The 57,671-nt window shown below is 60.9% G+C and carries 48 protein-coding genes; 22 read left to right on the top strand and 26 right to left on the bottom strand.

Annotated elements, in window-relative coordinates; all coding sequences use genetic code 11:
• Positions 1 to 123 precede the first annotated feature (123 nt).
• Positions 124 to 2,163 (top strand): FAD-dependent oxidoreductase, encoded by a 2,040-nt coding sequence (locus KGA83_RS23720; protein WP_108219117.1) that lies wholly within the window; start codon positions 124 to 126, stop codon positions 2,161 to 2,163.
• 167 nt (positions 2,164 to 2,330) lie between these two features.
• Positions 2,331 to 3,257, top strand: coding sequence for a 1-aminocyclopropane-1-carboxylate deaminase/D-cysteine desulfhydrase (locus KGA83_RS23715; protein WP_108219177.1), 927 nt, complete (start codon positions 2,331 to 2,333; stop codon positions 3,255 to 3,257).
• 123 nt (positions 3,258 to 3,380) lie between these two features.
• Here KGA83_RS23715 and KGA83_RS23710 read toward each other — a convergent pair whose 3' ends face one another.
• The 3 genes from KGA83_RS23710 to KGA83_RS23700 form a co-directional block, all read right to left on the bottom strand.
• Entirely contained in the window at positions 3,381 to 3,941 is a 561-nt protein-coding gene (locus KGA83_RS23710) for a cytochrome b (protein ID WP_108219116.1), read from the bottom strand.
• Positions 3,942 to 4,196: 255 nt separating this feature from the next.
• On the bottom strand, positions 4,197 to 5,024 hold the full coding sequence (gene phnX, locus KGA83_RS23705) for a phosphonoacetaldehyde hydrolase (protein ID WP_115948199.1): 828 nt from the start codon (positions 5,022 to 5,024) through the stop codon (positions 4,197 to 4,199).
• Between the two features lie 152 nt (positions 5,025 to 5,176).
• Entirely contained in the window at positions 5,177 to 6,286 is a 1,110-nt protein-coding gene (locus KGA83_RS23700; protein ID WP_115948200.1) for a 2-aminoethylphosphonate--pyruvate transaminase, read from the bottom strand.
• A 109-nt stretch (positions 6,287 to 6,395) separates the two neighbouring features.
• On the opposite strand from KGA83_RS23700, the gene KGA83_RS23695 reads away from it, so the two are divergent.
• Complete coding sequence (locus KGA83_RS23695) at positions 6,396 to 7,256, top strand: LysR substrate-binding domain-containing protein (RefSeq protein WP_108219113.1); 861 nt, start codon at positions 6,396 to 6,398, stop codon at positions 7,254 to 7,256.
• 105 nt (positions 7,257 to 7,361) lie between these two features.
• On the opposite strand, the gene KGA83_RS23690 is transcribed toward KGA83_RS23695, so the two are convergent.
• Positions 7,362 to 8,234: a LysR family transcriptional regulator gene (locus KGA83_RS23690; protein WP_115948201.1), complete on the bottom strand. Its 873-nt coding sequence runs from the start codon at positions 8,232 to 8,234 to the stop codon at positions 7,362 to 7,364.
• A gap of 269 nt (positions 8,235 to 8,503) precedes the next feature.
• On the opposite strand from KGA83_RS23690, the gene KGA83_RS23685 reads away from it, so the two are divergent.
• Together KGA83_RS23685 and KGA83_RS23680 are read left to right on the top strand one after the other, a co-directional pair.
• Positions 8,504 to 9,829, top strand: a complete 1,326-nt coding sequence (locus tag KGA83_RS23685; RefSeq protein WP_115948202.1) for an MFS transporter — start codon at positions 8,504 to 8,506, stop codon at positions 9,827 to 9,829.
• 68 nt (positions 9,830 to 9,897) lie between these two features.
• Positions 9,898 to 11,289: an FAD-dependent oxidoreductase gene (locus KGA83_RS23680; RefSeq protein ID WP_108219110.1), complete on the top strand. Its 1,392-nt coding sequence runs from the start codon at positions 9,898 to 9,900 to the stop codon at positions 11,287 to 11,289.
• 3 nt (positions 11,290 to 11,292) lie between these two features.
• Here KGA83_RS23680 and KGA83_RS23675 read toward each other — a convergent pair whose 3' ends face one another.
• Positions 11,293 to 12,714 (bottom strand): type VI secretion system Vgr family protein, encoded by a 1,422-nt coding sequence (locus KGA83_RS23675; RefSeq protein WP_108219109.1) that lies wholly within the window; start codon positions 12,712 to 12,714, stop codon positions 11,293 to 11,295.
• A gap of 225 nt (positions 12,715 to 12,939) precedes the next feature.
• Between KGA83_RS23675 and KGA83_RS23670 the strand changes: the two genes are divergently transcribed.
• Positions 12,940 to 13,644 carry a YebC/PmpR family DNA-binding transcriptional regulator gene (locus KGA83_RS23670; RefSeq protein ID WP_008051121.1) on the top strand — a complete coding sequence of 235 codons (705 nt, stop codon included), beginning with the start codon at positions 12,940 to 12,942 and terminating at the stop codon, positions 13,642 to 13,644.
• 150 nt (positions 13,645 to 13,794) lie between these two features.
• Here KGA83_RS23670 and KGA83_RS23665 read toward each other — a convergent pair whose 3' ends face one another.
• The 8 genes from KGA83_RS23665 to KGA83_RS23630 form a co-directional block, all read right to left on the bottom strand.
• Positions 13,795 to 15,108 carry a leucine-rich repeat-containing protein kinase family protein gene (locus tag KGA83_RS23665; RefSeq protein WP_108219108.1) on the bottom strand — a complete coding sequence of 438 codons (1,314 nt, stop codon included), beginning with the start codon at positions 15,106 to 15,108 and terminating at the stop codon, positions 13,795 to 13,797.
• Between the two features lie 314 nt (positions 15,109 to 15,422).
• A complete protein-coding gene (locus KGA83_RS23660; RefSeq protein ID WP_108219107.1) occupies positions 15,423 to 16,484 on the bottom strand; it encodes an ABC transporter substrate-binding protein in 1,062 nt (353 codons plus the stop codon).
• Between the two features lie 18 nt (positions 16,485 to 16,502).
• Positions 16,503 to 17,618 (bottom strand): NAD(P)/FAD-dependent oxidoreductase, encoded by a 1,116-nt coding sequence (locus KGA83_RS23655; protein ID WP_108219106.1) that lies wholly within the window; start codon positions 17,616 to 17,618, stop codon positions 16,503 to 16,505.
• Complete coding sequence (locus KGA83_RS23650; protein WP_223531054.1) at positions 17,615 to 18,970, bottom strand: NAD(P)/FAD-dependent oxidoreductase; 1,356 nt, start codon at positions 18,968 to 18,970, stop codon at positions 17,615 to 17,617. Before KGA83_RS23650 ends, KGA83_RS23655 begins: the two co-directional genes overlap by 4 nt.
• Before the next feature lie 47 nt (positions 18,971 to 19,017).
• Positions 19,018 to 19,308: a (2Fe-2S)-binding protein gene (locus KGA83_RS23645; protein ID WP_108219104.1), complete on the bottom strand. Its 291-nt coding sequence runs from the start codon at positions 19,306 to 19,308 to the stop codon at positions 19,018 to 19,020.
• Positions 19,309 to 19,315: 7 nt separating this feature from the next.
• Entirely contained in the window at positions 19,316 to 20,110 is a 795-nt protein-coding gene (locus tag KGA83_RS23640) for an ABC transporter permease (protein ID WP_108219103.1), read from the bottom strand.
• 6 nt (positions 20,111 to 20,116) lie between these two features.
• Positions 20,117 to 20,986, bottom strand: coding sequence for an ABC transporter permease (locus KGA83_RS23635; protein WP_223531053.1), 870 nt, complete (start codon positions 20,984 to 20,986; stop codon positions 20,117 to 20,119).
• The gene (locus KGA83_RS23630; RefSeq protein WP_108219101.1) at positions 20,983 to 22,008 is read right to left on the bottom strand and encodes an ABC transporter ATP-binding protein; all 1,026 of its coding nucleotides are present in this window, start codon (positions 22,006 to 22,008) and stop codon (positions 20,983 to 20,985) included. The genes KGA83_RS23635 and KGA83_RS23630 overlap by 4 nt, the downstream gene beginning before the upstream one ends.
• A 244-nt stretch (positions 22,009 to 22,252) precedes the next feature.
• Here KGA83_RS23630 and KGA83_RS23625 point away from each other — a divergent pair, with 244 nt between their 5' ends.
• Positions 22,253 to 23,089 (top strand): IclR family transcriptional regulator, encoded by an 837-nt coding sequence (locus KGA83_RS23625; protein WP_223531052.1) that lies wholly within the window; start codon positions 22,253 to 22,255, stop codon positions 23,087 to 23,089.
• 30 nt (positions 23,090 to 23,119) lie between these two features.
• On the opposite strand, the gene KGA83_RS23620 is transcribed toward KGA83_RS23625, so the two are convergent.
• Positions 23,120 to 23,872, bottom strand: coding sequence for an anti-sigma factor family protein (locus tag KGA83_RS23620; protein WP_108219099.1), 753 nt, complete (start codon positions 23,870 to 23,872; stop codon positions 23,120 to 23,122).
• Complete coding sequence (locus KGA83_RS23615) at positions 23,869 to 24,375, bottom strand: RNA polymerase sigma factor (protein ID WP_223531051.1); 507 nt, start codon at positions 24,373 to 24,375, stop codon at positions 23,869 to 23,871. The genes KGA83_RS23620 and KGA83_RS23615 overlap by 4 nt, the downstream gene beginning before the upstream one ends.
• A 158-nt stretch (positions 24,376 to 24,533) precedes the next feature.
• Between KGA83_RS23615 and KGA83_RS23610 the strand changes: the two genes are divergently transcribed.
• Positions 24,534 to 25,619, top strand: coding sequence for a catalase family peroxidase (locus KGA83_RS23610; RefSeq protein ID WP_108219097.1), 1,086 nt, complete (start codon positions 24,534 to 24,536; stop codon positions 25,617 to 25,619).
• Positions 25,616 to 26,161, top strand: a complete 546-nt coding sequence (locus tag KGA83_RS23605; protein ID WP_223531050.1) for a cytochrome b — start codon at positions 25,616 to 25,618, stop codon at positions 26,159 to 26,161. The genes KGA83_RS23610 and KGA83_RS23605 overlap by 4 nt, the downstream gene beginning before the upstream one ends.
• A gap of 103 nt (positions 26,162 to 26,264) precedes the next feature.
• Here the strand turns inward: KGA83_RS23605 and KGA83_RS23600 are convergent, their stop codons facing one another.
• Entirely contained in the window at positions 26,265 to 27,410 is a 1,146-nt protein-coding gene (locus tag KGA83_RS23600; RefSeq protein WP_223531049.1) for a M14-type cytosolic carboxypeptidase, read from the bottom strand.
• A gap of 366 nt (positions 27,411 to 27,776) precedes the next feature.
• Between KGA83_RS23600 and KGA83_RS23595 the strand changes: the two genes are divergently transcribed.
• The 5 genes from KGA83_RS23595 to KGA83_RS23575 all read left to right on the top strand — a co-directional run bounded on the left by KGA83_RS23595 (position 27,777) and on the right by KGA83_RS23575 (position 32,609).
• Complete coding sequence (locus tag KGA83_RS23595) at positions 27,777 to 28,445, top strand: GntR family transcriptional regulator (protein ID WP_108219095.1); 669 nt, start codon at positions 27,777 to 27,779, stop codon at positions 28,443 to 28,445.
• A gap of 131 nt (positions 28,446 to 28,576) precedes the next feature.
• A complete protein-coding gene (locus KGA83_RS23590) occupies positions 28,577 to 29,383 on the top strand; it encodes an ABC transporter substrate-binding protein (protein WP_108219094.1) in 807 nt (268 codons plus the stop codon).
• A gap of 11 nt (positions 29,384 to 29,394) precedes the next feature.
• A complete protein-coding gene (locus tag KGA83_RS23585) occupies positions 29,395 to 30,162 on the top strand; it encodes an amino acid ABC transporter permease (protein WP_108219093.1) in 768 nt (255 codons plus the stop codon).
• A gap of 1 nt (position 30,163) precedes the next feature.
• Positions 30,164 to 30,943, top strand: a complete 780-nt coding sequence (locus KGA83_RS23580) for an amino acid ABC transporter ATP-binding protein (protein ID WP_108219092.1) — start codon at positions 30,164 to 30,166, stop codon at positions 30,941 to 30,943.
• A gap of 55 nt (positions 30,944 to 30,998) precedes the next feature.
• Positions 30,999 to 32,609 (top strand): gamma-glutamyltransferase family protein, encoded by a 1,611-nt coding sequence (locus KGA83_RS23575; protein ID WP_223531048.1) that lies wholly within the window; start codon positions 30,999 to 31,001, stop codon positions 32,607 to 32,609.
• A 423-nt stretch (positions 32,610 to 33,032) separates the two neighbouring features.
• Here KGA83_RS23575 and KGA83_RS23570 read toward each other — a convergent pair whose 3' ends face one another.
• The gene (locus KGA83_RS23570) at positions 33,033 to 33,374 is read right to left on the bottom strand and encodes a DUF6124 family protein (protein ID WP_108219090.1); all 342 of its coding nucleotides are present in this window, start codon (positions 33,372 to 33,374) and stop codon (positions 33,033 to 33,035) included.
• A 129-nt stretch (positions 33,375 to 33,503) separates the two neighbouring features.
• On the opposite strand from KGA83_RS23570, the gene KGA83_RS23565 reads away from it, so the two are divergent.
• Entirely contained in the window at positions 33,504 to 34,151 is a 648-nt protein-coding gene (locus KGA83_RS23565) for a LexA family protein (protein WP_108219089.1), read from the top strand.
• A 39-nt stretch (positions 34,152 to 34,190) separates the two neighbouring features.
• Here KGA83_RS23565 and KGA83_RS23560 read toward each other — a convergent pair whose 3' ends face one another.
• The 4 genes from KGA83_RS23560 to KGA83_RS23545 form a co-directional block, all read right to left on the bottom strand.
• On the bottom strand, positions 34,191 to 36,146 hold the full coding sequence (locus tag KGA83_RS23560) for an acetyl/propionyl/methylcrotonyl-CoA carboxylase subunit alpha (RefSeq protein WP_223531047.1): 1,956 nt from the start codon (positions 36,144 to 36,146) through the stop codon (positions 34,191 to 34,193).
• Entirely contained in the window at positions 36,146 to 36,958 is an 813-nt protein-coding gene (locus tag KGA83_RS23555) for a gamma-carboxygeranoyl-CoA hydratase (RefSeq protein ID WP_108219087.1), read from the bottom strand. Before KGA83_RS23555 ends, KGA83_RS23560 begins: the two co-directional genes overlap by 1 nt.
• 118 nt (positions 36,959 to 37,076) lie before the next feature.
• Entirely contained in the window at positions 37,077 to 38,684 is a 1,608-nt protein-coding gene (locus KGA83_RS23550) for a carboxyl transferase domain-containing protein (RefSeq protein WP_108219086.1), read from the bottom strand.
• 12 nt (positions 38,685 to 38,696) lie between these two features.
• Positions 38,697 to 39,860, bottom strand: a complete 1,164-nt coding sequence (locus KGA83_RS23545; protein WP_108219085.1) for an isovaleryl-CoA dehydrogenase — start codon at positions 39,858 to 39,860, stop codon at positions 38,697 to 38,699.
• Positions 39,861 to 40,108: 248 nt separating this feature from the next.
• On the opposite strand from KGA83_RS23545, the gene KGA83_RS23540 reads away from it, so the two are divergent.
• Positions 40,109 to 41,806 (top strand): AMP-binding protein, encoded by a 1,698-nt coding sequence (locus tag KGA83_RS23540; protein ID WP_108219084.1) that lies wholly within the window; start codon positions 40,109 to 40,111, stop codon positions 41,804 to 41,806.
• Between the two features lie 691 nt (positions 41,807 to 42,497).
• On the opposite strand, the gene KGA83_RS23535 is transcribed toward KGA83_RS23540, so the two are convergent.
• The 3 genes from KGA83_RS23535 to KGA83_RS23525 form a co-directional block, all read right to left on the bottom strand.
• A complete protein-coding gene (locus KGA83_RS23535; protein ID WP_108219082.1) occupies positions 42,498 to 43,397 on the bottom strand; it encodes a hydroxymethylglutaryl-CoA lyase in 900 nt (299 codons plus the stop codon).
• 167 nt (positions 43,398 to 43,564) lie between these two features.
• A complete protein-coding gene (locus KGA83_RS23530) occupies positions 43,565 to 43,966 on the bottom strand; it encodes a MerR family transcriptional regulator (protein ID WP_103395451.1) in 402 nt (133 codons plus the stop codon).
• 150 nt (positions 43,967 to 44,116) lie between these two features.
• Entirely contained in the window at positions 44,117 to 45,052 is a 936-nt protein-coding gene (locus KGA83_RS23525) for a LysR family transcriptional regulator (RefSeq protein ID WP_108219081.1), read from the bottom strand.
• A gap of 165 nt (positions 45,053 to 45,217) precedes the next feature.
• Here KGA83_RS23525 and KGA83_RS23520 point away from each other — a divergent pair, with 165 nt between their 5' ends.
• A complete protein-coding gene (locus tag KGA83_RS23520; protein ID WP_223531046.1) occupies positions 45,218 to 46,447 on the top strand; it encodes an acyl-CoA dehydrogenase in 1,230 nt (409 codons plus the stop codon).
• Between the two features lie 113 nt (positions 46,448 to 46,560).
• Here KGA83_RS23520 and KGA83_RS23515 read toward each other — a convergent pair whose 3' ends face one another.
• Both KGA83_RS23515 and xthA read right to left on the bottom strand, forming a co-directional pair.
• On the bottom strand, positions 46,561 to 47,901 hold the full coding sequence (locus KGA83_RS23515; RefSeq protein ID WP_223531045.1) for a phosphate ABC transporter substrate-binding/OmpA family protein: 1,341 nt from the start codon (positions 47,899 to 47,901) through the stop codon (positions 46,561 to 46,563).
• A 141-nt stretch (positions 47,902 to 48,042) separates the two neighbouring features.
• On the bottom strand, positions 48,043 to 48,855 hold the full coding sequence (gene xthA, locus KGA83_RS23510) for an exodeoxyribonuclease III (protein ID WP_115948206.1): 813 nt from the start codon (positions 48,853 to 48,855) through the stop codon (positions 48,043 to 48,045).
• 297 nt (positions 48,856 to 49,152) lie between these two features.
• On the opposite strand from xthA, the gene KGA83_RS23505 reads away from it, so the two are divergent.
• From KGA83_RS23505 to KGA83_RS23485, 5 genes are all read left to right on the top strand, one after another.
• A complete protein-coding gene (locus tag KGA83_RS23505; protein WP_103395455.1) occupies positions 49,153 to 49,803 on the top strand; it encodes a GNAT family N-acetyltransferase in 651 nt (216 codons plus the stop codon).
• 65 nt (positions 49,804 to 49,868) lie between these two features.
• Positions 49,869 to 51,596, top strand: a complete 1,728-nt coding sequence (locus KGA83_RS23500; RefSeq protein ID WP_218430455.1) for an autotransporter assembly complex protein TamA — start codon at positions 49,869 to 49,871, stop codon at positions 51,594 to 51,596.
• Positions 51,593 to 55,264 carry a translocation/assembly module TamB domain-containing protein gene (locus KGA83_RS23495; RefSeq protein WP_223531044.1) on the top strand — a complete coding sequence of 1,224 codons (3,672 nt, stop codon included), beginning with the start codon at positions 51,593 to 51,595 and terminating at the stop codon, positions 55,262 to 55,264. Before KGA83_RS23500 ends, KGA83_RS23495 begins: the two co-directional genes overlap by 4 nt.
• A 310-nt stretch (positions 55,265 to 55,574) precedes the next feature.
• Entirely contained in the window at positions 55,575 to 56,165 is a 591-nt protein-coding gene (locus KGA83_RS23490) for an IS110 family transposase (RefSeq protein ID WP_263292712.1), read from the top strand.
• 128 nt (positions 56,166 to 56,293) lie between these two features.
• Positions 56,294 to 57,625, top strand: a complete 1,332-nt coding sequence (locus KGA83_RS23485; RefSeq protein WP_223531043.1) for an IS110 family transposase — start codon at positions 56,294 to 56,296, stop codon at positions 57,623 to 57,625.
• Positions 57,626 to 57,671 lie beyond the last annotated feature (46 nt).

Below are 57,671 nucleotides of genomic sequence, written 5' to 3'. Positions count from 1 at the left end.
GATCAATAAGTTGTCAGTTACGGTCATTGAGCGCCAGCGGCGCGACTCTTAGTCTGTCGAACATGACTGATGGGGGCCGTAGAGCTCCTGCACTTTCCGTGATCGATCGATGTGGAGTTACCGATGACCGCCGCTCAATACCCGCACCTGTTGGCTCCGCTGGACCTGGGTTTCACCACACTGCGCAATCGCACCCTGATGGGGTCGATGCACACTGGCCTTGAAGAGAAGCCAGGTGGTTTCGAGCGCATGGCGGCTTACTTTGCCGAACGTGCCCGTGGCGGTGTCGGCCTGATGGTCACTGGCGGTATCGGCCCGAACGATGAGGGTGGCGTGTATTCCGGTGCAGCCAAGCTGACCACCGAAGAAGAAGCGCTGAAACACCGCATCGTTACCCGTGCCGTGCACGAGGCAGGCGGCAAGATCTGCATGCAGATCCTCCACGCGGGTCGTTATGCCTACAGCCCGAAACAGGTTGCGCCGAGCGCGATCCAGGCGCCGATCAACCCGTTCAAGCCCAGGGAGCTGGACGAGGAGGGCATCGAGAAGCAGATCAGCGATTTCGTCACCTGTTCGGTACTGGCACAAACCGCCGAGTACGACGGCGTGGAAATCATGGGTTCGGAAGGCTACTTCATCAACCAGTTCCTCGCCGCTCACACCAACCACCGTACCGACCGCTGGGGCGGCAGCTATGAAAACCGCATGCGCCTGCCGGTGGAAATCGTCCGTCGCGTGCGTGAAGCGGTCGGCCCGAACTTCATCATCATTTTCCGTCTGTCGATGCTCGACCTGGTCGAAGGCGGCAGCACTTGGGACGAGATCGTTCAACTGGCCAAGGCCATCGAGCAGGCCGGTGCGACCATCATCAACACCGGTATTGGCTGGCATGAAGCACGGATTCCAACCATCGCCACCAAAGTGCCGCGCGCGGCCTTCAGCAAGGTCACGGCCAAACTGCGGGGTTCGGTCAATATTCCGCTGATCACCACCAACCGCATCAACACACCGCAAGTGGCCGAACAGATTCTGGCCGAAGGCGATGCCGACATGGTGTCCATGGCGCGACCGTTCCTCGCCGACCCGGATTTCGTCAACAAGGCTGCTGCAGGTCGCGCCGATGAAATCAACACCTGCATCGGTTGCAATCAGGCCTGCCTCGATCACACCTTCGGCGGCAAGCTGACCAGTTGCCTGGTCAACCCGCGTGCCTGCCACGAAACCGAACTCAATTACCTGCCCGTGCAGCAACTGAAGAAAATCGCCGTGGTCGGTGCCGGCCCGGCCGGTTTATCCGCCGCGACCGTGGCCGCCGAGCGTGGTCATCAGGTGACGCTGTTCGATTCGGCCAGCGAAATCGGCGGTCAGTTCAACATCGCCAAGCGCGTTCCGGGCAAGGAAGAGTTCTTTGAGACCATTCGCTACTTCAATCGCAAACTGCAGACCACCAACGTCGAGGTGTGCCTGAACACTCGCGTCGACGTGGCCGGGCTGGTCGAGGGCGGCTATGACGAGATCATTCTGGCCACCGGCATTGCGCCGCGACTGCCGGCCATTGCGGGGGTGGAAAATGCCAAGGTGCTGAGCTACCTGGACGTGATCCTGGAGCGCAAGCCGGTCGGCAAGCGCGTCGCGGTGATTGGTGCCGGTGGTATCGGTTTCGACGTCTGCGAGTTCCTGGTGCATGAAGGCGTTGCAACCAGTCAGGATCGCGCCGCGTTCTGGAAGGAATGGGGCATCGATACGCACCTGGAGGCACGCGGTGGTGTTGCCGGTATCAAGGCAGCGCCCCATGCGCCGGCCCGCGAGGTGTTCCTGCTGCAACGCAAGAAATCCAAGGTTGGCGACGGCCTGGGCAAGACCACCGGCTGGATTCATCGCACGGGCCTTAAGAACAAGCAGGTACAGATGCTCAACAGCGTTGAATACTTGAAGATCGACGACGAAGGCCTGCACATCCGCATCGGCGACACCGCAGAGCCGCAGGTGCTGCCAGTGGACAACATCGTGATTTGCGCCGGACAGGACCCGCTGCGTGAATTGCATGACGGTCTGGTGTCGGCGGGGCAGAGCGTGCACCTGATCGGCGGCGCGGATGTCGCGGCAGAGCTGGATGCCAAGCGGGCGATCAACCAGGGTTCGCGATTGGCGGCGCAGTTGTAACAGACAGGTCCAGCGTACCAATGGCCATCGCGAGCAGGTCGGATCGCCGCACCGTCGCTCCCACATTTGATCTGTGTCGTTCATAGATTCCCTGTGGGAGCGAGCCTGCTCGCGATAGCTGCCTATGAGCGACTAGAATGCTGACTCTTTACCCAGAACCGGCATCGATGTATTTCTCGTCTAGCGATTGGCTTGCTCAAGCCCCCCTCGAACGCCTTGATCTAGACTGGCTCACTCACGCCGGCATCGAAGTGGCAATCCTGCGTCTGGACCAGATCGACCCGCTGATCAGCGGCAACAAATGGTTCAAGCTCATCGAGCACCTGAAGACTGCCGACCGCGTTGGCGCCGAAGGCATCATCAGCCTGGGTGGAGCGCACTCCAATCACCTCCACGCGTTGGCGGCGGCGGGCAAGCGTTTCGGCTTTGCCACCGTTGGCCTGTTGCGCGGGCACCCTCAGGAAACCCCGACGGTCAAAGACTTGCAGGCGTTCGGCATGCCGTTGCACTGGCTGGGTTACGCAGGCTATCGAGCGAGGCATGAAGCGGGTTTCTGGCAACCCTGGCACACCCGCTACCCGACGCTGCATCCGGTGCCTGAGGGGGGAGGCGGTTTGCCTGGCGCCCTGGGTTGCATGCAACTGCGGGCCAGCGTTTGCGCGCAACTGGAGGGATTGGGCTGGAGTGACTATGACGCCTGGTGGCTGGCCTGCGGAACCGGCACGACCTTGGCCGGCCTGGTACTGGCCGAAGCGGGGGATCATCCGGTGTACGGTGCCCTGGCGGTGCCAGACGATCACGGGGTGGCGCAACAGGTCGAGCGGATCGTGCAGGAGGCGGGTCTGATCCATGCGGTGTATGAGCTGATCGATGCCAGCCGCGGCGGCTTTGCCAAGGTCGATCCGCTGCTGACCGAGTTCATCGAAAAGACCGAACAGGCCAGCGGCATTCCCCTTGAGCCGTTGTACACCGGTAAGGCATTGCTGGCGCTCAAGCAGCAAGTCGAGGCGGGCAAGTTCGCTCGAGGTACGCGGCTGATCTTCGTTCACACCGGCGGCTTGCAGGGGCGGCGGGGATTCAATCCACAAATCTAAAGCACACATGCAATCTCATGTGGGAGCGAGCCTGCTCGCGAAGGCGGTAATACATCCAGTATCGATGCGCCTGTCACACCGATTTCGCGAGCAGGCTCGCTCCCACAGGTTTTGCCAGTGGCCTCAGGTATCGCGGTTTGCCCGCTTGGGCATCATCCGCAGCAAAGTGTTATCGCCCACCACATAGTGGTGATACAACCCGGCTGCGGCATGCAGGCCGATCAGCCAATAGCCTATCGTGCCGCCGAGCTCGTGCCAGCCCTGGAGTTGTTTGGCCAGGTCCTTGTTTTCCGCTACCAGCATCGGCAGGTCGACACCGTAGAACATCACCTGATTGCCTTTGGCGCTGGTGACCAGCCACCCGAGAATCGGTGTGAAGATCATGAAAATGTACAACGCCCAGTGCATCAGCCTGGCCAGCGTCGTTTGCCAGTGTGGCGAAGCCGGGAAGATCTCCGGGGGGCGGCCGAGACTGCGCGCCAACAATCGCACCCAGACCAGAACGAAAACGGTCAGGCCGAGCATGAAGTGTAATTCAACCATCAGCGTGCGCCCGCCACTGCCCTTGGGAAAGATCCCGCGAAACTCGATACAGGCGTAAACCAGCGCCAGCAGGACCAGCATCAACCAATGCAGTGCGATCGATACGGTGCTGTAGCGCGATTCGGAGTTTTTCCACGGCATACGGTGTTCCTCAGAGGTCCGGTTTAAAGCCACCGTTCTTGTCCGACGGTGAGCGTTAACTGTAATCCTGTTTTACCGGGTTTGCCTGAGGCGATCGGTCGCGGGATGCTCTGGCTCGGGTAGTAGACAGAAAAATCCTGTAGGAGCGAGCTCGCTCGCGATGGTCGCCAACGATGACGCATACCCACTGGGTAACCGCGGCATTCTTGAGACCATCGCGAGCGAGCTCGCTCCTACAGGGGGGAGTTGCGTTTTTTAGCTGGACTGCGGCATTTCGCCGTTGGCCAGGCGCTTGTCGATGTCGGCGATCACGTCCGGCAGATCGGTGATGGTGTCGATCATGTAGTGCGGGCGCGAACTTTCGAACATCGTGTGGATGCGCTTGCGCTCACTGTCCAGCTGGTCGCTTCCCAGCGCGCGATAACCTTCGTAGTCCAGACCCAGGGCGTTACCCGAGCAGATCAGCGCCACGGTCCACATGCCGGCGCGGCGACCTTCGAGAATGCCCGGCACAGTGTCATCGATCTTCACGCACGCGGCGACATCGTCAATGCCCAGGGCGATGACGTTGGCCAGTGCCTGGGCGGGCCATGGGCGGCCGTTCGGGACTTCGTCGGTGGCGACCACGTGATCGGCGACGTAGCCGTTGGTGGCGGCCAGTTCGACCACTTTGTCCATGACCAGTTTCGGGTATCCGGAGCAGGAACCGATCCTGATCCCTTGCTGGCGCAGGTTGGCGATGGTCTCCAGTGCCCCCGGAATCAGCGCCGAGTGTTCGGCGATTTTTTCGATTTGCAGCGGCATGAAGCGTTGGTAAATCGCAGTGACGTCATCGTCGGTCGGCGTGCGGCCGAACACCCTGCGATAACGCTCGGCAACTTCCGGCAGATCGCACAGGGTGCGGATGTGGTCCCACTTGCCCATGCCCATCGGGCCACGGGCTTCTTCGATGGACACCTGGACATCGAATTCGGCGAACGCCTCGACGAAAATCTGCGTCGGGGCGAAGGAGCCGAAGTCGACCACGGTGCCGGCCCAGTCGAGGATGGCGGCTTGGAGTTTGGTTGGGTTGGTGTAGTTCATGGTGATCAAGTCCTGTGGCAACTGGCTAATGAGGGCTGCTTTTACTGTGGGAGCCAGCCTGCTGGCGATGAGTGCCTGACATTCGACGGATGTGTTGGCTGACAGTCCGCTATCGCGAGCAGGCTCGCTCCCACAGGGGTATACGGTGTGGCTTAGATTTCCAGCACTTCCATCTCGCGCAACACTTCAGCAATCGCCGCCACCGCTTCGCGCATTTGCGCCGGGTTGACATGGCCAATGCAGCCGACGCGGAAGGTTTCGACCTGGGTCAGCTTGCCGGGGTAGAGGATGTAACCCTTGGCCTTGACCCGTTCGTAGAACTCCTTGAACTGGTAGCGAGGATCTTTCGGGGCATGAAAGGTGACGATGATCGGCGCCTGAATGGCCGCCGGCAGGAAGCTGCGCAGCCCCAGTTTGCCCATCTCTTCCATCAATGCCTGGCAGTTGGCGGCATAGCGTTCGTGTCGGGCCGGCAAGCCACCTTCTTCGTTGTATTGCAGCAGGGCTTCGTGCAGCGCCGCGACCACGTGGGTCGGCGGGGTGAAGCGCCACTGGCCGGTCTTGGCCATGTAGGCGTGCTGGTCTTGCAGGTCCATCGCCAGCGAATGCGAGTTACCGGTGGCGTTGGTCAGGGATTCTTTGCGAGCGAAGACAAAACCCATGCCCGGCACACCTTCCAGGCATTTGCCCGAGGCAGCGATCAGTGCGTCGAACGGCACTTGCTGCGCATCCACCGGCAGGGCACCGAAGGAACTCATGGCGTCGATGATCAGGCGCTTGCCGTGTTCTGCGACGACCTGGGCGATCTGCGGCAGCGGATTGAGGATGCCGGTGCTGGTTTCGCAGTGAATCAGGGCGACGTGGGTGATGCCGGTGTCGGCGCGCAGCAGACGGTCGACGTCGGCGGCGGTGGTCGGCTCGTCTTCGGCGGTTTCGAAGGTACTGTAGGCGCGGCCGAGCACTTCACAGATTTTCGCCAGGCGTTTGCCGTAGGCGCCGTTGATCAGTACCAGAATCTTGCCATCGCGAGGCACCAGCGTGCCGATCGCTGCCTCGACCGCGAAGGTGCCACTGCCTTGCAGGGGCACGCAGTGGTGAGTGGCGGCGCCGTTGATGATTGCCAGCAGTTGCTCGCAGAGGCTGGCGGTCAATTGATTGAAACGGTCATCCCATGAGCCCCAGTCGATCATCATCGCCTGACGGGTGCGGGCCGACGTGGTCAACGGGCCGGGGGTGAGCAGGATGGGTTCGGCAGTACTCATTCTCGTGTCCTCGCAATCGATGGGATGAAGCGTTGGTGCCTAAATTGCAATTTGCCGTGTTATCAATCAAATTGTTTGTTGTTATGCCAGCCATCAGTGAGGTTTATTCATGAACCTGTTTCAGCTGCGCGCATTCGATGCCGTGGCGCGGGAAGGCAGCTTTACCCGGGCGGCGGCGCGGCTGTTCATCAGCCAGCCGGCGGTTACCGGGCACATCAAGGCCCTGGAGGAGCACTACCAGATCACCTTGCTGCGCCGCACCGCCCGCCGAGTGGAACTGACGGAGGAGGGCACCAAACTGGCGGCCATCACCCGGGCGATGTTCGGCCTGGCCGAAGAGGCGCAGGTGATGCTCGAAGCCAACCGGCAACTGCTGACCGGGCGTCTGGAGGTGGCGGCGGACGGCCCGCACATGGTCATGCCGATGCTTGCCAGCCTGCGCGCGCGCTATCCGGGGATCACGGTGAACCTGCGCCTGGGCAACGCCCAGGAAACCCTGGCGGCGTTGTTGTCCGAACATGCCGACGTGGCGGTGTTGACCGAAGTCGAGCCGCGCAAAGGCTTGCATCTGCAGGCGCTGAACGAATCACGGATTTGCGCACTGGTGCCCGACGGCCATCCTTGGGTGCAGAAGACCAAAGGCGTGCAGCTCAAAGAGCTGGATCAGGTGATCATGGTGCTGCGCGAACCGGGTTCGATTACCCGGCGCACCTTCGATGAGGCTTGCGCCCAGGCCAGGGTCAATCCACGGGTGTTGCTGGAACTGGACAGCCGCGAAGCGGTAACCGAGGCGGTGGCCGCCGAACTGGGGGTGGGGGTGGTGTCGTCGGTGGAAGTCAGCCACGACCCGCGAGTGGCGGCGGTGCCGATCATTGGCGAGGGGTTGGTGAATCGGCACATGATGGGGTGCATGGAGCGGCGACGGGATTTGCGGTTGATTCAGGCATTTTTCGGGTTGGCGCCCACCTGAAAGACCGGGTCGCTTCCTTCGCGAGCCTGCTCGCTCCCACAAGGTTTTGTGCGCACCAAAGATCTACTGTGGGAGCGAGCCTGCTCGCGAAGGGGCCTGGCCTGCCTACACCAGACTCTCGCGCACCATCTCGAGAAACGTCGCCACCACCCGCCGCGAACTCTGCTCGCGCAAGCACACCAGTGTTTCAGTCAGCCGTCGTTCGCAATCGGTAATCGGCAGTGCACAAACCCTGGAGTCGGCGCCAAACTCGGCAGCCGACACCACGCCCACCCCAATCCCGACCACCACCGCTTCCCGCGCCGCCTCCCGACCTTCGACCTGAATCGCCGGGCGAATGCGGAACCCGGCGCGTTGCATTTCCTCCTCCAGGGTCTGCCGGGTCACCGAACCGATTTCCCGCAACACCAGTGGCGTGTCGTCGAGGTCCGCAAGGGTGATGGATTCGCGATCGGCCCAAGGGTGATTGCGCGACACAAACGCGACCATCGGGTCGTTACGCAGGGGCAGGGAAATCAGGCGTTCATCGCTGACGTCACGGCCCAGCAACGCCAGGTCGGCCTGATAGTTGAACAGTCGAAACAGCGACTCATCGGTGTTGCCGGTTTCGATCTTCACGCTGATCCCGGGGTAGCGTTCGCAGAAGCGGGCAATCTGCGGCAGCACATGCACCGGTGCATCCACCGCCAGAATCAGGCTACCGGTCTGCAAGGCCTGGGAATCCTGCAACAGCTCCTGGGCTTCGGCCTCAATCACAAAAAGCCGCTGTGTAACGCTCAGCAGGCGCTCGCCCAGATCGGTCAGGCGCACCGAGCGCTTGTTGCGGTGAAACAGCAAGACGCCGTAGCGCTCTTCGAGTTTGCGCACCTGGTCGGAAATCGCCGGCTGCGTCAGAAAAAGCCGCTCGGCGGCTTTGGTAAAGCTTCCATGGACCGCCACGGCATGGAAGGCTTTGAGCTGGGCGTGGGACACCGACATGGGAATCTCCAGTAACAAGCTGACCTTATATTTGAAATACGATAAATCGATTTCACTTATTAATCAGTAATTGTTTTTATCCACCTCAGCCCCGCTGACGGGTCAGTCGAACAGCAGCGGGTGCCATGAGCCTGGGCGTGCAAAAAACAGGACTCATCTGACCGGTATCCGCCGTAGGGACAGGGCGATATCGCAGTGCTCAACAATAAAAACACAGGCGTTTTCTTCCAATTCTGCCGGCACACTCACACCCTGAGGTCAGAACCACAATGAACAAGCACATCGGCACCATCAAGCGTTGGCGCATGCAGATCTTCGCGATCACCTGGCTCGCCTACGCCGCGTTCTACTTCACCCGCAAAGCCTTCTCGGTCGCCAAACTCGGTATTGGCGAAGACCCGACCTTCATGCTCGATAAAATGGCCATGGCCAACCTCGATGCCATCTACCTGACGGCCTACGCCGTCGGCCAGTTCACCTGGGGCATCCTCGCCGACCGATTCGGGCCGCGGGTGGTGGTGCTCGGCGGATTGCTGATTTCCGCCGCCGCGGCGCTGGTGATGGGCAACTTCGCAACCTTGCCGATTTTCGCTACCTGCATGCTGATACAAGGGCTGGCGCAGTCCACCGGTTGGTCGGGGCTGTGCAAGAACCTCGGCAGCTTCTTTCCCTCCGAGCAACGCGGGCGGGTATTGGGCCTGTGGAGTTCCTGCTACGCCTTTGGCGGTCTCGTGGCGTCGCCGTTTGCCGGTTGGTGGGCGTATACGCTCATCGGCAGCTGGCATGCGGCGTTTGTTTCCAGTGCGGCGGTGGTTGGGCTGGTCGCCGTGCTGTTTTTTATTTTCCAACGCAACAAACCGGAAGACGTCGGCTTGCCGGCGGTGGAGCCGGAACCCGAGCTGACCGCCGAACAGGCTGACGCGCAAAGCAAAATCAGCATGTGGGAGCCATTGAAGGAAATCCTGCGCAACCGCACCGTGCTGGTGCTCGGGCTGGCGTACTTCATGCTCAAACCGGCGCGCTACGCGATTCTGCTGTGGGGACCGGTGATCGTTTTCGAACAGATGCCCTCGGTGGGCAAGGTCGGCGCGGCGATCATTCCGACCGCCTTTGAACTGGCCGGATTGCTCGGACCGATCATGATCGGCCTGGCCTCGGACAAACTGTTCGGCGCCCGGCGCATGCCGGCCTGCGTGATCAGCCTGTTGGCGCTGACCGTGTCCCTGGCATTTTTCATGGGCGCCTTGCATACCGGCAGCGTGCTGCTGGTGGTGGCGCTGCTGTTCGTCATGGGCCTGACCCTCTATGGGCCGGACTCGATGATCAGCGGCGCGGCCGCCATCGACTTCGGCACCGCCAAGGCCGGCGCCACAGCAGCCGGTTTCGTCAACGGCTGCGGCTCAGTCGGGGCGATTCTCGGTGGCCTGCTGCCAGGCTACTTCGACACCGTTACCGTGTTCATTGTCTTCGCTGGCTGCGCCATGTTCTCGGCGCTGGTGCTGATCCCGCACTGGAACAGCCGCCCCGGTGGCCTGGGTACTCACTTTGCCTACGTGCCCAATAAAGCGATGACCATCAAACCCCTGCGTACCTGAATCCTGTCCCTCGTCGCCTGCTGCGTCTGCGGCAGGCTGGCGTGTGGGCCATTGACTGGAGTTTTCCCATGAGACCCTTTTGGCTGGACCAGGCCTTGAAAGCTGATGCATCCGAAACCTGTCCGCCACTGCAAGGCGACAGCCGCGCCGACGTGTGCATCGTCGGCGGCGGTTATACCGGGTTGTGGACCGCGATCATGCTCAAGGAGCAGAACCCCGAGCTGGACGTGTTGCTGATCGAAGCGGATATCTGCGGTGCCGGTGCCAGTGGGCGCAATGGCGGTTGTGCGCTGTCGTGGTCGGCCAAGTATTTCACCCTTGAGCGTTTGTTCGGCGTCGAAGAGGCCGTGCGTCTGGTCAAGGAGTCCGAGCGCAGCATCCATGCCATCGGCGCCTTCTGCGAACAGTATGCGGTGGACGCCGATTACCGCCTTGACGGTACGCTCTACACCGCCACCAACCGTGCCCAATGCGGCTCGACCGATGCGGTCATCGCCGCACTGGAGCGCCACGGCATCAACTCGTTCACCCGGCGGCCGGTGGCCGATGTGCAGCGCATGGCTGGTTCCAGCAAACACCTGGAGGGCTGGTTTTCTCCGGCCGCGGCCAGTGTGCAGCCTGGCAAGCTGGTGCGTGGTCTGCGCCGGGTTGCCCTGCAATTGGGCGTGAGGATTCACGAAAACACCGCGATGACCGGGCTGGAAGAGGGCAAGCCGGTGGGCATTCAAACCCCCGGCGGCACCGTCCGCGCCGACCGCGTGGTGCTGGCGATGAACGCCTGGATGGCCCGAGCGTTCCCGCAGTTCGAGCGCAGTGTGGCGATCGTTTCCAGCGACATGCTGATCACCGAGCCACGGCCGGATTTGCTCGAAGAAATCGGCCTGACCAGCGGCGTCACGGTGCTCGATTCACGGATTTTCGTGCACTACTACCACAACACCCCGGACGGCCGGATCATGCTTGGCAAGGGTGGCAATACCTTCGCTTACGGTGGACGCATGCTGCCGGTGTTCGATCAACCTTCGCCTTACGCCGGTTTGTTGCAGAGCAGCCTGGCGAATTTCTTCCCGGCGTTTGCCGACGTCAAGGTCGAAGCGACCTGGAATGGTCCGTCGGACCGTTCGGTGACCGGGCTGCCGTTTTTCGGGCAGATGAGCGCCAGTGGCAATGTGTTCTACGGTTTTGGCTACTCCGGCAGCGGTGTCGGGCCCTGCCATATGGGCGGGCAGATTCTGGCGTCGATGGTCCTGGGCCTGGACAACCCCTGGACTCGCTCACCACTGGTCAACGGACCGCTGGGTTTTTTCCCGCCGGAACCGATTCGCTACATCGGCTCGCTGATGGTGCGCAACGCCATCCGCCGCAAGGAGCGCGCAGAGGATCACGGGCGTCGGCCGCGGCATCTGGATGTGCGTCTGGCGAAGTTCGCCGCAGCGGCCGGCAAGGCTGACAAGGGCTGAGTGTCAGGGCGCAAGGTCCGAGCGGCTGAGCAGCCAGTCGAACAGCAGGCGGGTATCGCCACGGGGCTCACGCGGACGAGGGCCGCGAGGTTGTGGCCGAGAGCCCATGGCCGTACAGAGCACCGGGCGATCCGGGTCACTGTCGAGGAAAATCACCAGTACCTCGCTGCCGGCCAAGGGCAGGCGGGACGGATCGAGCCAGTCCTCGGCGGTGGTCAGCGCCAGCGGCAGCCACAGGCCATCGGACGCCTCTGCGACTGATTGTGTGACGGGCCAGAGGTTCACCTGAACCCGGCCATCCTCATCCACCCTCGGCGGTTGCCCGACCAGGCCGCACACTTGGCCGGGCTGATACCCGGGAATGCTCGGCCTGGGTTGTTTGAGCGAGGGCCTGAACACGGTCGACCAGGGGATGGCGCTGAATTGGTTGCGGTAACCCGGGGACATGTCGGGTGTGTCGTCAAGCAGAATGGATGAATGACGACCCTGATGGCGGATTTCGGTGACCAGCCATTGGTCGTTGAAATTCGCCAGCGGGTGCTCGGCCACCTGTACGATCCGGCCGCTGCGTAATGCACCCTGATTACTTTGACCGTGGATCTGCAGGTGTCGACAGCGCAGGCGTTCCAGTTGTCGACGGCTGAGCTGATCGCGATGTTGTTGTTCGTGGGCGGGAAAGTGTCTTGTCGTGGCGAACGAGTGATTGGCTGCGCCGTCGCTGGTGTCCGCTACACCAGGATTCCTGGCACCCGGGCGCACGGGGGAGAGCGTCGCGTCATGGCGCTGGAACAGTTCGCTGATCACCGGTTCCTGATGTTCGTCGAGGTCGTCACTGCGCATCGGCATGAGCAACGGTTCCTGGGGGAAACTCAGGCTGTCATCGGCCAACACCAGGACATGGCCGTCGCGTTGATGCTCGAAGTGGTAGTGGATGCCTTCTTCCTCGCACAGTCGTTGCAGCAGCGCCAGGTCGGTTTCATCGTACTGAATGCAAAAAGGTCGCAGGGGATAGTGCCCGGTTGCCAGTTCAAAGCGATAACTGCCGGCGGGCAATCCGTGTTCCTCGAGCAATTGGCGCAGGATCATGGGCACGCTGGCGCGCTGGAAAACTCGTCGGCGTCCTTGCTGCTCCAGCACTTGGACACGGGACACCAGCACCAGCTTGTAAGCGACCCGGTGCCCGCTTCGATGTTCACAACTGGCGCTGTGCAGCAGGCCATGAATGCCCTGGTCGTGGCCAAATTCGAGGAACGCCGGTTGCTGCAGCAATCGTTCAAGGCTCAGGGCCGGTGCCAGCCCGATAACCTCGATATCGAATCGATAGGGCTGGTTGAGTGCTTCATGACCGCTGAACCGGACTACCTGGAAACTCAGGTCATCGTCGAGAAGCGTCAGGATGGTGGGACTTTCCTTGTCGTTGTGCATCGAACACGCTGCTGCCGTGGAATAGGGTGCAAAGCGTACGAAACCTCAGCGCATTGCGGGCACATTAAAGCGACATTTCCGAATCGCCCTACAACCGCTGGTGAAGATGTCGATGCAAGTCGGGATTTTTTGGTCGATTGCCAACTTTAGGCCGTATAAACTTGCACAAAGCGTCGGCCAATAGATGTCTCGGCGCCACAGATGCCACAGATAAGAGAGTGAGAAATGGGCGCACAGTGGAAGGTTAAACACAAAGAAGCGGCAGCCAATGCCAAGGGCAAGATCTTCGGCAAACTGGTGAAAGAAATCACCATTGCTGCGCGCAACGGCGCTGATATTGCTACCAACGCGCACTTGCGCCTGGTGGTTGAACAGGCCAAGAAAGCTTCGATGCCCAAGGAAACACTGGATCGCGCCATCAAGAAGGGCGCGGGCCTGTTGGGCGAGACCGTGCAATACCATCGCGTGACTTATGAAGGTTTCGCCCCGCATCAGGTGCCGTTGATCGTTGAGTGCGTGACCGACAACATCAACCGCACCGTGGCCGAGATCCGCGTGGCGTTCCGCAAGGGCCAACTGGGTGCTTCCGGCTCTGTGGCCTGGGACTTCAACCATGTTGGCATGATCGAAGCGTCGCCGGACACCCCGGACGCCGATCCGGAAATGGCCGCCATCGAAGCCGGTGCACAGGATTTCGAGCCGGGTGAAGAGGGTGCAACCCTGTTCCTGACCGAGCCGACCGACCTCGACGCGGTACAGAAAGCCCTACCGGAACAAGGCTTCACCGTGCTGTCGGCCAAACTGGGCTACCAGCCGAAAAACCCGGTCAGCGGCCTGAGCGATGAGCAGATGGCGGAAGTCGAAGCGTTCCTCGAAGGCCTCGATAACCACGACGACGTGCAGGACATGTTTGTCGGGTTGGCGGGTTAAGTCTTTGTGTCAATGACGGCCCTGTTGTCTGGCAGGCCGTCATCGCGAGCAAGCTCGCTCCCACATTAGATCGCGTCCGTCCGGGCAACTCGGTCAACTGTGGGAGCGAGCTTGCTCCGGGCGGCGATCCGACGATTGACCGCGCAGCGGTCACCAACCATTCAATTCCTGAACGATCTCACCAAAACCAGGCCGTGCCAGCACTTGCGGCTGACAGCAACGCCGCTCCAGATCCTCCAGCAGCCCACGCAGTGCATCGCTCAACCCCGAATCAACCCGCTCCAGCAACTCCCCCAGCAACACCCCGAATGCCCGCACCTCGATCCGCTGCAAGGCACGGCTTTCAAGGCTGTCGGAAATCCCGTGGAACGACGCCGCGCCAAAGTCTCCCAGCAAGCAATCACCCTGTTCGCTCCAGAGAATATTGTGCCCATAGAGGTCGCCGTGGGTGATGCCATGACCGTGCAGGTGCTCGGCCACCGAGGCAATGCCCGAGGCAATGCGCAGCGCCACCGCGGCACTGAAACGCAAATCGTCGGGGTAAATGTCGCGGCTGCACGACGCCAGGCTCGGCAGCGCGGCGAGGTTGCGAAAGCTCGGCGGGATCAACTGCATGACCAGCCCGGCGGTTTGCTGCGGGTGATCGACAATCCGCCCTTCGACGCGGATCAGATTCGGGTGCAGGCCAGCGGTGATGCAGGCGTTCATCTCGTGCAATGGCGAACCGTCGCTGGTCATTTCGCCCTTGTAGAGCTTCACCGCAACTGACGTGGCCGGTTGGTCAGCCGGTTGCCAGACGGCCTGATGAATCACCCCGGACGCCCCTTCGCCGAGTTTCTTCTCCAGACGCAGCGCCGACCAGTCAATGCGTGAAGTGGCGTCGAGGGCCGCGGCATCGGCTTCGGTTTCCAGCGGGTTGCCGGCATAGGCCAGCCAGGTCAGGCTCGGCAGCTCCAGCAGCCATTGCGGCAACCCGGTCAACCGGTTGGCGGCGATGCGGATCAGTTCCAGCCGATGACACTGACGCAATGACTCCGGCAGCGCTTGCAATCGATTGCCGGCGAGCATGAGCTTTTGCAGGAACGGGCGCTCTCCCAGTTCGCTCGGCAAGGTTTCGATGCAGTTGTCGGTCAGGATCAGCCAGCGCAGCAGCGGCGGCAGCGCCGCTGCGGGCACGTGGGCGATGCGGTTGGCTTTGAAGCCGATCATCGTCAGTGCGGTGCATTGGCCCAGGCAGGCCGGCAACTCGGTGAAGCGGTTATCGGAACAGAACAGCACGCGCAAACGGGTCAGGCGATGCAAGTCCTCGGGCAGGGCGCTCAAGGCATTGCCGCTGAGGTTGAGCACTTCCAGCGAGTCCGCCAGATCGAAGATCTCCCGGGGGAATTCGGTGAGGCCGTCGACCAGATCCAGCCGCGTGATGCCCGACAACTCGCCGGCACGCAATTGAGCAAGGGTATGCATGAACAGGTTCGCTTTTGATCAAGGAATAGGCGCGTGGCCCCGGAAATGCGCGACATGATAGCGGGAAAGATGTGGCGACTGTCAGGCCGCTTTCGCGAGCAAGCCCGCTCCCACATTTGATCAGCGGCGACTCGGTTCAATGTGGGAGCGGGCTTGCTCGCGAAGAGGCCCTTTAATACAACAAAAAGCTATCGATCAGACGGGTTCGCTGACTTCGACCAGTTGCCCCAATCAACTGCGGGTACGCGACAGATCAATGGCATCGCCGTCCAGGCTTTCGCGCAGGGCCCACACAGCTGTGCCCGGCCAGTGACCTAGCGCTCGATACTGCGGTTCCACCGCGCACTCCATGCCGGACGTTGTTCGTTGACCTGATCCCAATCCACGGCAATCGCCGTATCGAGGTACTGTTTCATGGCTTCGACCTGACCGCGGGTTCGCTCGGTGGTCGGGGTGTTGGGGTTGGACGGAATCTGGTCGCCATCCTCGAGTGCGACGGCCTGGGCTTCGGGGGTCAGCAAGAAGGCGGCAAGTTTTTGCGCCAGCTCCGGTTGCGTGTTGTTGGCGATTGCGCATTCGGCGACGTTGAGCACCACGGCCCCTTCCTTCGGCTGTGCATATTCCACTGGCATGCCCTTGAGCTTCAGAGCCGTCACCTGGGTCGGCGTCAACGGGAACAGCGCCGCTTCGTCGGTCTGAAGCATTTCGGAGATCTTCGCCGAGCTCGGAATGTATTCCAGTACGTTACGCCCGACGGTGTTCGGCCAGGCCTTGAAACCAGGGTCGACATTGGTTTCGGTGCCGCCCTGGATCCGGTTGAACATCAGGAAACCGTGCAAGCCGAACGTCGAAGAGGCCATCGACTGGAACACCAGTTTGTCCTTGAAGCGCGGGTCGGCCATGTCCATCCACGAGGTCGGCGCGCTCCAGCCTTTTTCCTTGAACAAGCGGGTGTTGTATGCCAGCCCGGTGACCCCGAGGCTGACCGCCACGGCCTGGTCCTTGATCCGTCCCTTGGCCGGAATCTGTTCCAGTGTCGGGCTGTCTTCGAGTTTGTCGCACAGGCCCATGGAGATCGCGCGGTACATGATGCCGTCGTCGAGGAACATCACGTGCATCTGCGGGTTGCCTTTGCTGGCCTGGACCTTGGCCAGGATATCGGCGGAGGTGCCCGGTACGATCACCACTTTGACGTTGTTGGCCTTCTCGAAAGCCGGCAGCACCTTGTCGGCATAGAGCCGCTCCATGGTCCCGCCGTTCATGCCCAGATAAAGAGTCGGCTCGGCCTGGGCCTGAGTGACCGTGAGCAGGGCGCCCACGCAAGAAAAACTTAGCCAGGAGAAACCGAGCAGTGCACTGCGTTTGACGTTATTCATTGGCGCGACCTTCCTCTATCAAGCTACGGAGATGGAGTGAAACCGGGTGATGGAAAACGCATCCAGCGACGTCTTTGACGCGCCGCTACAGATGATTTCGGTGAGCGCCTGGCCCACCGCGGGTCCGATCTGGAAACCGGCGCCGGCAAAGCCGAACGCGTGCAACAGACCGGGTTGGGTGCCACTGTGGCCGATCACCGGTTGGCGATCGGGCAGATAACCTTCGGTGCCGCTCCAGGTACGAATCGCCTGGGCACCTTCAAGAAACGGGTAGAGCTCGACGGCCTGGCGGAGTATTTCCAGCACTGCGCCTTGACCGGGGCGGGCGCGGGTCTCGTCGAGGGCAAAGCCCTGGCCGCCGCCCAGCACGCAATTTCCCCGGGTAACCTGACGGGCATAAATGCCACCGCCCTCGACGCCGGTGCTGGCATCCATCACCAGCGGCAACGGTTCGGTGACCAGCATCGCCGGATGACCTGAATGCATCGGCACCGGTTCGCCGAACTGCGCGGCCAGGCTGCCGGCCCAGGCTCCGGCGCAGTTCAACAGACAGGGGGCACGCCATTCCTGGCCGGTTTGCGTACGCACACGAAACCGTTGCCCGTCATGTTCTACCGCGCTCACCGCGCATTGTTCGTAAACCTGTGCACCCTGTTGCCGCGCCGCCCGAGCGAACGCCGGAGACACCAGGCGCGGGTTGGCGTGACCATCGTCCGGGCAATAGGACGCGCCTGCCGCCACATCTCCAACCCACGGAAAACGCGCGCGCAATTGGCTTCGGTCGAGCACTTGCAGATCGAGGCCGAACCCCCGACTGCTATCGGCGTAGTCCTGCAGGGCTTGCAGATCGTTGAGGCTGCGGGCCAGTTTGAGGTGACCGCTACGCTGGTATTCGCCGTCGATGCCGATCAGTTGTGGCAACTGCGCCCAGATTTCGTGGGCCTTTTGCGACAGCGGCAATTGTGCCAGGGGACGACCCTGACGCCGCACGCCGCCGTAGTTCACGCCGCTGGAATGTGAGCCGCAAAAATCCCGTTCCAGCAACGCCACGCGCCGGCCGGCCCGACTGAGAAACAGGGCGGCGCTTGCACCGACAATGCCACCGCCAATGATGACTGCGTCGACTTCGTTCAAGGCTCGATCTCCAGGCCAAACGGTAGCGGTTTGATCGGTGCCTGGGCGCGCAACCGGCCGATATCGGACACGGCGCGCCGGCTCTGGCAGGCAATGATTTCTGCTGCTGCGGCACCGCACATCCGACCCTGGCAACGCCCCATGCCGACACGACAATGAGCCTTTACCCGGTTGATTTCCCAATGACCTTCGCGCACCACGTCGCGAATATCCCCGGCGCGTACTTCTTCACAGCGACAGACCATCACGTCATCGGCGAGACCGGCGGCCCAGTTGTCGGGAAATGTAAAGGCGCGTTCGAGGCCCTGACGAAATTCGCCAATGCGTTCCAGGCGGTGTTCCAGTAGCGCAGGGCGCTGCGCCGGAATCAGATGCCCCATGTCTTCGAGCAGTGCCAAAGCGGCGCGCTCACCGGCCATTTCCGCCGCGTCCGCACCCATGATGCCGGCGCCGTCGCCCGCCAGATAAACCTCGGCGACACTGCTGCGGCCCGCACGGTCACGCTGCGGTAACCAGGCGCGATTGAGCGGGTTCCAGGCAAATTCACAGCCGAGCAGATCGGCCAGTTGGGTTTCACTGCGCAGGCCGTGAGCGAAGGCCACCGCGTCGCAGTCCAGTGAGTGGTTGCCCTTGGTGTTGGACCAGCGCAGCGAGTGCACGCGTTGCTCGCCGTCGATGGCTGCCAGGGTCGCGCCTTGATGCACAGGGACACCGTGCGCGGTCAGCCAGCTGCGGTAATAAATGCCTTTGGCCAGCGTGGACGGTTGCGCCAGCAGGCCAGGCAGGGCTCGGGCCTGTGCGCTGAAGGGGGAGCTGTCGAGCACCGCGACCACGTTGGCGCCAGCCTTGGCGTATTGATAGGCGACCAGGTACAGCAACGGGCCGCTGCCGGCGAACACCACGCGTTCGCCGATGGCGCAGCCCTGGAACTTCAAGGCGATTTGCGCCGCGCCGTGGCTGTAGACCCCCGGCAATGTCCAGCCCGGTACGGGCAGAATCCGGTCGGTGGCGCCGGTGGCGACGATCACCCGGGAGAACTCCATGCGTGCGGCGCGGCCGTTCTGCAAGGTGTCGAGGGCGCCGTCCTCGGCATTCCACACCAGGGTTTCGGGGCGGTAATCGATTTGTTCGCGCAGTGCGTCAATCGTCTGATGCAGCGCATTGGCTTTGCGTGCTTCAAAGCCGTACAGCTTGACCGGCGATCGTTTGAAGTTGGCCGGTTGACGCCGATAAATCTGCCCGCCGCCGCGTGCGCCTTCGTCCAGCAGCACCGGACACACGCCATGGGCAACCAGCGTTTGCGCCGCACGAATGCCCGCCGGACCGGCACCGACGATGACCACAGACTTCATACTCTTACCCCCACAAGGGATCCGGTTTCTGCAGATGGAATGTTTATTCATAACGATCGCCCCGGTTCGCGGCAGACCTGTTGCCCGGCTTCGAGCAGCGTCGAGCAGGCGCGCACCCGGCGACCATCGCCCAGGCGCACCCAGCAATCCTGACAGGCCCCCATCAGGCAGAAGCCGGCGCGGGGTTCGGCGCTGAAGTCGCTGCCGCGCAGGTGTTCGCTGCAAGTCAGCACGGCGGTCAGCACGGTATCGCCGAGCAAACCGCTGGCGGGATGGCCGTCGAGGGTAAAGTCCAGGGCCGGGCGGTCAGCTTCGGCCAGTCTTCTCAGCAGAGCCATGGCGCCCTCATTGTTTACCCACCAGCACCCGATCCAGGCCGTAGACCCGATCAAGCAGAATCATCGTCAGCGCGGTCAGCGCAATCACCAGTGCCGACACCGCCGCCATCATCGGATCGATGGACTCAGTGGCGTACACGTACATGCGCACCGGCAGGGTTTGTGTGGCCGGCGAGGTGACGAAAATCGACAGCGTGACTTCGTCGAAACTGTTGATGAACGCCAGCAACCAGCCACCGGCCACCCCCGGCAGAATCATCGGCAGGGTGATCTGGCGGAACAGTGTGAAGCGCCCGGCGCCCAAGGATTGCGCGGCGTGTTCGGCGCTGCGATCCAGGCCAATGGCCGAGGCCAGCACCAGACGCAGCACATACGGTGTAATCACCAGTACGTGGGCGAAGATCAGCCAGACGAAGCTGCCATTGACACCCAGCAACGCAAACAGGCGCAGCAACGCCACACCGAGCACCAGGTGCGGAATGATGATCGGCGACAGAAACAGGCCGTTGAGAAAGTCTCGACCGGGAAACTCGAATCGGGTGATCGCCAGCGCGGCGGGCACCGCGATCAGCGTCGCCAGGGTGGCGGCACTGAACGCCAGGATCAGGCTGTTGTAGAACGCATCGACAAAATCGGCACGCTCGAACACCGCGCGAAACCAGCGTAGAGAGAACTCCGTGGTCGGCAGGCTCAGGGTATTTTCCGGGGTGAAGGCCACGAGGCAAACCACCACCAGCGGCGCCATCATGAACAGCACCACCAGGGTATGAAACAGCAGGGCGAAAGGACCGTTCCTGGACATGACGAATTATCCCAATGACTTCTTGTAGCGGCCTTCGATCATGCGATTCCACGACAGCATGATCAGCAGGTTGATGAGCAGCAGAGCCACGGCAATAGTCGCGCCCATGGGCCAATTGAGCTCCGACAGGTACTGGTCGTAGATCAGCGTGGCAACCATCTTCAGCCGACGACCGCCGAGCAGGCCGGGGATCGCGAAAGAGCTGGCGGCCAGGCCAAACACGATCAATGTGCCGGACAACACACCGGGCATGACCTGTGGCAGCACGACCTGGCGAATCACCGTGAAGTGACTGGCGCCCAGCGACTGCGCGGCTTGTTCGGCGGCGGGATCGAGTTTCTGCAGCGAGGTCCAGACCGGAATGATCATGAACGGCAGCATCACGTGGACCAGCGCAATCACCACCGCGAACGGCGTATAGAGCAGCTTCATCGGCGAGCCGCCGAGGGCTTGCAGGGTCTGGTTGACCAGGCCGTCGGCGCCGAGCAACAGGCTCCAGCCGAAGGCGCGCACCACCACCGAAATCAGCAGCGGAGTGAGGATCAGAATCAGGAAAATCGAGCGCCAGGGTGTGCCCATGCGGCTGAGGATATAGGCCTCGGGCACGCCGATCAGCACGCAGAGCAAAGTGGTCAGGGCGCTGATCCACAAGGTGCGCAGAAAGATCTCGTAGAAATACGGATCGCCCAGCAGGTTGCTGTAGTGCTCGACGGTGTAGGCGTCGCCATTGATCCCCGAGCTGTAGTCGAAGACGTTGAACGACAGCACCAGGGGCAATCCCAGCGGGATGATCAGCAAGCCGAGGTACAAGGCCAGGGCCGGTGCAGACAGCCAATACCCCTGGCGTCCCTGGCGGGTGGCGGTGAGCGTACTCATGCTGGTACCTCGTCGACACTCAGCACTCGCAGCAGCGTCGCGTCCCAGTCCAGACCGACTGCAGTACCTTCGTTCAACGGCGCCGAGCCATCGTTGCGGCGCACCACGCAGAGTTCACCCAGGCTCGTCCCGACGCCGTACAGCCATTGGCTGCCGAGGAAAAACCGACTGACGATCTTGCCTTGCAAGCGACCGTGGCCGGCATCGCGCAGATCGATTTTTTCCGGCCGCAGGCTCAGGGTCAGATCGCCTTTGCCAACACTGCACACCTGAACCGCACCGGCACCATTGCGCTCGCCGGGCAGCAGATTGGCCTTGCCGACGAATCCGGAAATGAACTCGGTGCGCGGGTGTTCGTAGAGGGTGTAGGGCGCGTCGATCTGGGTGATGCGCCCGGCCTGCATCACCACGACACGGTCGCTGATGGACAGCGCTTCCGACTGGTCGTGGGTGACCATCAGCGTAGTGATTGCAACTTCGCGCTGGATGCGGCGGATCTCGAATTGCATCTCTTCGCGCAGATTGGCGTCGAGGTTGGACAGTGGTTCATCCAGCAAAAGCACCGGCGGCTGAATCACCAGGGCGCGGGCCAGGGCGACGCGCTGGCGCTGGCCACCGGAAAGCTCCCGCGGGTAACGCTCGGCGTGCTGATTCAGGCGCACCAGTTTGAGTACCCGGTCGACTCGCTGCTGGATATCGGCGTTCGGCACTTTGCGCATGCGCAGGCCGAAGGCGACGTTGTCCTTGACGGTCATGTGCGGGAACAGCGCGTAGCTCTGGAACACCACCCCCAAGCCGCGGCTGGCGGGTTTGGCGTGGGTGATGTCGCGGCCATCGAGCACGATGCGCCCGCTGGTGACTTCGACGAAGCCGGCAATCATTTGCAGAGTGGTGGTCTTGCCGCACCCCGAGGGGCCGAGCAAGGACACGAATTCACCTTTCTCGACCGAGAGGTCGGTGGCGACGACAGCGTCGATTTCGCCGTAGCGTTTGCAGAGTTTTTCAAGTTGCACAAAAGCCATGACTGCGCTCCACCTGAGATTGTTATGCGTCACCCAAAGGCGCGCTTTTTTGTATGGGCAGATACGAAAAGATGTTGCCGGGGTGCGTGGCGCTCGACTTGAGTCGGCTGCCGCTGTTGTTCGAATCGCCCCTGTCTGGACGCAGAGTAGGACGAAGACTAGGATGGGCTCAATGGCCTATTTCACTGAGGCGATGACTATTTTAAGTTTTATTCGATCAGTAAATTAATAATCGGAAAACAAGATGCACGATTCCATTGAGCGGAATGAAAACAAAAATGAAGTCGGTGTCGGCGCCGTCTCAAGACTGTTTGCGGTACTGCGAACACTGGGGGATACCGTCGAGGGCGGCGAGCGGGTGACGCAACTGGCGCAGCGCATCGGTTTATCGCAACCGACGACCCATCGGTTACTGCGCAGCCTGATGGACGAGGGCATGGTCGAGCAGGATGCGCGCAGTAAACGCTATCGCCTGAGCCTGGATTTTTTCGCGCTGGCGGCTCGTGCGGGCAACACCGGAAACTTGCGCGAACTGGCACGGCCGGCGCTACTGAGACTCTCGGCGTCGCTGGGTGATTCGCTGTTTTTGCTGGCGCGCTGCGGCTTTGATGCGATCTGTCTGGACCGCAGCGAAGGGCCGTTCCCGATCCGCACCTTTACCGGGGATATCGGCGGGCGTGTGGCGCTTGGCGTGGGTCAGGGCAGCCTGGCGATTCTGGCGTTTCTGCCGGAGGAGGAGCGCGACACCGTCATCCATTACAACTTGCCGCGCCTGAAAGACTTCCACCTGTATGACGAGGTGTTCCTGCGCTCGGAAGTCGACAACGTGCGCGCCCTGGGTTACGCCGGGCGCAATACCGGCGTGCTGCAGGGCATGGCCGGGGTGGCCGTGCCGATTCTCGATCGTGAAGGTCGTGCGGTGGCGGCGTTGAGTGTGGCGACCGTGAGTGACCGATTGGGCCCGGATCGACTGCCGACGGTGGTGGACATGCTCAAGCGCGAAGCGGCGCTGATCGGGCCGCGGATCAATCCGTTCGACCCGCTGCTGCGCCGGCCTTCGCAGGTGTTCGGGCAAGGATGAAAAGATCGCAGCCTGCGATCTTTTGATCTGTCAGAACTGGGTGGTCTGTTTGAGCATCCGCGCCGCCGCCGTGTCCGCCGGGCTGACCATCGCATAGTTGTAGCCGCCACCGGACCAGTACTCGGCCTGCAACTCACCATCACTGCGGCTGCCCCTGGGCAGCAGGAAGTTTTTCGGCCCTGGCGGGCGCACATAGAAACTGACTTTCTGCCCGCCCTGATTCTCGTAGACCACCATCGCCGCCGGGCCTTGCTCGGTGCTCAGCAGGCGCCCGCTGACCGGTTTGAAGCCGGCATCCGAAAGGTCGGGCAGGCGATTGGCCTGAGTGAAATAACGGTCGAGCCAGCCTTGCATATCGCCGTCCGCGCCGACCTTGTAATCGGCCGGCAGGAGGCCTTGCTGGGCAATCAGGCGATAGGCCTGCAGTGCGTCGGCCATCGGTGCCGGGGCGCTGACCAGGGTCATTTCCCGTGCTTGCCAACCGCTGAATCCGCCGACACTGACCGCGATCAACAGCACCGCCGCGCTGGCCAGATGCCGACGGGACTGGCGTTTCAGGTGTTGGCGAATCACGGCTGGATCGAGGTTCGGGTTGACCGGTTGCTGCAAGGCGCCACCGAGGGCCGCGCGCAGTTGCTGGGCGTCCAGTTGCCAGGCGCGCACTTGCGCGGAGATTTGCGGATTGCTCGCCAGAAAAGTCTCCACCCGGCGTCGGTCGGCGTCGCTCAGTTGGTGGTCGACGTAGGCGTGCAGGTCGTGCTCGCTGGGGGGCATGCTGATCATTTGAGTCTCCGCAGGGAAGGGCGGTTGATTTCGCCATCGCTGAGTTGGCGCAGGGCCTGGCGAGCCCGGGACAGGCGGGACATCACGGTGCCGGTGGGTACGTCGAGAATCCCGGCGACCTCTTTGTAGCTCAGGCCTTCCACCGACACCCAGAGCAGCAGCGCACGTTGCTCGGTGGGCAGTCGGTCGAAAGCGCTGAGGGTCGATTGAGCGATAACGGTGCGCTCCACCGAGGGCTGGGCATCGTCACGCCCGGTGAAGAATTCGAGCATGCGCGCATAGCGCCGGGAGCGGCGGTGCGCATCGAGAAACTGCCGATAGACAATCGAGAACAGCCAGGCGCGCAAGTCGCCCTCGACGCGTTTGCCGCTCCAACTCGACAATGCCCGCTCCAGGCTTGCCTGCACCAGGTCGTCAGCGCTGCTGGCGTTGCGCGTCAACGACAGGGCAAACCGTCGCAATCGGGGAATGATTTCCCTCAGTTGTTCGTCGATATCGTTCATGAAGTTCTGACTAGTCGCTACGCTTGGGACTAGGAAGACGTCCGAACCTGGAGGTTATTCCACGTCAGAAAAAATAAACACCGCATGTGGGAATAAACCTGCGTGCGGTTCGTCTGCTTGATTCTTCTCACTTGTGGCCGATGGCCCTGGAGTCTTTCATGGTAGATCGATCATCACCGCCACCCCGGCCACCCTTGAGTGCGGCGAGCCTGACATTGCGTCTGGCGGGCATTGCCGTGGTCGTTGCCGCAGTGGCTGCGGCATTTGCCTACGTCAACGGCACCCTGGACCCACAGCGCCTGACCCCGAAAAAACTGATCAACGTGCTGGAAGCCAACAACGGCGTGCATCCGGGTTTGCGTCGCAACCATTCCAAAGGCGTGTGCGTGATCGGGCATTTCGAGAGCAGCCTTGAGGCGCGCAGCTATTCCACCGCTCAAGTGTTCAACGAAGCACGGACACCAGTGGTGGGGCGTTTCGCCTTGGGGTCCGGTAACCCAAACGCGCCAGACAGTGCCGTGCCGATCCGCAGCATGGCCTTGCGCTTCACTCAGGCCAACGGCCAGCAGTGGCGCACCGGGATGAACAGCATGCCGGTGTTCCCGGTGGACACGCCAGAGGCGTTCTATCAACTGCAAAAAGCCCAGACGCCAGACCCGGCCACCGGCAAACCGGACCCCAAGGCGGTATCGGCGTTTTTTGCTTCGCACCCGCAAGCCGCACCGTTCCTGGCCTGGATCAAGACTGCCAAGCCGTCGGCCAGTTACGTGACCGAAAACTACAACAGCGTCAATGCGTTCTACCTGGTCAACGCGGCCGGCCAACGCCAGGCCGTGCGCTGGAACATGGTGCCACTGGCCCAGGACGCACCGGGGGGCACAGCACCGGAGGGCAATGATTTCCTGGAGAAAGACCTGGTTCAGCGAATTGCCGCCGGCCCGTTGCGCTGGCAGTTGAACATCACCCTGGCCAACCCCGGCGATCCGGTCAACGACGCCAGCAAGGCCTGGCCCGAAGGGCGCAAGGTGTTGAACGCTGGCACCCTGGTGCTTGAAAAGACTCAACCGCAACTCAACGGTGAATGCCGTGACATCAACTACGATCCGCTGGTGTTGCCTGCCGGGATCGAAGGTTCCGACGACCCGTTGCTCGCCACCCGTTCAGCCGGTTACGCCAATTCCTACCTGCGTCGCACCAGCGAAGTCAGCCAGTTGCCCGCCGCCAAACAGGAGGCCCAGCAATGAGCAACCAACCGAACCACTTTGCCCCGCTGGCGCGCCTGCTGCACTGGCTGATGGCGCTGATGATCATCTCGATGCTGTTTATCGGCGCCGGCATGGTCGCCTCGGTGTCCGAGCGTCATGAATGGCTGATTCATCTGCACAAACCCTTGGGCATCGCGATTTTGCTGTTGGTGATCGTGCGCCTGGTGGTGCGTTTCTCCACCACGCAGCCACCTCTGCCGGCGGACATGCCGGGTGTGCAAGTAGTCGCGGCCAAGGCGTCGCATGTGTTGCTGTACGCGTTGATGCTGGTTCTGCCGCTGCTGGGCTGGGCGATGATTTCGGCGTCGGGCGAGCCGGTCATGCTCAGCAGTTCATTGCAACTACCGTCGATTGTGCCGGCGAATGCGCAGGTGTTTGCGTTTTTGCGCAAGGCGCACGGGTATCTGGCGTATCTGTTGTTTCTGACGGTGTTGCTGCATTTGGCGGCAGCGTTGTTTCACGGTTGGGTGCGTCGCGATGAGGTGCTGGACAGCATGTTGCGGGGTAAGGATCGCGGATAATAGCCGGGCAAAAAAAGATCGCAGCCTGCGGCAGCGCCTACATTGGAATACGTTTCCCTGTAGGCGCTGCCGCAGGCTGCGATCTTTTGATCTTAAAGGGCAATCAACGCAGGCTATCGACCATCTCGGCCACGGTGGTCAACACATCCTTCCCCAACTGCTTCGACCGCTTGCCCGACCAGCCCGTCAACGGGTTTGGATGATCGTCGTGATCCTTGAACGGCATTTCCAGGGTCAACGACAGGCAGTCGTACTTCTGCCCGACGCTGTTGCAGGCCAGCGTCATGTTGGCCCGGCCCGGCTCGTCGCGGGTGTAGCCGTACTTGGTCTGGAAGTCTTTGGTGGTGTGCTTCAGATGGCTGCGGAAGTGCTCCTCGAGCTTTTCGATCCGCGGCGTGTAACCGGGGTTGCCTTCGCAACCGGCGGTGAATACGTGAGGGATTTCTTCGTCACCATGGGCGTCGAGGAACATGTCGACGCCGTACTTTTCCATTTGTTGCTGAACGAACAGGACTTCCGGGCTGATTTCCTGACTGGCGCTCTGCCAGGCGCGGTTGAGGTCCTGGCCCATGGCGTTGGTACGCAGGTTGCCGTGGAAAGCACCATCCGGGTTCATGTTCGGTACCAGGTACAGGTCGGCGCTGGCCAATAGTTTATTCAGCACAGGGTCGTCGTGTTTTTCCAGGCGTTCGATCACGCCTTCCATGAACCACTCGGCCATGTGTTCGCCCGGATGTTGCTGGGCAATCATCCATACCTTGCGTCGGCCCTCGGCCCCGGTGCCTTTGCGCAACAACTGGATGTCGCGACCTTCGACACTTTTGCCGGTGGCCAACAGTTCGGTGCCGGCCTTGGTCAGCGCCTGCTCGATCAGCCAGTCGTGGCGGCCGCGGCTGTAGGGTTCGAAGTAAGCGAACCAGGCGTGGGTCTGCTCGGCTTCGAGGCTGAAACGCAGGCAGTCGCCTTCGAAAATGGTCGGTACGCGGAACCAGTTGACGTGATCGTAGGACGCCACCGCCTGATAACCGGTCCAGGCTTTGTTATAGGAGGATTGGCTGGCATTGTTCAGGCGAAACCAGTGTTCCTGGCCAACATGCAGGCCGCTGGCCTTGAAGTGGAACCATTGGAAATGGTTGCTTTTGGTATCGGAGCGGATCGCCAGCAGGGGCTTGAGCGGGTCGCTGACATCGATTACCTGGATGTTGCCGCTGTCGAAATTGGCACTGATGTCGAGGGAGGATTTAGCCACGGTCGGGTTCCTGATCAAGATTTTTATGGCGGCCACTTTACACGCAAGTGCAGGGCCTTAGGAGCGCAGAAAAACCGTCTCACCACCAAGACGCCTGTTCACTTTGCGACTCAAGGTTTGCCACGAAGTCCTCCAACCAAGCGTAGCGATCATCCGTGTTACCACCAGCACCGTTTTGAGGCCTTCAGGTGACAGGATGGGGCATTTCAACTCGTTCCGGATCAATACTTTCGGGTGTAACCAGTCGTCGTAATGGCTGATACATCAATGCAATCAAATACCTGCAATAGATGCGCTGAATCTGGCACGCAATGTGCTGTTTTGGATTTATGGATAATTGGATACAAAAATACAAAAGGTGCACTGATGAAATTCGCCCCTGCCTATACCGAGCGCCAACCTGTTACTGCTGAGGAGGAGGCTTACAACTTTCTTCTGGAGGCCATTTGCAAAGGACGTTACCGCACCGGTGAACGGCTGATCGCCGAGGACATCGCCGGTGAAATCGGCATGAGCCGCATGCCGGTGCGCGAAGCGTTCCGCCGTCTGGATGCCGACGGCCTGGTGACGTTGCGGCCCAATCGCGGCGCCATCGTACGGGGCCTGAACATCGACGAAATGCGTGAAGTGTTCGAGATGCGCAGTGCCCTTGAGGGGCTCGCCATCCGGGTGGCTGTCAGCAAAATGACCGAGCGCCATTTCAGCCATCTGGAGCGTCTGCTCGACGAGATGGACGACTACCGCGAGGACGGTGCCGAGTGGGTCAGCCGTCATCGCGCCTTCCATGAATACCTGTGCAGCCTGAGTGAACGCCCGCGCCTGATGCGGCAAATTTCGGCGCTGTATTCGGTGATCGAGCCGCACATGCGCCTGTGGCTGCAACACGCCGACAAGCCCCGCAGTGCCCGGGACGAACATGCCTCGATCGTGACCGCGTTGCGTTCCGGCGATCCGGATGAAGCGGCGGCGGTGGTGTGCGAGCACATCGAAGGAACGATTCCGCGCCTGATTCAGTTTCTTGAGGCTCATCAATAGAAGAACAAACACATTTCCCGTAGGAGCTGCCGCAGGCTGCGATCTTTTGATCTTTTCAGAAGCAACATCAAAAGATCGCAGCCTGCGGCGGCTCCTCCCGGACATTCGTTGCAGCCACCTGGAGTATTGCCATGTACAAGCCTTGCGCGTTAGCTGCTGTCCTTTCCTTAAGCCTCTACTCGCAATGGGCGCTGGCGGCGCCTGAACTTCCCGAGCGATTAAGCAAGAGCGAGAAGATCGTCTATTGCTCCGGCATGGATTCGCCACCGCTGGTGTCGTTTGACCTCAAGCAAAAACCGGTCGGACTTCAGGTGGATATGGGCGAGGCGATTGCCCAGCGCCTGGGTGACAAAAAAGTCGAATGGCGGATCTCTCCATTCGCCGGGCTGATCCCGGCGCTGCTGGCGCAACAGTGCGACATGATCGTCGATCAACTGTTCGACAAACCCGAACGCCGTGAGGTGATCGACATCGTCAACTTCATGTATTCCAGCCAGTCCATCGTGGTGCCCAAAGGCAATCCGAAATCGGTGAACACGCTGGAAGATTTGTCGGGGCTCAAGGTCGCAGTCAGTAATGGTTCAACCATCCGCGTGCTGCTGGGCAAAGAGAACGAAAAACTCGAAGCGGCCGGCAAGGCACCGATGAAACTGGTGGTCTACAACGTCGACGCCGATGCATTTCAGGCCTTGCGCATCAACCAGGTGGACGCTTTCGGCACCACGGTCGAGTCTGCCGGCCACTACCAGCAACTGGCCCCTGACTTGTTTCAATCGGCGGTGCCTGCTTTCAACCGCATCCTGACCGGTTTCGGTGTGCGCAAAAGTGATCCGCAATTGACCGTCGCGCTGACCGAAGTCTTGCAAGGCATGCGCGCCGACGGAAGTTACGAAGCACTCCTCAGTAAATGGCATGTCGGCAGCGACAAACTGGACTGAGGACGAACCTGATGAACTTCAATTGGGATGTGTTCTGGCAATACCTGTTACAGCCCAGTGATGTCTACCTGACGGGGTTGTGGCTGACGTGCCTGATCAGTGTGTCGGCGATGTTGCTCGGCTGTGTGCTGGGGTTGATCGCGGCGTTGATGAAACTGTCGAGTAACCCGCTGTTGCGATACCCGGTGCGCTTTTATGTCTGGCTGATGCGCGGCACGCCGCTGCTGGTGCAGATCGTGTTTTTGTACACGGCGTTGGCGGCCGGTGGAATTTTCCGCTTCGAAGATCTGGACCTCGGCTGGTTCATCGTGCCGGGCAACATTCAGGCCGCGATCATCGCCCTGGGCCTCAACGAAGGCGCGTACATGGCCGAGATCATTCGGGCCGGCATCGGTGCGGTGGACAAGGGCCAGTACGAAGCCGGGCGGTCCCTGGGCATGACGTTTCCCAAGTTGATGCGCCGTATCGTGTTGCCCCAGGCGTTTCGGGTGATCGTGCCGCCGCTGGGCAACGAGTTCAACGTGATGCTGAAAAACACCACGCTGGTCAGCGTGATCGGGGTGCAGGAGTTGTTGCTCAGCACGCAAATGGTGACCTCGGCGACCTTCCGGGTGTTCGAGTTGTATCTGGTGGTTGCCATTTACTTCCTGGCCTTGACCACGCTCTGGGGCTTTTTCCAGCGCTGGCTCGAGGCGCGTTTCGGCCAATCCGATCGCCCGGCTCAGGCCGCCAGCCGAATGTTCGGTCGCAACACCATGAAACTGTTGAGAGGGCGTTGAGATGGCGCACATGAGTGAAGAGCTGGTCATCGAAGCGCTGGATATTCACAAGTCGTTTGGTGACCTGGAAATTCTCAAGGGCATTTCGCTGCAAGTGAAACGGGGTGAAGTGGTGGTGTTGATCGGCGCATCCGGTTCAGGCAAAACCACCTTTATTCGCTGCATCAATCTGCTTGAGGACATTCAGTCCGGGCAAATCCGTGTCAGCGGCCAGCCCATGGGTTACCGCACCCGCGCCGATGGCAGCCTGGTCCGGGACTCGGAGCGCAACATTGCAAGTCAGCGCCGGGACATCGGCATGGTGTTTCAGCGCTTCAATCTGTTCCCGCACATGACCGCCCTGGAAAACATCATCGAGGCGCCCATCCATGTGCTCGGCGTGCCTCGCGCGGCAGCGGTGGAGCAGGCGCGGGGGTTACTCAAGCGGGTCGGGCTGGCCGAGAAGGCGGATCACTACCCTTCGATGCTTTCCGGCGGGCAGCAGCAGCGGGTGGCCATCGCCCGGGCGTTGGCCATGAAACCCCAGGCGATGTTGTTCGACGAGCCCACCAGCGCCCTTGACCCGGAGACGGTGGGTGAAGTGCTGCAAGTCATGAAGGAGTTGGCCGAGGAGGGAATGACCATGGTCGTGGTCACCCACGAAATGGGCTTTGCCCGCGAAGTGGCCGATCGGGTGGTGGTCCTCGATCAAGGCGAGCTGATCGAGCAGGGTCCACCCGAACAGATCTTCAGCCAGCCGAAGCACGCCCGTACCCGCGCCTTTCTCAGTCGCGTGTTGTAGGAGCGAGCCGGCTCCTACAGGTTTTTATGAACATTACTTTTGTGTGAGTCCTGCCATGTTCAAATTTTCTGCCCACGAGTATCCCTACACCTCACAACGTCAAAGCGTTTTTTCCAAGCGCGGCATGGTCGCCGCCTCTCAGCCACTGGCCGCCGAAGCCGGGATAGAAGTGATGCGTCGCGGCGGCAATGCCATCGATGCGGCCATCGCCACGGCAGCCGCATTGACGGTGGTCGAGCCCACCGGTTGTGGTATCGGTGGTGACGCTTTTGCCTTGGTCTGGACCCAAGACAAACTGCATGGCCTGGCTGCCAACGGCGCCGCCCCGCAAGCCCTGGGCATTGAGGCAGTGAAAGCGGCCGGTCATGAAAGAATGCCGCTGCATGGCTGGACGCCTGTCACTGTTCCTGGCTGCCCGTCGGCCTGGGCGCAATTGTCCCGGCGTTTCGGTCGTCTGCCCTTTGCGGACTTGCTGCAACCGGCGATCAGTCTGGCGCGGGACGGATTTCCCGTTTCGCCAGTGGTGGCCTTGCAGTGGCAAGCCGCGCTGGAGGATTTCACTCCGGACCGTAGCGACGTGCTCGAGAGCTGGTTCGAGACCTTCCTGATCGAAGGCCGTGCCCCCCGCGCCGGCGAGCTGTTCCGTAACCCGGCCCAGGCACGGACCTTGAGCGAATTGGCCGCCACCGAGTGTGAAAGTATTTATCGTGGCGCGCTGGCGCAGAGGCTGGATGCGCATTCGCGGGCCACGGGCGGCTATCTGCGCGCCAGTGATTTGCAGGACTACAGCGCCCAGTGGGTTGAGCCGATCAAGGTCAACTATCGTGGTGTCGACGTCTGGGAGATTCCTCCGAGCGGTCAGGGACTCGTGGCGTTGATGGCGTTGAAGATTCTCGAGGGCTTTGACTTCGATCATCGCGACAGCCAGCAGACCTGGCATCGTCAACTCGAGGCCATGAAACTCGCCTACAGCGATGGTTTGCACTACATCACCGATCCGGTGCACATGCGGGTGGCGGTGGAAGATCTTCTCAGCGATCACTATTGCGCTCATCGCCGGGCGCAGATTGGTGAACAGGCCGTGGCGCCCTTGCCGGGTGATCCCCACGCCAGTGGCACCGTCTATCTGGCCACCGCCGATGCGGAGGGCAACATGGTTTCGTTCATCCAGAGCAACTACCACGGCTTTGGTTCCGGCGTGGTGTTGCCTGACAGCGGTATCGCCCTGCAAAACCGCGGTGAAGAGTTCAGCCTTGATCCCGTGCACGCCAATTGCCTGGCGCCTGGCAAAAAGACCTTCCACACCATCATTCCAGGGTTCCTTACAAAAGACGGTGAAGCGATGGGCCCCTTTGGTGTCATGGGCGGCTACATGCAACCGCAAGGGCATGTGCAGATGGTCATGAATCTGGTGGATTTCGGACTCAACCCTCAAGCCGCGCTGGACGCACCGCGTTGGCAATGGTTGGGGGGCATGAAGGTGGGCATTGAGCAGGACGCTTCGCGAGATATGGCGGCGGCACTGACGCGTCGCGGGCACGAGGTTCAGGTGGCATGCGATCTCACCAGTTATGGGCGTGGGCAAATTATCTTGCGCGATCCTGAAACCGGTGTGTTATGCGGTGGGACAGAGCCACGAACGGATTCACATATAGCGGTGTATTGAAGAGTAGGAGAGAGGGCCAGGAGTTGGCGGCGTCCTCCTTGACGCCGCCGCAGCTTAGAGACTGTGCGATTGGTTCTCACGTGCTATTTGTCGCTGGTTTTGACCAATGAAGCCGGGCTTCTCTTGCCAACTGGAATTCTTTTGATATCGTCCGCGCCATCGAATTTTCGGCACCCAAAGACTTCATTAGCCTGAAGCCAAAGCCAGAAAAACCGGCAAAAAAAGACCCGGCAAAAAGCCGGGTCAAAAACCGTGATTAGCCTGATGAGGAGATAGTCCAGGAGACCGACCTAAGGTCATCTGGTCCATCGACTGATCTCGCGATCAGTCGATGTAATAATAATCATTATCGTTTGCAGGTCAATCATTTTTACCTGCTCGACAGGAAAATTCTTTCCTGTCTTCTCGATTTGCGTTCTCACCTCAACCGTTTTCATACTTCTCCAGCGATCGATCGACCATCGCCTTGGCCATGTCGATCATGTGCACCGTCGAAAATGCCAGGTCGCGGTTTGCGCCTTGCAGGTGATTGGCTGATTCGGACGCGGTGGCGGCAGCACAGCGCAACAGGTCCAAAGCATGGACCAGCGCCTCTTCGCCGCTGATGTTGCGGTTCACATCAAAAAAACGCGGTTCGGTCACTTCCTCCGAAATAGCTGGTTTCAAGTAATAGTCCAGCGCGCGTTGTGCCGCCGCTGAGCCCTGAGGAGAGGTGAGGGTGGTGTCGATTTGCATGTCCGACAGGTCATTGGTGGGTGGGTTCATGACGATGGCAAGCTCCGTGTTAGATTCAGATCCGTGAATCGATCCTAATACGTAATGTATTTGTGACGATAATTTAAATACTACAATTTGTGTTTTGATGGCCGGAGTCGTCCACGTATCGTGCCGCACATGGATAAATGGATTGAATTGGTCAAGGCCAAGATGAGTGAACTCAAAATCACTCAAGAGATACTCGCCGAGCGCCTCGGGATGTCCCAGGGCGGCATTGGCCACTGGCTCAACAAACGTCGTGAACCCGGCATCGAAGACATGAACCGTGTCCTGCGGGCGCTGGGCCTTGAGTTTCTCGAAGTGGCGCTGGTAATCCGGGAACCGCAGGCGTCAACGGACGACGAAATCCCTCTGACACAGAAGTACAATCCGTACTTCCGCTACCCGGTCAGTGACTGGCGCGAACCTGCCGAAGTGCGCGATGGCGAGGTTGCGGTGTATGGGAAAGGGCACTTTGAATTGTCCGATTATCACGCGCAGGGACCGGCATTCTGGTTGAGAGTGTCAGGTGATGCGATGACCGCACCCACTGGCATCAGTATTGCGGAAGGCATGCTGATCCTGGTGGACCCGGCGGTGGAAGCGGTGCCCGGCAAACTGGTCATTGCCCAGTGGCCGGACAGCGCCGAAGCCACGTTCCGCAAGCTCATCGAAGAGGGCGGGCAGCGTTATCTGGTGCCGCTCAATCCGACGTATCCGAAAGCCTTGTACGCCGAAGATTGTCGAATCATCGGCGTAGTGGTTCAGGCAACTGCCAGGTTCTGATCAGATCGGTCCTCGCGATGCGCAGGACCGATCTTCATTTCACGCTTCTTCCAGTTCGACCAGTGCACTGCCTTCGCTGACCATCTCGCCTTCCTGGCAATACAGCGCCTTGATCACCCCGGCATGGGGCGCGCGAATGCTGTGCTCCATCTTCATCGCTTCCAGTACCACCAATTGCGCCCCGGCTTCGACCGATTGCCCGGCCTCAACCAGCACGCGGACGATGCTGCCGTTCATTGGTGCGGTCAGCCCGCCATGATGGCTGTGGCTGGCCTCGACAGCGCTGATCGGGTCGTAAGCCTCGATGCGGCGCAACTCGCCATCCCATTGCAAATACACCTGTTCGCCACGGCGTATTGCGCGGTGTTGACGGCGCACACCAGCCTGCTCGGTCAGCAGCTGCTCGCCCTTGAGCCGAGCGCTGTGGGCATTGATGTCGCCCAGCGTGAGCGCCCGGTCCTGGCCTTCACAACTCAGGTGCAGGGTGATTGCTCTCGGCAAACCGGCACGCAGGCCATTACGCGCCGCCCATGGCGAACTCGGATCATCGGCGCGGGTTGCAGGCGGTTGGCTCTGGGCAAACGCCTGGGCGGCGGCCTGCCAGAAATCATCGCTGAGTTCCGCAGGCGTCGGCAGCAACTGTTCCTGATAGCGCGGAATGAAGCCGGTATCGAGTTCGGCAGCGGCAAATGCCGGGTGACCGATGATGCGCCGCAGGAAATTGATGTTGGTCTTCAATCCGCCGATGGCGAATTCGTCGAGCATGCTCAACAGGCGCAATCGCGCCTGTTCACGATCTTCGCCCCAGGCAATCAGCTTGCCGAGCATCGGGTCGTAGAAAGGCGAAATTTCATCGCCTTCTTCAACACCGCTGTCCACTCGACGCCCCGGCCCCTGGGCGGATTCGCGATACAGCTCCAGGCGACCGGTCGCCGGCAGGAAGTCATTGCCCGGATCTTCGGCATACAGCCGCACCTCGATCGCGTGCCCCACCAGCGGCACCTGGTCTTGCGTCATCGGCAACGCTTCGCCGCGTACCACGCGAATCTGCCAGGCCACCAGGTCGAGGCCGGTGATGGCTTCGGTAACCGGGTGTTCCACTTGCAGGCGGGTGTTCATCTCCATGAAGAAGAACTCGCCCCGCGCATCCAGCAAAAACTCAACGGTGCCGGCACCGATATAACCGATGGCCTGCGCTGAACGCACAGCGGCTTCGCCCATGGCGCGTCGCAGCTCTGGGCTCAGGCTGGGTGCTGGCGCTTCTTCGACGACTTTCTGGTGACGGCGCTGAATCGAGCAGTCGCGTTCGTTGAGGTACAGGCAGTTGCCGTGCTGGTCGGCGAACACCTGGATTTCCACGTGACGTGGCTTGAGCAGGTATTTCTCCACCAGCATCCGCGAGTCGCCGAACGACGATTGCGCCTCGCGCTGGGCCGAGGCCAGGGCTTCGGCCAGTTGGCTGACGTCCTCGACCACTTTCATGCCTTTGCCGCCGCCACCCGCGGTGGCCTTGAGCAGCACCGGGTAGCCGATGCGTTCGCAGGCGATGCGGAAGGTTTCCAGGTCCTGGGCTTCGCCGTGATAACCGGGCACCAGCGGCACGCCAGCGGTTTCCATCAAGGCTTTGGCCGCGGACTTGCTGCCCATGGCGTCGATGGCCGAGGCCGGCGGGCCGAGGAAAATCAGGCCGGCGTTTTCGATGGCACGGGCGAAGCCGGCGTTCTCCGACAAAAAGCCATAGCCGGGGTGAATCGCCTGGGCGCCGCTGGCCTTGGCGGCGGCAATCAGTTTGTCGATCTGCAGGTAGCTGTCGGCGGCTTTGCTGCCACCCAGGTCGACACGAATGTCGGCTTCGCGGCTGTGCCGGGCGTCACGGTCGGTGGCGCTGTGTACGGCCACGGTGGTCAGGCCCAGCGCCTTGGCGGTGCGCATCACCCGGCAAGCGATTTCGCCACGGTTGGCCACCAGCAGGGTGGTGAGGACAGGAGCGCTCATCAGCGGGGCTCCTTGGTGGATTCGGCTTGCCAGCTCGGCGGACGTTTTTGCAGGAAGGCACGCAAGCCTTCCTGGCCTTCTGGGCTGACGCGAATGCGGGCGATGGCGTTTTCGGTGTAGCGACGCAATGCCGGGGTCAGTGAGCCGTCGCCGACTTCGCGCAGCAGATCCTTGCTGGCGCGCATGGCCGCCGGGCTGTTGAGCAGCAGGTTGTCGATCCACTGTTCGACTTTCTGTTCCAGCTCGGCACTTGCATAACTCTCCGACAACAAACCGATTTCCCGAGCCCGTTGCCCGCCGAAACGCTCAGCGGTCAAGGCATAGCGACGGGTAGCGCGCTCGCCAATGGCTTGCACCACGAACGGGCTGATCACTGCCGGCGCCAGGCCGATGCGTACTTCCGAGAGGCAGAACTGCGCATCATCGGCACCGATGGCCATGTCACAGCAACTGATCAGGCCCAGTGCGCCACCAAAGGCTGCGCCTTGCACCACCGCCAGGGTCGGGACTTTCAGTTTGGCCAGGTTGTACATCAACTCTGCCAGTTCCCGGGCGTCATCGAGGTTGGTGGCGTAATCGAGTTCGGCCGATTGCTGCATCCAGGCAAGGTCAGCGCCGGCGCTGAAATGCTTGCCGCGGCCGCGCACGATCAGAAATCGCAGGCTGGCATCGCTCGCGACTTTGTCGAGGGCGAGGATCAGTTCGCGGATCATTTCGGCGTTGAAGGCGTTGTTCTTTTCTTCGCGGCTGAGCCACAGCGTGGCAAAACCACGGGGGTCGCTCAGCAGTTCGAGGGTGTTGAAGTCGCTCATATTCGTCCGTCTCCACGGTCCTTGCGGGGGCGGGCTGGTTCGCGAAACGATTTTACGATTGCTCTGCAATCGAACGGGAGCAAGCTCCCTCGCCACACAAGCCCGCGCCCACAGAAAATCACATCCGGAACACGCCGAAGCGGCTCGGTTCGATTGGCGCGTTCAACGACGCGGACAAGGCCAGGGCCAGTACGTCGCGGGTCTGGGCCGGGTCGATGACACCGTCGTCCCACAGGCGCGCGCTGGAATAGTAGGGGTGACCCTGTTCTTCGTACTGGTCGAGGATCGGCTGCTTGATTTCGGCTTCCTGCTCGGCGCTGAAACCATGGCCACTGCGTTCGGCCTGCTCACGCTTGACCTGCACCAGTACGCCGGCCGCCTGCTCGGCGCCCATCACGCCAATACGCGCATTCGGCCACATCCACAAAAAGCGCGGATCGTAGGCGCGACCGCACATGCCGTAGTTACCGGCACCGAAACTGCCGCCGATGATCACGGTGAACTTCGGCACCTTGGCGCAGGCCACGGCGGTCACCAGTTTCGCGCCGTGCTTGGCGATGCCGCCAGCTTCGTATTTCTGGCCGACCATGAAGCCGGTGATGTTTTGCAGGAACAGCAGCGGGATGCCGCGCTGGCACGCCAGTTCGATGAAGTGCGCGCCTTTCTGCGCCGCTTCAGCGAACAGGATGCCGTTGTTGGCGAGGATCGCGATCGGGTAACCGTGCAGGTAAGCAAAACCGCAGACCAGCGTTGTCCCGAACAGCGCCTTGAACTCGTCGAACACCGAACCATCCACCAGCCGCGCAATCACTTCGCGCACGTCGAACGGTTGCTTGGCGTCGGCCGGAACCACGCCGTACAACTCGTCGCTGCTGTAGAGCGGGGCGATTGGTGTGCGTTGCTGAACCTCACCTTGCTTGCGCCAGTTGAGGTTGGCGATGCTGCGGCGTGCCAGTGCCAGGGCGTGTTCATCGCTCTCGGCGTAATGGTCGGCCACACCGGAAATCTTGCAGTGCACATCGGCCCCGCCAAGGTCTTCGGCGCTGACCACTTCACCGGTCGCGGCTTTCACCAGCGGCGGGCCGGCGAGGAAGATCGTTGCTTGTTCGCGGACCATGATCGCTTCGTCGGCCATCGCCGGTACATAGGCGCCACCAGCGGTGCAGGAACCCATGACCACGGCAATCTGCGGTATGCCCATGGCGCTCATGTTGGCCTGATTGAAGAAGATCCGCCCGAAGTGCTCGCGGTCCGGAAAGACCTCATCCTGACGCGGCAGGTTGGCACCACCCGAATCCACGAGGTAGATACACGGCAGGCGGTTCTGCTGGGCGATGGTCTGCGCGCGCAGGTGTTTTTTCACCGTCAGCGGGTAGTACGAGCCGCCTTTCACGGTGGCATCGTTGGCGACGATCATGCATTCGACGCCCTCCACACGGCCGATCCCGGCAATCACGCCAGCGGCGGGGACGTCTTCGCCATACACCGCGTAGGCCGCCAGTTGACTGATTTCCAGAAACGGTGAGCCCGGATCCAGCAAGCGGTTGATGCGCTCGCGAGGCAGCAATTTGCCCCGCGAGGTGTGGCGTTCCTGAGCCTTCGGGCCGCCACCTTGCGCCACTTGGGCGAGCAGGGTGTGCAACGCGTCGACCTGCTTGAGCATCGCCGCACTGTTGGCGGCGAACTCCGCTGAACGGGGGTTGAGCTGGGTATGCAGGGTAGCCATGTGCAGCTCCGTTTAGCGGGTTTCGTTGAACAGTTCGCGACCGATCAGCATGCGACGGATCTCACTGGTGCCCGCGCCGATTTCGTACAGCTTGGCGTCACGCAACAGACGGCCGGCCGGGAATTCATTGATGTAGCCGTTGCCACCGAGAATCTGGATCGCGTCGAGGGCCATTTGCGTGGCGCGTTCGGCGCTGTAGAGGATCACGCCGGCGGCGTCCTTGCGCGTGGTTTCGCCGCGCTCGCAGGCCTGGGCCACGGCGTACAGGTAGGCGCGGCTGGCGTTGAGTTGGGTGTACATGTCAGCGACCTTGCCCTGGATCAGCTGGAATTCGCCGATGCTTTGGCCGAACTGCTTGCGGTCGTGGATGTACGGTACGATCAGATCCATGCACGCCTGCATGATCCCGGTCGGGCCGCCCGAGAGCACCACTCGCTCATAGTCGAGGCCACTCATCAGCACTTTCACGCCGCCGTTGAGCACACCGAGGATGTTTTCTTCCGGCACTTCGACGTCATCGAAAAACAGCTCGCAGGTGTTCGAACCGCGCATGCCGAGCTTGTCGAACTTGTTGCTGCGGCTGAAGCCTTTCCAGTCGCGCTCGACGATGAAGGCGGTGATGCCGTGGGGGCCCTTTTCCAGGTCGGTCTTGGCGTAGATCACATAGGTGTTGGCGTCCGGACCGTTGGTGATCCAGGTCTTGCTGCCGTTGAGCACGTAATGATCGCCGCGCTTGTCGGCGCGCAGCTTCATCGAGACCACGTCGGAGCCGGCGTTCGGTTCGCTCATGGCCAATGCGCCGATGTGCTCGCCGCTGATCAGCTTGGGCAGGTATTTGGTTTTCTGTTCGTGATTGCCATTGCGGTTGATCTGGTTGACGCAGAGGTTGGAGTGGGCGCCGTAGGACAACGCCACCGAGGCCGAGCCACGGCTGATTTCTTCCATTGCGACAACGTGGGCCAGGTAACCCAGGCCAGCACCGCCGTACTCTTCCGGCACGGTGATGCCCAACAGACCCATGTCGCCGAATTTGCGCCACAGGTCAGCGGGGAACAGGTTGTCGATGTCGATCTGAGCGGCGCGCGGGGCGATCTCCTTGGCGACGAAGGACTGGACCTGATCGCGCAGCATGTCGATGGTTTCACCGAGGGCAAAGTTCAGGGATGGATAGCTCATGGGTCACCTTTTGGCTTTTTTGTCGGTTGGTGAGACTGTCAATGGGTTCTCACCTTTACGTTAACGTAAGCCTGTGACGAATGGCTGTCAATCACCCTTTACGTTAACGTCAACTTAGGTGATTCTGTAGGAGCGAGCTTGCTCGCGATGGACGTTAACGATAACGCGTGTTGTCTGGATGATCGCGGTGCCCTGACGTTCTTCGCGAGCGAGCTCGCTCCTACAGAATAAAGACAATAGGGGTCGTCATGGATCAACCCAGTGCAAGCCCGCAACGCAGTTATACCCGCGGTTCCCAGGACAAAGCCTTGCTGGCGATGACCATTGGCCAGGCGTTCGACAACACGGTTGCGCAGTACCCGGACGGGGAGGCGCTGGTGGTACGCCATCAACAGCTGCGTTACACCTGGCGGCAATTGGCCGAGGCCGCGGACCTGCACGCCAGAGCACTGCTGGCGTTGGGTCTGCAGACGGGTGACCGTCTCGGCATCTGGGCGCCCAATTGCGCGCAATGGTGCATCAGCCAGATTGCCACCGCAAAAATCGGCGTGATCCTGGTCAACATCAACCCCGCCTATCGCAGTTCCGAACTCGAATACGTGTTGAAGCAATCCGGTTGCCAATGGCTGGTGTGTGCCGGGGCCTTCAAGTCCTCGAACTATCACGCGATGCTGCAAGGCCTGGTGCCGGAGCTGGCCGAGCAATCCATCGGCAAGTTGCACAGCGAGCGGTTGCCGGAGTTGCGTGGCGTCATCAGCCTGGATGCGCAGCCGCCGAGCGGTTTCCTGCCGTGGTCGCAATTGGCCGGTCTGGCGGGCAGCGTGACGATCGAGCAGTTGCATGAGCGCCAGGACAACCTGCATTTCGATCAGCCGGTGAATATCCAGTACACCTCCGGTACGACCGGTTTCCCCAAGGGCGCGACCCTCAGTCACTACAACATTCTCAACAACGGTTACATGGTCGGCGAAAGCCTGGGCCTGACGGCGGCCGATCGGCTGGTGATCCCGGTGCCGCTGTATCACTGCTTCGGCATGGTCATGGGCAACCTCGGCTGCATCACCCATGGCAGCACGATGATTTACCCGAACGACGCGTTCGATCCGTTGCTGACCCTCAGCACAGTGGCCGACGAAAAAGCCACGGCGTTGTACGGTGTGCCGACCATGTTCATCGCCATGCTCGATCAGCCCCAACGTGCCGAATTCGACCTGTCGAGCCTGCGCACCGGGATCATGGCGGGCGCGACCTGTCCTATCGAGGTGATGCGTCGGGTCATCAGCGAAATGCACATGAGCGAAGTACAGATTGCCTACGGCATGACGGAAACCAGTCCGGTGTCGTTGCAGACCGGCCCTGCAGACGACCTGGAGCTGCGCGTGACCACCGTCGGCCGCACCCAGCCGCAGCTCGAAAGCAAGATCATCGATGAAGCGGGCAACCTGGTGCCACGGGGCACCATCGGTGAGCTGTGCACCCGTGGTTACAGCGTGATGCTGGGTTACTGGAACAACCCCGAAGGCACGGCGCAAGCTATCGACCAGGCCGGCTGGATGCACACCGGCGACCTGGCGTGCATGAATGACGAGGGTTACGTGTGCATTGCCGGGCGCAACAAGGACATGATCATTCGCGGCGGTGAGAACATTTACCCGCGGGAGCTGGAGGAGTTTTTCTTCACTCACCCGGCCATTGCGGACGTTCAGGTGATAGGCATTCCTTGCTCGCGCTACGGCGAAGAGATCGTCGCCTGGATCAAGTTCCACCCCGGCCACAGCGCCACCGAGCAAGAACTGCAAGCCTGGTGCAAGGAGCGCATCGCGCACTTCAAGACGCCGCGTTACTTCAAGTTCGTCGAGGAGTTTCCGATGACCGTGACCGGCAAGATCCAGAAATTCCGGATGCGCGAGATCAGCGTCGAGGAGTTGCGTAGCAAGCAGGTCTGACGAAGGCCGACTGTAGGAGCGAGCTTGCTCGCGAAGAACGTCAACGATAACGCGTGCAGTCTGGAAATACGCGGTGCCCTTGTGTTCTTCGCGAGCAAGCTCGCTCCTACAAAGGGCTGCGGAGATCTCAAACGCCAGACAGCACAAAGGGGAGCCGAAGCTCCCCTTTAATTTCGTTGCACGTGCTCTTTTTTTATTATTGAGGGTCGGTCTGTTGTTGTTTTTGGCAACCGTTGCCCTTTACCGCTGTTTTTAGCGATCCCCATCCGGGATCAAGAGCAAACGTATTTTTTTGAGCGCTGATCTACTTTCTCGCTGAGCGATCCAACCGAATCGGGAGCTACCTGAAGGTAGTTTTATTTTTCTCTGCCCGGTTGCGGGTAACTCCGAAAAGCACCCTGAAAAGCACATCTTCTCCAAAAAAATCTGTTAGCTGCGTCTCTGCCGTGTTGTTTTTGTTATGTCAGAGTCGTTACGTCTTGTTTTTATTAGGTTTGCCGCAATTTTTTTATTCTTGTTGTGCGATAGATATAGCAGGAGCCATGCCAACTTTTTAAAAGTCTTTAAAATCAATGGTTTGTAGATTTGTAAGGTTTTGCGCTCCAGGCAAAGCCCTACATTTTGTTTCCGTGTTACTCGCTTGCGCCCACGTTTGAGTCCGTGCGGTAACACCCGGACACGCGCAGCGCACTCACTGTGCGCTGCGGGCCTTGGCCACGCGGGAACCGGTAGGGCGACCCAGTACGGTACAAATCTGTTGGCCAGCAACGATCAAGGCGTCGAGGTCGATTCCGGTGTCGATGCCCAGGCCGTTGAGCAGGTAAACCACGTCTTCGGTCGCGACGTTACCGCTGGCGCCCTTGGCATAAGGGCAGCCGCCCAGGCCGGCGATGGAGCTGTCGAACACCGAGATGCCTTCCAGCAGGCTGGCATAGATGTTGGCCACGGCCTGACCGTAGGTGTCGTGGAAGTGCCCGGCGAGTTTTTCCCGGGGCACATCCTTTGCTACCGTTTCAAACATCTTGCGGGTTGCGCCAGCGGTGCCGGTGCCGATGGTGTCCCCCAGCGAGACCTCATAGCAGCCCATGGCATACAGTTCACGTGCGACTACGGCGACTTGTTCCGGGGCGACGTTACCTTCATAGGGGCAGCCCAGCACACAGGACACATACCCGCGCACGGTAATTCCGTGTTGTCTGGCGGCGTCCATGATCGGCGCGAAACGCTCCAGGCTTTCGCTGATCGAGCAATTGATGTTGCGTTGGGAAAACGCCTCTGAAGCCGCCGCGAACACGGCCACTTCCTTGACCCCGGCGGCGAGGGCATCTTCAAAACCGCGCAGGTTGGGAGCGAGCGCGCCGTAGACCACGCCCGGTTTGCGCTGGATCTGCGCGAAGACCTCAGCCGAGCCGGCCATCTGCGGCACCCACTTGGGCGACACGAAACTGCCGACTTCTATATAGCTGAGCCCTGCTGCGGTCAGTGCATCGACCAGTTGTACCTTGTCGGTAACACTGATGGGCCGGGCTTCGTTTTGCAGGCCGTCGCGTGGGCCGACTTCGACAATGCGTACGTGGGTGGGGAGGGACATGGGGTTCGACCTGTGCTGGTTGTCTGAATGTGCAAAAAACCTGTAGGAGCGAGCTTGCTCCGGGCGGCGATCCGACGATGGACTCCCAGGCACCGCGTTTATCCAGCAGACACTCGTTATCGTTAACGACCATCGCGAGCAAGCTCGCTCCTACAAGGGGGCGGGTTTTATTGAATGACTTCCTGGCTTTTGAGCGTCTGCTCCAGCGCCTGCACGCAGCGCTCCTCGGCAGTGTCCAGTTCCAGCTTCATCTGTTCGATGTCCAGCAACTGCTGTTCAAGCTGCTCACGGCGCTCGCTGATTTTCGCCAGCATGCTGTGCAACTGCTTGGTGTTACCGCTGGACGGGTCGTAGAGCTCGATCAGTTCGCGGCATTCAGCCAGCGAGAAACCGATGCGCTTGCCCCGCAGGATCAGCTTCAGGCTGACCTTGTCGCGGGGTGAGTAAATGCGTTCCTGGCCACGGCGCTCAGGGCTGAGCAGGCCTTGCTCTTCATAAAAGCGAATGGCCCGGGTGGTGATGTCGAGCTCGCGGGCGAGGTCGGAAATGCTGTAGGTCTGGCTGCTCATGGAAGCGCTCGCAAAAGGTCATGGCGCTAAGCTAATGGCAGGTTGACGTTTACGTCAAGGGGCGAAAAAGGATCGCAGCCTGCGTCAGCTCCTGCAGGAAAATGCATATCCATGTAGGAGCTGCCGCAGGCTGCGATCTTTTGAACGGCTTTACGCCGTTTTAGTGTCGAGCTTTTTCTCCTGCGCCGTCACCTGCTGGCACAACTCGATCATCTGCTCGCGCATCCAGCGGTTCGCCGGGTCCTGGTCAGTGCTTTCGTGCCAGTAAAGATGGGTTTCCACTGGCGGCACATCGTTGACTGGCAGATAAAAGGCGTGCAGGTCGTTACGTCGGGCGAAGCGTTCCGGCACGGTCATGACCATGTCCGTCTGTTGTAGCACTTGCGAGGCCATCAGGTAATGCTGGGAGCGCAGGGCGATCTTGCGCTGGATGCCCATCTTGCCCAGCGCCAGGTCGACATAGCCGAGGCCGCTGCGGCGGCTGGAAATATGGATGTGGGTCAGGCCCAGGTAATCATCCAGGGTGAATTTCTCTTTGCCCGCCAGCGGGTGCCCCTTGCGCATGGCGCACACGTAGCGGTCTTCCATCAACTTGACGTGACGTACCTGCGGGTCGGTGTTGAGCGGCGCATCGACCGCGAAGTCGAGGCGACCGGCCGCAAGTTCCTTGGTGGTTTCGCGGCGTTTGGACAGGAAGCTTTCGATGATCACCGTCGGCGCCAGGCGGCGCAGGCGCTGGAACAGCGGCGGCAGGATCACCGCTTCGGTGAGGTCGGTCATGCTGATGCGGTAGGTCTTGACCGCTTGCTGCGGGTTGAAAATGCGGCTTTCCTGCACCGATACGCGCAACAGCGAGAGGGCGTTGCGCACCGGGCCGATGATGTTCTGCGCCATCGGCGTGGGCACCATACCCTGGGCGGTGCGCACGAACAGCGGGTCATTGAAGGTCTCGCGCAGACGCGCCAGTGCGTTCGACACCGCCGGCTGGGTGATGCCGACGATTTGCCCGGCGCGGGTCAGGTTGGCTTCGGTGTAGATCGCGTCGAAGACGATGAAAAGGTTGAGATCGACCTTGCTCAGATTCATTACGCGGCTCTCTTATTGTGTGGGCGGACTGACCGTGACGATCAGCCGATCATATATCGGTGATGAATGTTTATACACGCCGAGAATAGGCTAGGTAAATTATCAACGCTGTTCTAGCATCGATCGCATGACCTAAACAACCTCCCCCAAGAAGGTATCTCGCTCATGGATTTCGCTTATTCGCCCAAGGTTCAGGAACTGCGTGAGCGCGTAACAGCGTTCATGGACACCTACGTTTATCCCGCCGAAGCCGTGTTCGAGCGCCAGGTTGCTGAAGGCGATCGCTGGCAGCCGACCGCGATCATGGAAGAACTCAAACTCAAGGCCAAGGCCGAGGGCCTATGGAATTTGTTTCTGCCTGAGTCCGAACTGGGTGCCGGGCTGACCAACCTCGAATACGCGCCGCTGGCGGAAATCATGGGCCGCTCGTTGCTGGGGCCAGAGCCGTTCAACTGCTCGGCACCGGACACTGGCAACATGGAAGTGCTGGTGCGTTACGCCAACGAAGAGCAGAAACAACGCTGGCTCGAACCATTGCTGCGCGGCGAGATCCGCTCGGCCTTCGCCATGACTGAACCGGATGTCGCGTCCTCCGACGCCACCAACATGGCTGCCCGTGCGGTGCGCGATGGCGACGAGTGGGTGATCAACGGTAAGAAATGGTGGACCTCGGGTGCTTGCGACCCCCGCTGCAAAATCCTGATTTTCATGGGGCTGAGCGATCCTGACGCGCCACGCCACGCGCAGCACTCGATGATTCTGGTGCCGGTGGATGCTCCCGGCGTGAAGATCGTGCGCCCGCTGCCGGTGTTCGGTTACGACGACGCTCCCCACGGTCACGCCGAAGTGCTGTTCGAAAACGTCCGGGTGCCGTACGAAAACGTCCTGTTGGGGGAAGGCCGCGGCTTCGAAATTGCTCAAGGTCGCCTTGGCCCGGGCCGGATTCACCACTGCATGCGTTCGATCGGCATGGCCGAGCGCGCACTGGAACTGATGTGCAAGCGCTCGGTGAGCCGCACCGCATTCGGCAAACCCCTGGCGCGGCTGGGCGGTAACGTCGACAAGATCGCCAACTCGCGGATGGAAATAGACATGGCACGCCTGCTGACGTTGAAAGCGGCGTACATGATGGACACCGTCGGCAACAAAGTGGCGAAAAGCGAGATCGCGCAGATCAAGGTCGTCGCGCCGAACGTGGCGCTGCGGGTGATCGACCGGGCGATCCAGATCCATGGTGGAGCGGGGGTTTCCAACGATTTCCCGCTGGCCTACATGTACGCGATGCAGCGTACTCTGCGCCTGGCCGACGGCCCGGACGAAGTGCACCGAGCGGCGATCGGCAAGTTCGAAATCGGCAAGTATGTGCCGAAGGAGATGATGCGTAGCGGGCATTAAGACCGCGTTATCGTTCATCGCGAGCAGGCTCACTCCCACAGGTTCACTGCGATCCCTGTAGGAGTGAGCCTGCTCGCGATGGCGTCAGTAAATTCACCCTCTCAACCTCAACCTCAATATACCCAAACCTCAACCCGCCGATTCTTGATCCTTCCCTCATCGGCGCTATTGGCCGCCACTGGCATTTCGGCACCGAATCCGCGTATCTCGCGAAACACCACGCCGCTCTTCACCAATTCCCGCCGTACTGCCATGGCCCGCAGTTTCGACAGCAGATCGGCGCGCGCCGGGTCGCTCTTGGCATCGCCAAACCCCACCAGCGTCACTTGCCCGGACATTTTGTCTTGCTGCTTTATATAGTCGAGCACTCGCGTCAGGTCTTGCCGCGCCTTGTTGTCCAGGCTGGCACTGCCTTCCTCGAAACGGAAATTCACCGACAGCCGTTGGGCATGCCGACTCAGCGCCTGATACCCCTCGGGCATCAACGCATTGGGGGTGACGGCCATGGCCTGGACGGTCTGGGCAACAAACCCGTTGGCGGCGACAATCGCCTGCCCTTTGCTGCTTTGGGCGTAGGCCACCAGCGCTTGGGCCCAGGGATTTTTCCCGTTGGGTGGCAGATAGAAGAACAACCGGCGGGACAGCGGATAATCTTCCGTGGCAATCAGGCTGTTGAGCGGCAGCATGGCTTGGGATTGCCCGTCGACAATGGCCACGGCTTTGGCCTGGCGCACGTAGGGCAAACCGATAAAACCGATGCCTTGCGGGTCGGCGCTGACCGCATCGGACAGTTGCTCGCTGGATTCGAAGCGCTTCGCCGCGCCGCTCAGGTTTTTCCCGCGGCCACTGAGGACCAGTTCCTTGAAGGTGTCGAAGGTCCCGGACTGATCATCCCGCGCATACAGGTGAATCGGTCCGCCGCGACCACCGATGTCTTCCCAGGTTTTCACCTCGCCACTGAAGATGCGCGCCAGTTGCACGGTGTCGAGTTGGTTCAGCGGGTTGTCCGGATGAAGGATGATCGCCAGGCCATCGATGGCGATGACCTGTTCGGCGCTCGGGCTTTTCAGGTCACCGAGGGATTCGAGGTTAGCCAGTTCGCTGTCCTTGATCGGGCGCGATGAGGCGGCCAGGTCGGCGCTGGCTGCGTTGAGCGCAGTGAAACCGGTGCTGGAACCATGGGCCGCCACCTCCACCACGACCCGCCGACCCTGAACTGTTTCGCCGACGATGCGCAGTTCATTGACGGTGTCCGGGGATTCGCGGTGGATCTTGCGCAGGCCTTGTTCATTCATCAGGCCCTCGACCAGCGCCGGTCCCAATGCCGCACCGATGGTGTTGGAACCCTGAATGCGCAGCACCGGGCCGTGCTCGGGTGTCGGCAAGTCGCCGGCCGGGGCCGCCTGCGGCAAGCCCATGCACAGCATCAACAGGAACAGCACGCGCAGCATCATGCCGGCACCCTACATAGCCAAAGGAGGTGTCGGGAGATTAAGTCAGTAAGGTTTCCGAAAAATGACAGCTAAAAGATCGCAGCCTGCGGCAGCTCCTACAGGTATAGGTAGGAGCTGCCGCAGGCTGCGATCTTGGGCTTTTTAGCTCAATTCAAGCCAGATCGGCGCATGGTCCGAAGGTTTTTCCATGCCACGCAGTTCGTAGTCCACCCCTGCGGCTTTCACCCGTGGCAGCAAGCCCTGGGAGGCGAGGATCAGGTCGATGCGCAGGCCACGCTTGGGTTCGTCTTCGAAGCCACGGCTGCGGTAGTCGAACCAGCTGAAGGTGTCGGTCACGTCCGGGTTCAGGTGACGGAAACTGTCCACCAGGCCCCAGTTCTTCAAGCGGGCCATCCACTCGCGCTCTTCCGGCAGGAAGCTGCATTTGCCGGTTTTCAGCCAGCGCTTCATGTTGTCCGGGCCGATGCCGATATCGCAGTCTTCCGGGGAAATGTTCACATCGCCCATCACCACCAGTGGCTGGTGGTTCTCGAACTGGCTTTCCAGCAGTTGCTGCAAATCGCTGTAGAAGCGTTCCTTGGCCGGGAATTTGGTCGGGTGGTCGCGGTTTTCGCCCTGTGGGAAATAACCGTTCATGATGGTCACCGGCACACCATTGGCGTCGGCGAAGGTGCCCCAGATGAAGCGTCGTTGGGCGTCTTCTTCGTCGGTGGCGAAACCCTTGTGCAGGGCCAGCGGTTCCTGACGCGAGAGCAGGGCGACGCCGTAATGCCCCTTTTGTCCGTGGAAATACACGTGGTAGCCCAGTGCTCTGACTTCATCGAGGGGAAACTGGTCGTCGTGGACCTTGGTTTCCTGCAAGCCGATCACATCGGGCTGGTGTTTTTCGATCAGCGCCGCCAGCTGATGGGGACGGGCGCGCAGCCCGTTGATGTTGAAGGAGACGATCTTCATGGCCGGCAGTCCTGGCAAAAGGGCGATGCTAGCTGACATGTGGGAATCGGGCCAGTGTGGGGTGAGGGGATTTACTGTGTTCTGCCAGCTTTGTGTCGGCAGCAATGGCCTCATCGCGAGCAGGCTCGCTCCCACAGGGAACGGATGTGGTCTGTACCTTTGTGGGAGCGAGCCTGCTCGCGAAGGCGATTTCATTGCCTACACTGATTTCGGATCTGTAAGGAACTGTGTCAGCGTCGATCAGTTCGTAACAACAAGAGTGCAGCCACCCGAGCTGTGCCGGGGAGATCAACCGTCATGCCCGAAACCTCGACCGCCATTGCCGATATTCACATGCTTGACAGCGGCTACGCCCGCGAAGCGCGTTCGCTGCTGTACCAGGCTTATCGACACGAGCCGACTTTCGGCTATTTGTTCGAAGCCGAACGCCCCGGTTACGAACAGCGGGTTCGCGCCACCGTGCGCGAACTGGTGACCCAGCATTTTCTCCAGGACCTGCCGGCCATCGGCCTGCTGGTCAACGACCGCCTGATCGGCATCGCCCTGATCGCGCCGCCGCAACGTCGTCTTGGTGTCACCGAAAGTTGGGCCTGGCGCCTGCGCATGGTGCTCAGCACTGGATTTCGCTGCACCCGTCGCTACCTCGAATATCACGCTGCCGTGGAGGCCTGTGTGCCGAACGACTCGGTGCACGTCCTGCCGTTGCTGGGGGTGCATCCGCAATTCCAGGGCAAACATTTCGGCGAGCAGTTGTTGCAGGCCGTGCACAACTGGTGCGCGGTGGATGAAAACTCACAGGGCGTGATTCTCGACACCGGGAATCCTCGCTATCTGGAGTTCTATAAGCGTCAAGGCTACGAGGAAATTGGTGAGGTCGCCGTAGGACCGATCCGCGAACACGTGTTTTTTCACCCCAATCCCCAGGTGTTACATACTGCAACGGCTTGAGCGGCGAACTTTCCGGGTCTGTCAGGCTCTATCACGCTCTCAAGCTCGTGATAGCATCCGCGCCTATGAAGTTTCCAGGAAGAATTACCAGCGGTGTGCTGATGCTGATGACCAGCTGCACGGCGCTGGCTCAAAGTGAATTGGATGTACGGATCAAACCGTCCAATGATGAGCTGAAGGCCAATATAGAGGGCTATATCGGCAGCCTCGGCGATCGCGACGAGCAGGCATTGCTGCGCTTCAGCCGCGGCGCCGAAGAACAGGCGCACAAGGCCGCCCAGGCCTTGGGCTACTACCAGCCGCACATCGACAGCGAGGTGAAGGGTGGCGACACGCCGCGCCTGGTGCTGACGGTCGACCCCGGCGAGCCGGTGCACTTGCGTAACGTCACGGTGCGTGTCGACGGTCCGGCAGCCTCCCTCAAGTCCTTTCGAGTCCCCAAAAGCGACGCACTCAAGCCCGGCGCAGTGCTCAATCATGGTCATTACGAGGATGCCAAGCGCCTGATCCAGAATCAGGCTTCGCGTTATGGCTTTTTCAGCGGCCGCTTCACCCGTTCAAAACTGTCGGTCGACCCGCGTGCCGGCGTCGCCGATATCGAACTGATCTATGAAAGTGGCCCGCGCTATACCTTGGGCAAGGTCAATTTCGAGGGTGATACGCCGTTCGATGACGAGCTGTTGCAACGCATGGTGCCATTCAAGGCCGGCGAGCCGTATGACTCGGAATTGATCGCCGAACTCAATCAGAACTTGCAATCGAGCGGCTACTTCGAAGGCGTGCGCGTGGACGCGGCACCCAAGGCGTCCAGGGACGATGCGATCCCGGTGGACGTCAAGCTCGAAACCCGCAAGCCGCGAACCATGGGCCTGGGCCTGGGTTTCTCCACCGACGTCGGCCCACGTGCCAAGGCCAACTGGACCCGACACTGGGTCAACGCCCAAGGGCACAGTTATGGCTGGGAAACCGAAGTCTCGGCGCCGCGGCAAAACGTCGGGCTGTTCTACGACATTCCACTGGACCCGCCACTGACCGACAAACTGCGTTTTGCCGGCGGTTATCAGAATGAGGACATCGCGGGTACCGACACCCACAGTAAGCTGCTGACCCTCGGCCCCGAGTGGCACAGCAAATTGCCCAGCGGCTGGCAACGGGTGGTGTCGCTGAAGTGGCAGCGCGAGGATTACCAACTTGGCGATGACTCCGGGCTCAGTAACCTGCTGATGCCCGGTGTGAATTATTCGTACCTGAAAAGCGACAACCGCATCGACCCGCATAACGGCTATCGGCTGCAATTCGAATCCAGAGTGGCCAAGGAAGGTTTGGGTTCCGACAGCAACCTGCTCTACGGCACGGCGCTGGTCAAAGGCTTGACCACGGTGTTCGATAATCACCGCTTCCTCGGGCGGGTGCAGGTCGGCGGCAGTGCCACCAACGGCTTCAAATCGGTGCCGCCATCGCTGCGCTTCTTCGCCGGTGGCGATCAGAGCGTGCGCGGTTACGACTATCAGAGCCTGTCCCCGGAAAACTCCGACGGCGACCGCATCGGTGGTCGCTACATGGTGGCCGCCAGCGCGGAATATCAGTATTCCGTCGCCGAAAAATGGCGGATCGCGACCTTTGTCGATCAGGGCAACGCCTTCAATACACTCGAACTGCCGAACCTCAAGACCGGGGTCGGTATCGGCGTGCGCTGGGTATCGCCGGTGGGGCCGATCCGCCTCGACCTGGCCCACGCGCTGGACGACGATGGCGGCATTCGACTGCACTTTTCCATGGGGCCTGAGCTGTGAAGCGTGGTTTGAAAGTAACGCTGCTGGCGATAGTGGCGCTGTTGATGCTGGTTGTCCTGACGCTGGCCACGGTGCTGGGGACGGCGACGGGCAGCCGCTGGGCGTTGGGCTTCGTGCCGGGTTTGACCCTGGACAACTTCCAGGGCCGGCTGGGCGGGCAGTGGAGTGCCGACCGGGTGTTGTGGCAACAGGCCAATAATCGGGTTGAGCTGAACAAGGTGATTTTTGCCTGGTCGCCGTTGTGCCTGTCCCGCAGGGCCTTGTGCATCGAGCAATTGCAGGCCGATCAGGTCAGCCTGACGTTCCCGCCGGGTGCCGAAGAGCCAGACAGCGGCCCGATCACGCTCCCGGAGCTCAAGTTACCGTTGGCCCTGGAACTGGGGGGGATCAAGGTCGGCAGCCTGTTGTTCAACGGCAGCGAAGCGCTCAAGAGCTTGCAACTGGCGGCGCACTGGACGGCGGCCGGTTTGAGGATCGATTCGGTGGCGTTGCAGCGCGATGACCTGAGCCTGAACCTGTCCGGCCTGCTGCAACCCTCCGGTAACTGGCCCCTCAGTGCCGAAGGCAAGCTGACCCTGTTGTCGACGCCTGAGCCCTTGGCGCTGGCGCTGAAAGTCGACGGTGACCTGCTCAAGACTCTGAACCTGAAAGCCGACAGCAGCGGTTACCTCAACGGGCAACTGACCGGCGAACTGCAACCGCTGGTGGAAAACCTGCCGGCCAAGGTGCGGATCACCGCCGATGGCTTCAAGCCCGGTGCCGATCTGCCGGACACCCTGCAACTCAATCAGCTTGAGCTCACGGGGGCTGGCGACTTGAAGAACGGCTACGCGCTGCTCGGCAAAGCCACGCTGCCCGCCGAGCAAGGGCCAGTCGCCCTGGCGCTGCAAGGCAAGGTCGACGCCAGGGGCGCGCAGATCGCCGCGCTGGACCTGACCGCCAACGACAAGCAAAGCCTCAAGCTCACAGGGCAGCTGGATTGGAGCGAGGGCTTGAGCGCTGAAGCGAAGATCGACTGGCTGGACTTTCCGTGGCACAGGCTTTATCCGCTCATCGACGAACCGCAAGTAGCGCTTCGCACGTTCACCGGCGAAATCTCCTACACAGACGGCAAGTACCTTGGTCACTTCGCCGCGGCGGCGGATGGTCCGGCCGGCGCCTTCACCCTGGCCAGCCCTTTCGCCGGCGACCTGACGAAAATCTACCTGCAACAGATTCAACTTCAGGCCGGGCAGGGCAAGGCTGAAGGGCACCTGAACCTGCAATTCGCCGACGGCATTGCCTGGGACACCGCGCTGGACCTGTCGGCGATCAACCCCGCGTACTGGGTCGCGGAGCTGCCGGGTACGCTGGCCGGGCCGTTGCGCAGCCAGGGCGAGATGAAGAACGAAGTGCTCAGCCTCAATGCCGACCTGGACCTCAAGGGCAAACTGCGCGGTCAACCGGCGGTGATCCAGGCCAAGGCCGATGGCCGTGGCGAGCAATGGAACCTCAATGCCCTGCAAGTTCGTCTCGGCGACAACAGCATCAGTGGCAAGGGCAGCCTGCAACAGAAACTCGCCGGCCAGATCGATCTCAAGCTGCCGCGCCTGGCCCAGCTCTGGCCAGAGCTGCGCGGCCAGCTCAATGGCCGCGTGGATGTCGCCGGCACGCTCAACGCGCCCCAAGGCAAGCTTGACCTGCAAGGCTCGCAACTGGCTTTCCAGGACCATCGCCTGCAAAGCCTGAACCTGGACGCCACGCTGGACAGTGCGCAACGGGCGAAAATCGACCTCAAGGGCAGTGGCATCCGGGCCGGTGACACATCGCTGGGAACGCTGACCGCCAGCGGTCAGGGTGACATCAAAAACCAGAAGCTGAGCCTCGATCTGCAAGGGCCGAAGCTGAAACTGGCGCTGGGTCTGGACGGTGCACTGGACAAGGGCAATTGGCGCGGACGCCTGGCCAGCGGTGATATCCAGGCCGGTGGCCAGGACTGGAAGCTGCAAGGGCCGGCGAAACTCGAACGCCTGGCGGACGGCAAAATCAATTTTGGCGCCCATTGCTGGGCATCCGGCCAGGCCAGCCTGTGTGGAGAAGACTCGCGCCTGATGCCCGAGCCGAAACTGCGTTATCACCTCAAGCAGTTCCCGATCGACAGCCTTGCGCAATGGTTGCCGAAGGATTTCGCCTGGCAGGGCCGCCTCAACGCCGACCTGCAACTGGACCTGCCGGCCAGTGGCCCGAACGGCCAGATCAGCGTCGATGCCGGCGGGGGCACGTTGCGCATCAAGGATAAGGACCAGTGGCTGGACTTCCCGTACCAGACTCTGAAACTCACCAGCAAACTCACGCCCAAACGCATCGACACCGAGCTCAATTTCGTCGGTGGCAAGCTCGGTGAGCTGATGGTGCAGGCGCAACTCAATCCGTTGCCGAAGAACAAACCGTTGAGCGGCTCGTTCCGCTTGAGCGGGCTGGATCTGTCGGTGGCGCGGCCGTTTGTGCCAATGGTCGAAAAGCTGGCCGGGCACCTCAATGGCAGTGGCACGATTTCCGGTGGGCTGTTGGCGCCACAGATCAATGGCAGCCTGCAACTCAGCGACGGCGTGATTGCCGGACCTGAACTGCCGATGGAGCTGCAAAACCTGCACGTTCAAGCGCTGATCGCCGGCGAAAACGTATCGGTCAATGGTGGCTGGAACAGCGGCAAGGTTGGGCAAGGCAGCCTGAACGGCAACATCGCCTGGGGGCAAGCGCTGATGGTGGACCTGGCGCTCAGGGGCTCGCAGTTGCCGGTCACCGTCGAGCCTTACGCCAAGCTTGAGGTCGCACCGGATCTGAAAATCTCGATGAAGGATGGCGAGTTGGCCATCGCCGGTAAAGTGCTGGTGCCCAAGGGCGAAATCACCATTCGCGATTTGCCGCCGTCGACGGTCAAGGTCTCCGATGACACGGTGATCGTCGGTCAGCAAACCGATGAGGGCAAGCCGCCGCTGGCGATGAAGATGGACATCGAGGTGCTGGTCGGCGAGGACAAGTTGAGCTTCGCCGGGTTTGGCTTGACCGCGAATGTGCAGGGGCATGTGCACATCGGTGACAACATGGACACCCGTGGCGAGCTGTGGCTGAACGATGGCCGATACCGCGCCTACGGCCAGCGGCTTTCGGTGCGCCGGGCACGCTTGCTGTTTGCCGGGCCCATCGATCAGCCGTACCTGGACATCGAGGCCATTCGCAAGACCGACGACATCATCGCCGGCATTCGCCTGAGTGGCAGCGCCGAGCAGCCGACCACACAGATCTTCTCCGAACCGGCCATGAGCCAGGAGCAGGCCCTGTCCTATCTGGTGCTCGGGCGTCCGCTGAGCAGCAATGGCGAAGACAACAACATGCTCGCCCAGGCGGCCCTCGGTCTGGGCTTGATGGGCAGTTCCGGAGTGACCAGTGGCCTGGCCAAGAACCTGGGCATCCAGGACTTCCAGCTCGACACCCAGGGCAGCGGTACTGCCACCAGTGTGGTGGCCAGCGGCAATATTTCCGAGAAGCTCAGCCTGCGCTATGGCGTCGGTGTGTTCGAACCGGCCAACACCATTGCCTTGCGCTATAAGCTGAGCAAGAAGGTCTACCTCGAAGCCGCGGGTGGCGTGGCCAGTTCGCTGGACATCTTCTACAAGCGGGATTTCTAGACCCGCTTAAAGCAAAAGATCGCAGCCTTCGGCAGCTCCTACAGGGTTTTATGTACACCCGTAGGAGGGGCCGCCTCGTCTTCGACGCCGCGCTGTCGCGCAGCAAACTGAGGGAGCTAGAGTTGAAGAGCGTGCGCGGGGCAGAGACCGTCATTAGCACTGGTGTGACAGCACCCGAGTAGGAGAGTGGTCCGCACGGTATCGGCGTGGAGTCGTTGAAGGCACGGCATGCCGTGACCTCGTATAAGAGAGTGAACCCTTTCGCCACCGTGTACCCCGCGCACGCTTTTCCATCCTGCGAGGAATTGGCATGGCGCGCAAGAACCAAAAACGCTTCGAGATTATCCACCACGACTGCGCTGGTATCGATGTTGGCAGTCGTGAGCATTGGGTCGCGGTCAATCCCGGGCGCGGCGATAACCCGGTTCGCAAGTTTTCGACCTTCACCGATGACCTGATCGCGTTAGCCGACTGGCTCGCGTCATTGAAGATCAAGGTCGTGGCCATGGAGGCCACCGGCGTCTACTGGATCCCCCTTTTCGAAGTGCTGGACGCGCGGGGATTTGAGGTTTATCTGGTCAACTCCCGTGCAACCCGGCAGACCTCTGGCCGCAAATCCGATGTCCTCGATTGCCAATGGATCTGGCAACTCATGACGCACGGCCTGTTGAGCGGGGCTTTTCGCCCTTCGGATGAGATTTGCTCGATGCGTTCCCTGGTGCGCCAACGGGCCAATAAAGTCTGCGATCAGGCCAAGTCCATCAATCGGATGCAAAAAGCCCTGAGGGGCCGCCTCGTCTTCGACGCCGCGCTGTCGCGCAGCAAACTGAGGGAGCTAGAGTTGAAGAGCGTGCGCGGGGCAGAGACCGTCATTAGCACTGGTGTGACAGCACCCGAGTAGGAGAGTGGTCCGCACGGTATCGGCGTGGAGTCGTTGAAGGCACGGCATGCCGTGACCTCGTATAAGAGAGTGAACCCTTTCGCCACCGTGTACCCCGCGCACGCTTTTCCATCCTGCGAGGAATTGGCATGGCGCGCAAGAACCAAAAACGCTTCGAGATTATCCACCACGACTGCGCTGGTATCGATGTTGGCAGTCGTGAGCATTGGGTCGCGGTCAATCCCGGGCGCGGCGATAACCCGGTTCGCAAGTTTTCGACCTTCACCGATGACCTGATCGCGTTAGCCGACTGGCTCGCGTCATTGAAGATCAAGGTCGTGGCCATGGAGGCCACCGGCGTCTACTGGATCCCCCTTTTCGAAGTGCTGGACGCGCGGGGATTTGAGGTTTATCTGGTCAACTCCCGTGCAACCCGGCAGACCTCTGGCCGCAAATCCGATGTCCTCGATTGCCAATGGATCTGGCAACTCATGACGCACGGCCTGTTGAGCGGGGCTTTTCGCCCTTCGGATGAGATTTGCTCGATGCGTTCCCTGGTGCGCCAACGGGCCAATAAAGTCTGCGATCAGGCCAAGTCCATCAATCGGATGCAAAAAGCCCTGAGCCAGATGAACATTCATTTGGCCAACGTCATCAGTGACATTACCGGTGTGACCGGCATGAAAATTCTTAACGCGATCAACCAGGGCGAGCGCGACCCGCTGGTTCTCGCCGCGTTGCGAGATCGGCGCATCAAGGCGGACCAGGCCACCATCGCTCGCAGTCTGCATGGTAATTGGCGTGCCGAACACCTCCACGCGCTGAGCCAGGAGTTAGCCTGCCATGACTTCCTGGTAACGCGGATCGCCGACTGCGACAAGGCCATCGCGCAAGTGCTTGAACGGCTACCCAGGCTCCAGGAAGCGGTGCCGGTTGCCGGCAAAGTGCTGCGAAGTCCTCATCTTTCGGCTGCGCAGCAGAGCGCCTTGCATCAAGCCTTGGGCCAAGTGATGGGCGTGGACTTGACCGCCATCCCGACGATCGGCGTGGATACGGCACTGGTTCTGGCCAGCGAATTGGGGCCTGATTTGTCGCGTTTCCCGACCTCTCAACACTTTTGTTCCTGGCTCGGTGTGGCGCCGCCGACCCGCATATCGGGAGGAAAAGCGCTTCCCGGCAAACCCCCCAAGGTAATCAATCGGGCGTCCCAGGCTCTTAAGCAATCAGCCTCCAATGCCCGCAACGACAAAAGCTTTATCGGTGCCAGCCACCGGGCCCGTTTAACCCGGATGGACACCGGCTGCGCGATCAAGGCGACCGCGCACCAACTGGCGCGACTGATCTACGCCATGCTGACCAAGGGCCAGCCCTATGTAGAAAAGGGTATCGAAGCTTTTGAAGCGAAAAGCCGCAGCCGACAGTTACGCGCCTTGGAACACAAGGCGCGCAAGCTGGGCATGCAGTTGGTGATGGCTGGATAATTTTTAGAGCAAAAACAATGGGTTATTTTTTGTTTGATAAGAGCTG

It is taken from the genome of Pseudomonas sp. GL-R-19 (genome assembly GCF_019956375.1).
Taxonomy (GTDB): domain Bacteria; phylum Pseudomonadota; class Gammaproteobacteria; order Pseudomonadales; family Pseudomonadaceae; genus Aquipseudomonas.
The sequence above is the reverse complement of the archived record's forward strand: the minus strand, read 5'-3'. Positions and strand labels throughout refer to the sequence as shown.

Bases quoted from the DNA above. Each gene is read 5' to 3' on its own strand.
- KGA83_RS23665 (WP_108219108.1), bottom strand. From the start codon at position 15,108: ATGCATACCCTTGCTCAATTGCGTGCCGGCGAGTTGTCGGGCATCACG.
- KGA83_RS23515 (WP_223531045.1), bottom strand. From the start codon at position 47,901: ATGATGCTGCGCGTGCTGTTCCTGTTGATGCTGTGCATGGGCTTGCCG.
- KGA83_RS23505 (WP_103395455.1), top strand. From the start codon at position 49,153: ATGCCCGAAACCTCGACCGCCATTGCCGATATTCACATGCTTGACAGC.
- KGA83_RS23570 (WP_108219090.1), bottom strand. From the start codon at position 33,374: ATGAACCCACCCACCAATGACCTGTCGGACATGCAAATCGACACCACC.
- KGA83_RS23625 (WP_223531052.1), top strand. From the start codon at position 22,253: ATGCACGATTCCATTGAGCGGAATGAAAACAAAAATGAAGTCGGTGTC.
- KGA83_RS23565 (WP_108219089.1), top strand. From the start codon at position 33,504: ATGGATAAATGGATTGAATTGGTCAAGGCCAAGATGAGTGAACTCAAA.
- KGA83_RS23645 (WP_108219104.1), bottom strand. From the start codon at position 19,308: ATGGCTCTGCTGAGAAGACTGGCCGAAGCTGACCGCCCGGCCCTGGAC.
- KGA83_RS23540 (WP_108219084.1), top strand. From the start codon at position 40,109: ATGGATCAACCCAGTGCAAGCCCGCAACGCAGTTATACCCGCGGTTCC.
- KGA83_RS23605 (WP_223531050.1), top strand. From the start codon at position 25,616: ATGAGCAACCAACCGAACCACTTTGCCCCGCTGGCGCGCCTGCTGCAC.
- KGA83_RS23595 (WP_108219095.1), top strand. From the start codon at position 27,777: ATGAAATTCGCCCCTGCCTATACCGAGCGCCAACCTGTTACTGCTGAG.
- KGA83_RS23695 (WP_108219113.1), top strand. From the start codon at position 6,396: ATGAACCTGTTTCAGCTGCGCGCATTCGATGCCGTGGCGCGGGAAGGC.
- KGA83_RS23545 (WP_108219085.1), bottom strand. From the start codon at position 39,860: ATGAGCTATCCATCCCTGAACTTTGCCCTCGGTGAAACCATCGACATG.
- KGA83_RS23580 (WP_108219092.1), top strand. From the start codon at position 30,164: ATGGCGCACATGAGTGAAGAGCTGGTCATCGAAGCGCTGGATATTCAC.
- xthA (WP_115948206.1), bottom strand. From the start codon at position 48,855: ATGAAGATCGTCTCCTTCAACATCAACGGGCTGCGCGCCCGTCCCCAT.
- phnX (WP_115948199.1), bottom strand. From the start codon at position 5,024: ATGAACTACACCAACCCAACCAAACTCCAAGCCGCCATCCTCGACTGG.
- KGA83_RS23630 (WP_108219101.1), bottom strand. From the start codon at position 22,008: ATGGCTTTTGTGCAACTTGAAAAACTCTGCAAACGCTACGGCGAAATC.
- KGA83_RS23585 (WP_108219093.1), top strand. From the start codon at position 29,395: ATGAACTTCAATTGGGATGTGTTCTGGCAATACCTGTTACAGCCCAGT.
- KGA83_RS23715 (WP_108219177.1), top strand. From the start codon at position 2,331: ATGTATTTCTCGTCTAGCGATTGGCTTGCTCAAGCCCCCCTCGAACGC.
- KGA83_RS23530 (WP_103395451.1), bottom strand. From the start codon at position 43,966: ATGAGCAGCCAGACCTACAGCATTTCCGACCTCGCCCGCGAGCTCGAC.
- KGA83_RS23640 (WP_108219103.1), bottom strand. From the start codon at position 20,110: ATGTCCAGGAACGGTCCTTTCGCCCTGCTGTTTCATACCCTGGTGGTG.
- KGA83_RS23535 (WP_108219082.1), bottom strand. From the start codon at position 43,397: ATGTCCCTCCCCACCCACGTACGCATTGTCGAAGTCGGCCCACGCGAC.
- KGA83_RS23615 (WP_223531051.1), bottom strand. From the start codon at position 24,375: ATGAACGATATCGACGAACAACTGAGGGAAATCATTCCCCGATTGCGA.
- KGA83_RS23685 (WP_115948202.1), top strand. From the start codon at position 8,504: ATGAACAAGCACATCGGCACCATCAAGCGTTGGCGCATGCAGATCTTC.
- KGA83_RS23610 (WP_108219097.1), top strand. From the start codon at position 24,534: ATGGTAGATCGATCATCACCGCCACCCCGGCCACCCTTGAGTGCGGCG.
- KGA83_RS23680 (WP_108219110.1), top strand. From the start codon at position 9,898: ATGAGACCCTTTTGGCTGGACCAGGCCTTGAAAGCTGATGCATCCGAA.
- KGA83_RS23555 (WP_108219087.1), bottom strand. From the start codon at position 36,958: ATGAGCGACTTCAACACCCTCGAACTGCTGAGCGACCCCCGTGGTTTT.
- KGA83_RS23635 (WP_223531053.1), bottom strand. From the start codon at position 20,986: ATGAGTACGCTCACCGCCACCCGCCAGGGACGCCAGGGGTATTGGCTG.
- KGA83_RS23550 (WP_108219086.1), bottom strand. From the start codon at position 38,684: ATGGCTACCCTGCATACCCAGCTCAACCCCCGTTCAGCGGAGTTCGCC.
- KGA83_RS23520 (WP_223531046.1), top strand. From the start codon at position 45,218: ATGGATTTCGCTTATTCGCCCAAGGTTCAGGAACTGCGTGAGCGCGTA.
- KGA83_RS23670 (WP_008051121.1), top strand. From the start codon at position 12,940: ATGGGCGCACAGTGGAAGGTTAAACACAAAGAAGCGGCAGCCAATGCC.
- KGA83_RS23690 (WP_115948201.1), bottom strand. From the start codon at position 8,234: ATGTCGGTGTCCCACGCCCAGCTCAAAGCCTTCCATGCCGTGGCGGTC.
- KGA83_RS23575 (WP_223531048.1), top strand. From the start codon at position 30,999: ATGTTCAAATTTTCTGCCCACGAGTATCCCTACACCTCACAACGTCAA.
- KGA83_RS23675 (WP_108219109.1), bottom strand. From the start codon at position 12,714: ATGCACAACGACAAGGAAAGTCCCACCATCCTGACGCTTCTCGACGAT.
- KGA83_RS23590 (WP_108219094.1), top strand. From the start codon at position 28,577: ATGTACAAGCCTTGCGCGTTAGCTGCTGTCCTTTCCTTAAGCCTCTAC.
- KGA83_RS23710 (WP_108219116.1), bottom strand. From the start codon at position 3,941: ATGCCGTGGAAAAACTCCGAATCGCGCTACAGCACCGTATCGATCGCA.
- KGA83_RS23490 (WP_263292712.1), top strand. From the start codon at position 55,575: ATGGCGCGCAAGAACCAAAAACGCTTCGAGATTATCCACCACGACTGC.
- KGA83_RS23650 (WP_223531054.1), bottom strand. From the start codon at position 18,970: ATGAAGTCTGTGGTCATCGTCGGTGCCGGTCCGGCGGGCATTCGTGCG.
- KGA83_RS23620 (WP_108219099.1), bottom strand. From the start codon at position 23,872: ATGATCAGCATGCCCCCCAGCGAGCACGACCTGCACGCCTACGTCGAC.
- KGA83_RS23700 (WP_115948200.1), bottom strand. From the start codon at position 6,286: ATGAGTACTGCCGAACCCATCCTGCTCACCCCCGGCCCGTTGACCACG.
- KGA83_RS23720 (WP_108219117.1), top strand. From the start codon at position 124: ATGACCGCCGCTCAATACCCGCACCTGTTGGCTCCGCTGGACCTGGGT.
- KGA83_RS23525 (WP_108219081.1), bottom strand. From the start codon at position 45,052: ATGAATCTGAGCAAGGTCGATCTCAACCTTTTCATCGTCTTCGACGCG.
- KGA83_RS23560 (WP_223531047.1), bottom strand. From the start codon at position 36,146: ATGAGCGCTCCTGTCCTCACCACCCTGCTGGTGGCCAACCGTGGCGAA.
- KGA83_RS23500 (WP_218430455.1), top strand. From the start codon at position 49,869: ATGAAGTTTCCAGGAAGAATTACCAGCGGTGTGCTGATGCTGATGACC.
- KGA83_RS23660 (WP_108219107.1), bottom strand. From the start codon at position 16,484: ATGAATAACGTCAAACGCAGTGCACTGCTCGGTTTCTCCTGGCTAAGT.
- KGA83_RS23485 (WP_223531043.1), top strand. From the start codon at position 56,294: ATGGCGCGCAAGAACCAAAAACGCTTCGAGATTATCCACCACGACTGC.